Source organism: Roseateles sp. P5_E1, assembly GCF_054049335.1.
The window spans coordinates 1-53,335 of record NZ_JBFUMN010000004.1 but is presented as its reverse complement, the minus strand read 5'-3'; the positions used below and the strand labels follow the sequence as shown (position 1 = coordinate 53,335).

Below are 53,335 nucleotides of genomic sequence, written 5' to 3'. Positions count from 1 at the left end.
CGAAGCAACAAAACCCATGACGCCCAGGCCTGCTGCCAGCATGGCGTAGGTTTCAGGTTCCGGCACCGGCATCGCGGTGGCCGAAGCCGAAATTGCGTAGGCCGACGGCGCCTGGTTAGCCAACGCGAACACGTTGAAGTAATAGTTGCCGGCGCTCAGGTTCGTGAAATGCCCGGTCGACGTGGACGTGAAGGCAAAGCCGGTGATGACGGTGTCGTCAGTGCCGCCCACGACGTGATCGGCGCCGGTGCTGACGATGCTGTAGAAGGCCGGCGACAGGCTGCCGAAGATCGTCGTCACATTGCTCTGCACGCTCGAAGCCGACGCCAGCGAGAACGTGAAGGTGTCGTTCACCAGGCTCGGCACGACAGCGACGTTGCCGCTGTTGACCGTGATTGCGCCCAGCGTGCCGGTGCCCAACACGAAGGGGGTGGCCTGCGCCGCAAGGCTGCCCAGGGACAGCACAGAGGCCAAGGCAAGAGACTTCAACATAGTTAATTACTCCCAAAGAAAGACCTGAACGAATTAGCAAGCATCGTGCCATCAGAGAAAACCCTGCTGTGGCGGTGATTTGCTTGCGGTCAGCTTTCTGGGTGTAAAGAACGCCGACACCAACGGGCCTTGTCATCGAGAAAGTAGTCCTCGCCCGGCGGCTCGATGGGCTCGCCCTCAAAGAGCCCCGCAGGGAACCCGTAAGCCCTTGGCAGCCGCGCGTCCGCGGTGAAGACATGCGATCCGCATGTCTTGCAGAACGAGCGCTGCAGGTTGGGCGTGGGGCAGAACACCGACAGCCCCTCGGGGTTGTTCACGACGACCTGATCGCGCGGCGCTGTGATCCACGTGGTGAATGCCGCACCGCTCAGGCGCCGGCATTCGCCGCAGTGGCAGTTGTCCGGGCGGCGCAAAGGCGATGGGACCGTGACGGAGACGGCGCCACAGTAGCAGGAGCCGCGGGCGGCGAGAGGCGGGGTCATCGGCTTCAAGGCAAGGGAAGAGCCAGGACTATGCCCGTTGCCGCGTTGCTGAACTCCGTTGCCCGCTCGCGATCGGCGTGGGCAGGACTCACCGGCTGGCGGGGTGCCTTCTGCTGACAAGCCGTTGTCGCGACCTCCCGCCATCATGGCGATTCCCAATTTGCGCACGAGGCGCTCCGATGAAAAACGCCACCCTGTGGGAGGAATCGGCACAGGCCGGCACGGCCGCGCCGCGCGGCAACTGGATTGCCGTGGCCAGCGCCACCCACGCACGCCGAGGCTGCGCGGAACGCGGCGCAGGCTATATGCAGGTGTGTCATGGCAAGGTCGCGCCGTTGCGGCGCGTGAGGCCCGGTGACCGCGTGGCCTACTACGCGCCCACAGTCACCATGGGCGGCAGCGACAAGCTGCAGGCCTTTGTGTCGCTCGGGCTGGTCAGGCCCGGCGAGCCCTACGCCTTTGACATGGGTGGCGGCTTCGTCCCCTTCCGCAAAGACGTGGACTATGTGCCCGCACGCGAAGCGCCCATCGCCCCGCTGATCGACCGCTTCGAGTTCGTGCAGGACCGCGCGCGCTGGGGCTATTCGTTCCGTTTCGGACTGTTTGCCGTCAGCGACCATGACATGAGGCTGATTGCCGATGCCATGGCCGCCGATGCAGATGCCCTTCATTTCTGAACTGCACAGATGATCCCTTCATCCATCAACTCCGAGGGTGACCGCAACGCCGGCGCGCTTGACCCCGCAGTCGCTGCTCGTGCCTGGGCCTGCGGCTGGGCGATTTCGCGACGCACGCCAGCGCCGGTCAGGCGCTCTGGCTGCTTTCAGATTTCGGTCGGAAAGCCCGGGCAGACGACACGCTATGTTCTTCCCGCCCTTGATCGACATCTCCTCCAAGAACTTGTCACCGAGACCGGCCCCGGCAGCTGGCTGAAGATCTGCGCACCACGTGAAAGCGTGTCTCCCTTGCTCTCCCATCATTGGCAGTTTCACGAACCCGAGTTTCTGATGAGCACCGATCTCAGGGGCGGCGACACCACCGCCCCTGAGGGCTATCGCATACAGACCGACAAGGTGGGAGAGGTCGCGTTTGCCAGGCTGATCGCAGGTTCAGGAGAAATCGCGGCCGGCGGCCAGGTGGCGATCGAGGGTCCGTTCGCCACCTTCGATCAAATCGTCACGGCCGAGGCCCACAGGAGGAAGGGGCTGGGGCGACGCATCATGACCATCTTGTCAAGCATCGCGCTCGATCTGGAGGCAAGGCAGGGCGTGCTGGTGGCCACGGAGTCGGGCGCTGCTCTGTACAAGGCGATGGGTTGGTCCCTGGTCTCGCAGGTCACGGCGGCGTCGTATCCAACCGCGCAGGCGGGCTGACGGGTGATGGGGATGAGCCTTTTCACCTGACCGTCTTGCGTACCAGGTTGTCCCCTTCGACGAACCGAAGGTTTCAGCCCTGCCACGAAAGACCGCCATGTGCCGACTGCTCGCCCCGCTGCTCCTTGCCACGCTCACCCTCCTGGCTGGCGTGCCGCCAGCCGCCGCGCAAACTGCTGCGCCGACGGTCTCCGTCGGCAGCGACAACGGCGCGGCCATCAAGGGTGCGCGCCGTGTCGCCATCGACCAGTTCGGGATCGAATTCGTCACCACGCTGAAGGCGAGCGGCAGCGGCGGGGGCAACAGCACCTCGGTGCAGGCCGAACTGCGCGGCGTGCCGGATGCGGCGATGCAGGCGCTGACCGACCGCGTCTACCGCGACACCGTCGAGGCGCTGACCGCTGCCGGCTTTGAGGTCGTCGGCATGGACACGGTTCGCGCGCGCCCCGAGTACGCCGAAGTCGAGGCCCGCATGGGCAAGCCGGCGCCCTACGTCATCGACGACACGGGCGCCGTCTCCAAGATCTTCGCGCCCACCGGCATGCCGGCCTTCTTCCAGACGGCAGGAGGCCGCGGCACGCTGAGCGACCGCATCACCGCGCTGGATGGCGCCAACGGTGCAAAGGCCAGCGCGGTGGCGCAGGCGCTTGACCTGCATTTCGTGCGCCTGCACTTCTTCGCGAGCTTCGGCATCGCCTCCGGCAGCAAGGGCTTCCTGGCCAATATCGCGCGTCGCTCACAGTCCTCCATCGAGGCCGGCCCGGTGCTCTACCCCAACGAGACCCAGCTGCAGATCGTGTCGCAGGAGGGCCAGCGCATCTTCCGCACGACGTCGCGCAGCGGCGTCAACGGCGCCTTCTACGTCGACCGCCTGGTTCAGGGCGCGACTGAAGGCTTCACGCTCGTCGACACCACCACCGACGAGTCGCGCAAGTCAGACAACACGAGCAACGCGCTGTCGATGGGCCTGGCGCTGTTGACCGGTGGCCGCTCGCGTGGCACCAGCAATGCGACTGCCGCGGTCACGCTCGACGAGGCCAGCTTCGAGCGGGCCTACCTGCCCATGATCGGCAGCGCGCGGGATGCGCTGGTGCAGCGGTTGAAGAGCGCCAGGTGAACCTCCGCCCTCGCGTCAGGCCAGCGGTGCGGCGCCCAGTTCGCGGCGCAGCCAGGCCCGTGCCAGCGCCCAGTCGCGCTTGACGGTGGCGAGCGACAGATCGAGCGCCTGCGCGATCTCGTCGTTTTCGAGCCCGCCGAAGAACTTCAGCTCCACCACCTTGGCCGCGCGCGGGTCGACGGCTTCGAGGGCCAGGATGGCCTCGTGCACGGCCACCACGTCGGGCTCGGCCTGCACGCCGATTTCCGGTGCGCCGGTGATCGACAGCGACACCAGCTGCGCCTCGCGCTTCTCGGTGCGCTTGGCCAGCGCGTGGTTCACCAGGATGCGCCGCATCATGGTCGAGGCCACCGACAGGAAATGCGCGCGGTTGGACCATTGCGTGCGCGTCTGCTCGGCCATGCGGAACCAGGCCTCGTGCGTGAGCACCGTCGGGCTCAGCGTGTGCGCGTTCGCCTCGCGGCCCATGTGGGCGCGCGCGATGCGGTGCAGCTCGCCGTAGAGCAGCTCGAAGAGCTGGTTCGATGCGCCGGCCGCATCCGTGTCGAGCCGGCGCAGCCACTCGGTGACATCGGCGGCGGCGGGGTTCGAAGCGGACAGGGCAGTCATAGCGGTCATGGCGCCGCGCATTTTGCGCGCGGCGCCGCGACATGCCTGCGAAGGATTGCTCGGTTCATGCGTGCCTGTTTTCAAGCCCGATGAGCCTTTTGGCCGCGCCACGCTGCGTACCCCGGCATGCCCCTCGAATCGGCGAGGGGTGCCACCCCTCCCACCGGACTCCACCATGACATCGACCCCTTGCCCAACTCCCCACGGCCTGCGTGGCCTCGTGATCGCGGCGGCCACCGTGGCCGCTGCCACCTTGGCCGGCTGCGGGGGTGGCGGCACCACGGCGCCTGCAGCGCCGGCTCCTGCACCGGTCGCAACAGCGCCTGCGCCCGTCCCCGCGCCTGCACCCGCCCCAGCCCCTGCGCCCGCGCCTGCACCTGCCCCGGCGGTTGTCAAGGCCACATTGACCGGCGTGGCTGCGAGCGGCGCGCCCGTCGTTGGCGGCACGGTCACGGCCACCTGTACCAGCGGGCCGGCCACGGTCTCGCTGCCGACCAGCGCCACCGGCACCTGGACCGTCGACGTGCCGGCCAACACGCTGCCCTGCGCACTGCAGGTGTCGGGTGGCACGGTGGGCGGCGTGCCGAATGCGCTTTCGCTGCACAGCATTGCCGTGGCCGCCGGGCGCGTGAACATCACCACCCTCACCGACCTGACCATTGCGCGCGCTGCCGGCATGCCGCCCGCGACCTGGTTTGCGGGCCTGGCCGCCGCACCGGCGGGCACCCGGCTCGACACCGCCGGAGCGCTCACCCAGCTGATTGCCACCCTCACGGCCGGCAGCTACGTGCTGCCCACCGGGCCATTCGACCCCTTCACCGTCGTGTTCGACGCCAAGCCGGGCGATTCCACGGACGCGCTGCTGGACAGCGTCATGGCCGCCGCACTCGCCAGCCACAAGACCTACATCGACCTGATCGCCGACTTCAGCGCCGCAACCAATGGCATCTACCGCTTGCCGCCCGCGCTGACGGGTACCGATCCCACGCCACCGGCGCCGCACGCCATCGTGCTCACGCCCAAGGGGCAGGCGATGGCCGCAGACGTCGCGCCGGCCATCGGTACCTGGCAGGGGCAGCTCGGGCGTGTCTTCACGCCGGGCCAGGCGACACAGGAGACCACCTCGTGCAGCATCGCCGTGGCCAAGGACGGCATGCTGACCGTCTCGGCCGGTGGGCGCAGCCTGCAGGCTGCCGTCAATGGCGACGTGGGCGACCTCATCCTCAATGTCGTCAGCCTCACGCGGGTCCAGGCCAGCGATGTGCCGAACGACCGCTACGCCCAGCTCACCCTCGTCAAGGGCGTGATGGCGCAAGGCGTGGCGCGCCAGGGCGGCACCGGCTTCACCACGGCCACGGACCGGGTGGAGTGCTGGCTGAGCAACCCCAACCCGACCAGCGCAGGCGGCGCCAACGTCGCGACGCTGAACGGCGCCACCGCCGTCGACATGTCGGCGGCACTCGTCGGCCATTACACGAGCAGCAGCTGCACGCTGGACGTGTCGAGCAGCGGCGTCTTCCACCTGGTGAGCGGCAATGTCGACGTGACGACCCGCCTCGCCGGCGACGAGGACGACGTCATCGTCACCTTTGGCGAGAGCGTGGCGGTGCAGGCGCAGGACTACTTCAGCGCCGGTGAACAAACCCGGGTGACGCTGACCTACCAGCCGGCCAACGTGGCGCTGAACGTGCCGGCGTCGTACAGCGCCGACGCCAGCCACCGCATGCCGCGACCGGTCAAGTCGCTTGCGCAGTGCAGCGGCCTCGTCAAGCAGTGATGGCACGGGGGGCGGTTCCCCCGCTCCCCCGCATGCCGGTGCGTCACTACAGTCGCGTCGCCACCGCCCACCCCGAGTCCCGCCGATGACCACACCCGCCCCCACGCCCGCCGACTGGGCCGTGCTGCGCAGCCTCTTTGACGAGGCGGTGGCGCTGCCTGCGGCCGAGCGTGCGGCGCATGTCGACGCGCTGCCCGTGAGCGCCGCGATGAAGGCCGAGCTGCACTCGCTGCTCGCCCATCACGCCGACCACACCGACGGCGATCCGCTGCTGTCGCGGCCCATCGCCGAGAGCGTGGCGGCCAGCCTGTCCCGCGACGGTGAGCGCTTCGGCGCCTGGGCCGTCGTGCGCAGCATCGGCAGCGGCGGCATGGGCGAGGTGTACGAGGCGCGCCGCGCTGACGGCAGCTTCGAGGGCCGCGCGGCCATCAAGGTGATCAAGAGGGGCATGGACAGCGACGCCGTGCTGCAGCGCTTTGCGCAGGAGCGCCAGGCGTTGGCGCGGCTGCATCACCCGCACATCGCCCAGCTCTTCGACGCCGGTCTCAGCGCCGACGGACTGCCCTATTTCGTCATGGAGTTCATCGATGGCCTGCCCATCGACGAAGCCGCGCAAACGCGGTCCATCGAGGAGCGCCTCGGGCTCTTCCTGCAGCTGGCCGACGCCGTCGCCCACGCTCACCGCAACCTGCTCGTGCACCGGGACCTCAAGCCCGGCAACGTGCTCGTCACGCACGACGGACAGGTCAAGCTGCTCGACTTCGGCATCGCCAAGGCGCTCGACCCGGCCGAGGCGCAAGGCAACGACAGCACCCTTGGCGCCGTCCGCCCCTTCACGCCCAACTACGCCAGCCCCGAGCAGGTGCGCGCCGAGCCGGTGGGCACGGGTACCGATGTCTACTCGCTGGGCGTGCTGCTCTACCAATTGCTGACTGGCCAGCGTCCTTACGGCCGCAATGCGCGCGGCCCCGCCGAGGCCGCGCGCGCGGTGCTCGACGAAGCGCCGACCCGCCCCTCGCAACTGAGCAGCCCCGACGCTGCGGCGCCCGATGCTCAGGCCTGGCTGATCACCCGGCAGCGCCTCAAGGGCGATCTCGACAACATCCTGCTCAAGGCGCTGGAGAAGGACGTGGGCCGCCGCTATGCCAGCGTCGAGCAGTTCGCCGCCGACCTGCGCGCCACGCTTGCGGGCTACCCGGTCAGCGCCCGCGCGCCCAGCCGCGGCTACTTGTTGTCCAAGTTCGTGCGGCGCAACCGCCTGCCGGTGACCCTGGGTCTGGGCGTTCTGCTGGCCCTGGCCGGGGGCCTGGCTGCGGCATCCTGGCAGGCACACGTGGCCGGCCAAGCGCGCGCCGCGGCCGAGTTGCGGCTGACGGCGGTCAAGGGCATCACGGCCGACCTGGTGTTCCGCTTCGGCGATGCGATCGCCTACCTGCCCGGCGGCAGCAAGGCCCAGGATGCGCTGCTGGCACAGACCCTCGCCGCGCTCGACCCCCTGGTGCAGGGCGAACAGCCCGATGGCGACCTGCAGGCGCTCAGCGCCGCCATCCTCGCCCGCCGCGCCGAGCTGCTGGGCAATGACACCACCGGCACGGCCGAACTCGGTGCCCAGACCGACGCGATGGCCCAGCGCGCCGTCGAGCTGGGCGAGCGCCTGTGGGCCAGCCAGCATCACGACTGGCGTTTTGCGCAGTGGCATGCCCGCGCGCTGCAGGTGCAGTCGGTTCGGCTGCGCAACACCGGCCAGCGCGAGCGTGCGGTGGCCAACAGCCGGCTCATCCTCCAGCGCCTCGAACAGGCACGCCCGTTTGCCAGGGACGACGTGCTGGGCCGCGCAGCCCTGGGCGTGGAGCTGGCCAACACCACCCTGAGCCTCGGCCAGACGCTGAGCGCGGCAGGCCAGCTTGACGAAGCCCTGGCCCTGTACGCCAAGGCCGAGCCGGTCTACCGCGAGCTGCTGGCCGACACCGCCATGCATGCCGAGAGCGACCGCCGCGCCGCACCCGGCGAGATGAAGACCGAGGTCTACCTCCGCCACCAGCTCGGCGTCGCGCTGGCATCCCGCGCGCTGACGTTGCTGCGCCTGGACCGGCTCGACGACGCACTGGCTCAGCTGCAGGCAGCGATGCCGTTGCGCCGCGCCAATGTCGAGGCCGAGCCCGCCAACATCGCCTGGCACGATGGCCTGCTGCAAGAGGCCAATACCCTGTCGCTTGTGCAACTGCGCCGTGGCCAATGGGCCGCAGCGCTCGAGGCCTCAACCCTGGCCTGGACCGAGAACGAGCGCCTGGCCCGGCAGGAGGGCCCGCAGAGCAAATGGGTCCAGTTGCCGCGGACGCTGGCCGCCCAGCATGGTCTCGCGCTCTGGCGCAATGGCCAGCCCGTCCAGGCGCTGGCAGTGGTCGAGCAGGGCCTGGCCGCGTGGAAGGCGTCGCCCGGCACCGCGCCCAATCCCACGGCCGAACTGCGCTGGAGTGCCCTGCAAGCGGTGTACGGCGCCCTGCTGGCCGAGCTTCACAAGCCCGGCGCGCAAGCGCAACTGCGTGAGGCCCTGGCCCGGCTGCAGCCGCTGTTTGACGACCCCAGCCTGGGTCGCCCGGCACGGCTGGCCTGGGCCGAGGCGGCCGCCTGGCTGGTGGCGCTGAAGCCGGCCGATGGCGAGGCGCTGCGCCGGCAGGCGCTGAGCGCGCTGGCGGCAGCGGCCAGCGTGACGCCGCTGGCGGCCGACCATGCCGCGTTGAAGGGTCGGCTGGAGACCTGAGCCGGCATCGGGCTAGCCGGTTGCGCGGTCAAGTCCTACACCTGCGGATCGGCCTTGCGAGGAGAGTCGGCACAGGTTCAAGGCGCTTCAGCGCCGTTGAATCGCGAGCCCCAACTACCAAGGAGACTGCCATGAGTCTAGGTGCCATTCTGCTCGTCGTGCTGATCCTTCTTCTGCTCGGCGCCATCCCGGCGTGGCCCCATAGCCGCGGCTGGGGCTATGGGCCAACGGGAGGGATCGGCCTGGTTTTGCTGATCGTGCTCGTGCTGTTCTTTATGGGCCGGATATAGCCGTCTCGACGTGAGCGCGTCTACCCTTGGCCGGTGTCGCCCGGCTCGTTCGGTGGCCGCCCTCGCCGGGGCGCCGGGCTGGCGGCCGGCTTGATGCCGCGCCGCGCCAGCGCCTCGCGCAGCAGCACTTCGACCTGCGCATTGGCCGAGCGCAGCTCCTGTGCTGCCAAGCGTTCGATTTGTGCCCACAGCGCCGGGTCCACCCGCAACGCGAAGGCCTTCTTGTCGGGGCTGGCCATGCCGCGGCGCGCTCAGGCGTAAAGCGTGCCAGCGTTGATGATGGGTTGGGCGTCCTTGTCCGAGCACAGCACGACGAGCAGGTTGGACACCATGGCCGCCTTGCGCTCGTCGTCCAGCACGACGATCTCGCGCTCCGACAACCCGCGCAGCGCCTCCTCCACCATCGTCACCGCGCCCTGCACGATCTTCTTGCGTGCGCTGATGATGGCCTCGGCCTGCTGGCGGCGCAGCATCACCTGAGCGATCTCCGGCGCGTAGGCGAGGTGGGTGATCTTGGCCTCCAGCACCGCCACGCCGGCCTGGGCGCAGCGCTCCTGCAGTTCGGCGACCAGCGCCTTGACGACCTCGTCCTGGCCGGCGCGCAGCGTCGTTTCGTCGGGGTCCAGGTCCTCGCCGTCGTCGTAGGCGAACTGTGTGGCCAGATGGCGAATGGCCGTCTCGGCCTGCACGCCCACGTAGGTTTCGAACTTGTCCACCTCGAAGACGGCGCGCGCCGTGTCCTGCACGCGCCAGACGATGGCGGCGCTGATTTCGATCGGGTTGCCGCGCTTGTCGTTGACCTTGATGTGCGGCGCGTTCAGATTGCGCGCGCGCAGCGAGATTCGCTCCCGCATCGCGAACGGGTTGGCCCAGCGAAGGCCTTCATGGCGGTCGGTGCCGACATAGCGGCCGAACAGCGTCAGGATCCGCGCCTCGTTGGGCTCCTGCATGTAGATCCCGATCAGCATGAGCAAACTGGCCGCGAAGAGGAGCACGGTCAGCACCATCAGCGCCAGGTTGCCTATGGACCACACGAACAGCGCCGCCGCCGCTGCCGCCCCGCCCAGGCTGCAGGCAATGGGCACGAAGCCGCTGAACGCGCGAGCCGGCAGTTCGAGACGAGAGAGCTGTTCGAGGACGGGCATGGCGATACCTCAGAAAAAGGAGATATCACTTTAATGCACTTTGCCCGGCGTGACCACACAGGGCCTGTTAACGCTACGGCAACGGGTCGCGTTGTGGCCAGAAAAGCCGCGAGCAAGGCGCAAAGCGGAGCCGGGTTGCACACCCGGCGAGCATTTGCAACGCTGGACGCGGCTTTTCTGGCCACAACCCGAAGGGAAGGCCCTCCGCCAGGGGCCACTCGGCGTTGCGTCACTGGCTCGCACCCGAGTGCGAGCGGCGTGCCGCGCCTTGATTGACCCCTGGCGGAAGGCCTTCGCGACCCATTGCCGTAGTGTTAGCAGGCCCTAATGGTTGTGCCGCGGTGGCGTGTCGATCACGGCGCGATAGGGCACGGCGAGTTCCAGGCAGGCGCCGGTCGACAGCTGCCCCACCGTTGAGCGATAGATCTCCTGCCACGGTGTCTGGCTCGGCGGTATCGCAGGTGGCGCATCTTCAGCGCGGCGGCGCGCCAGCTCCTCATCACTGAGCAGCGCGTCGCAGCGGCCCGCGATCAGGTCGACGCGGATGACATCGCCCGTGCGCAGCCAGGCCAGCCCGCCGCCGATGGCGCTCTCGGGCGAGGCATGCACGATGGAGGGGCTGTCCGACGTGCCCGACTGGCGGCCGTCGCCCAGCGTGGGCAAGCTCATCACGCCGCGCCGGATCAGCGCGTCCGGTGGCTGCATGTTGACGACTTCGGCGGAGCCCGGCCACCCCATCGGCCCGGCGCCGCGCATGACGAGGATGCAGCCCTCATCGATGCCAAGCGCAGGGTCGTTGATGCGCGTGTGATAGTCGTCGGGGCTGTCGAAGACGATGGCCCGGCACTCAAAAGCGCCGTCCTTCAGGTAGCGCTCGCGGAACGTTGCCGAGATGACGCTGGCCTTCAGGATGGCGAAGTCGAACAGGTTGCCGCTCAACACGACGAAGCCGGCGTCGGGCTTCAGTGGCGCGCTGACCGGGTAGATGACTTCACGGTCCTGCGTCTCGCGGCCGTCGAGATTGGCGGCCATCGTGTGGCCGGTCACCGTCGGCCGGATGGTGCGCAGCAGGCCGGCCCGCTGCAGCTCCCACATGACGGCCGGCACGCCGCCGGCGCGGTGGAAGCGCTCGCCGAGGAACTGGCCGGCCGGCTGCATGTTCAGCAGCAGCGGCACGTGCTGGCCCACCTCGGTCCAGTCGGCAGCTGTCAGCTCGATGCCGGCATGGCGGGCCATGGCCATCAGGTGCGGCTGGGCGTTGGTCGAGCCGCCGATGGCCGCGTTGACGACGATGGCGTCGAGAAAGGCGTCGCGGCTGAGGATCTTCGACGGCCGCAGGTCCTCGCGCGCCATGTCGACGATGCGCCGGCCCGTCTCATAGGCCATCTGGCCGCGCTCGCGGTAGGGCGCCGGGATGGCCGAGCAGCCGGTCAGCGACAGCCCCAGGCACTCGGCCAGCGCATTCATCGTCGAGGCCGTGCCCATGGTGTTGCAGTGGCCGGCCGAGGGCGCGGAGGCCGCAGCAATCTCGATGAAGGTCTCTTCGTCGATCTCGCCCGCCGCGAGCCGCCGCCGGCCGGCCCAGATGGCGGCGCCGGAGCCGACGAGCTGCCCCTCGAACCAGCCGTCCAGCATCGGGCCGCCGGACAGCACGATGGCCGGGATGTCGACGGTGCTTGCTGCCATGACCTGCGCCGGTGTCGTCTTGTCGCAGCCCGTCGTCAGCACGACGGCGTCCAGCGGGTAGCCGTGCAGGATCTCGACGAGGCCGAGGTAGGCCAGGTTGCGGTCCAGTGCCGCGGTGGGGCGGCGGCAGTTCTCGAAGATGGGATGCAGAGGGAACTCCATCGCGATGCCACCCGCGTCGCGAATGCCATCGCGCACGCGCTTCGCCAGCTCCAGATGGATGCGGTTGCAGGGGCTCAGGTCGCTGCCGCTCTGGGCGATGCCGATGATGGGCCGGCCCGAGCGCAGCTCCTGCGGCGTGAGGCCGTAGTTCATGAAGCGCTCCAGATAGAGCGCCGTCATGTCGATGTGATCGGGGTTGTCGAACCAGTCCTGGGAGCGCAGTCGGCGCGTCATCGTGCGCGGCTCCGCAAGTGCTTCATCAGCGCGCCGACGCCATGGGCCGTCGTGGCGGCTTGGGCGGAGATGTCCACCAGGGCGCCTTCGGCGTCGGCGGGAAGGAAGCTGGGGTCGGTCGGGGTCATGCGGCTCGCGGTGCGGTAGGGAGGCGGCCCGAATTGTGAGCGCTACCGATTGCGCCTGCCAAGCGGGGGGCGAAGCGGGCGGCGCTTCAAGAGAGGATGAGGTATTCGGGGTAGCGTTGCTGGATCTCTTCCACCGAGGCCAGCGTGCCCGACAGGTGCTCGCGCACGGCCTGTTGCGCGCCTTGCGCGTCACCCGATTCGATGGCTTGCAGGATGGCCAGGTGGCCGGCCAGGATGGACTCGGCCTTGCCCTCGCTCGGCGCGTGCAGCAGCCGCAGCCGGTCGATGTGGCCCGACATGCGCGTCACCACCGACCACAGCCGCGGCAGGCCGGCGGCGACGTACATCAGCCGGTGGAACTCCTTGTCGGCGGCGATGAAGGCCGGGTAGTCCTTGCTGGCGGCGAGGCCCTCCTGGCGCGCCAGTTGGGCCCGCAGGTCGTCGATCACTGCCTGGTCATGCGAGAGCGCCAGCAGGCGCGCGATTTCGATTTCGATGGATCGGCGCAAGAAATGCGCTTCGCGGGCCGCCGGCACGTCGATCCGGCTGACCTGCGTAGTGTACTGGGCGCGGATGAGCACCAAGCCTTCCTCGCTGAGCCGCATGAGCGCGTCGCGCACGGGCGTCTGGCTGACGCCGAAGCTCTGGGCCAGCTCGGCGCGGTCGAGGGCGCTCCCTGGCGCTAGTTCCAGCGAAATGATGGCGGCGCGAAGCGCTTCAACAACCTGGGGCGCCGCATGGCGGGTGGGATCTAGCGTGGTGTTCATCTCGGGTGGCAAGCCAAATCTGCCGCTGGCGCGCGAATGCTGGGCGCCATTGTCATCGCGGGCTTGACGCGTCCTGCGCATGGGACCTGAGTCCCCCCTGGCCCGTCGGCCGACAAGCTTGAGAGCGCTATCCAGTTTTCGGTCACCTTGCAATTCTTAGCCGCCTTTCCGCTGTGTGGCTCACTAATACATTAGTACACACCCTCGTTGACTGAGGTTTCCTGTGGACGTAAATTGAAAATGTGCGCGCTACCATTTAATGGTGGAGGCGTCCTAGAACCCATCAGGAGACAAAGACAAGATGAGCAAGACCAATTCGCCGCCGCGCCGCCGCGCCCGCCTGGATCGACAGCTGGCCGTGGGCACCACGCTGCTGGCCGGCCTGATCACGCAGGCCTATGCGCAGACCGCGCCGGCAGCATCGGCCCAGCAACTGGAGACGGTCGTCGTGACCGGCATTCGCAGCTCCTTGGCTGCCTCGGCGCTTTCGAAGCGCGACAACATCGGCCTGTCGGACTCGATCCACGCCGAAGACATCGGCAAGTTCCCGGACAACAACCTCGCCGAGTCGATCTCGCGCATCCCCGGCGTCCAGGTGAACCGCGACGTGACGGGCGAAGGCCTGAACATTCAGGTCCGTGGCCTCGGTTCCAACTTCACGCGCATCCTGATGAACGGTAACCCCGTCGCATCGGCCTCCACGAGCTTCAGCAGTGCCGGTAGCGCCAACCGCGAAGTCGACCTGGACTTCATGCCGGGCGACCTGTTCTCGCGCATCACGGTGTCCAAGAGCCCCACGGCCGGGATGCTGGAAGGCGCTATCGCCGGCGTCGTGAACATGCGCAACGCCCGCCCGTTCGACAAGGCCGGCACGCGCGGCACCGTCAAGCTGCAACTGGCCAAGAACGACCCCGCGCCCAAGCCCAGCACGCGCGGCACGGCGCTCTACAGCACGACGTTCGGCGACAGCTTCGGCGTGCTGGCCGGCGTGTCCTTCGCCCGCAACAAGATCACCACGCGCGGCTTCGAGGACGGTACCGACTGGGTCACGCCCCGTCTGACCAACCCTTTGCAGACCGGCGCGGGTACCTCAACCACCAACGGTGCCTGGGGCATCCCGACGACTGTGCCCGCTGCGGCCGCCGGTACCTATGGTTCGACGACATTGGCAGCCGGCCAGTCCGTCGATATGGCGCTGCTGAAACAGCTGAACCCCAATGCCACGATCCAGCAACTGGACAACGGCTACATGCCGCGCCTGCCGCGCCCGGTGAACTTCACGGGTGAGCGCAATCGTGCCAACGCCCTGCTGAGCTTCGAGTTCCGCCCGACCTCAGATTTCGACGCCTACCTTGATTTGCTGACTGGCAGCAAGACCAGCAAGCAGGAGCGTGTCGACTTCGACATCAACGTCCGCAACAGCGCCGTCATCCCTTCGGCAATGAGCTATGACCGCAGCGACTGCGCGGTCTACTGCTTCGTGACGGGCGGCACCCTCCTCAACGGCACCGGTTTCCTTGAATACCGCCGCATGGACGAGAGGAGCAGCTTCACGTCCGTGAACCCGGGCTTCGAATGGCGCATCTCCGACAAGTGGACGCTGGACGCGCAGGCCAATCAGGCCAGCAGCAAATTCAGCCGCACCGCGCCCACGCTCCTGGTCCCGACCGACGCGGCCAAGCCGTTCACGGTGAAGATCGGCGCCAACGCCAATTTCCCGGTCTACACGCCCAACGGCTTCGACCCGAACAGCCCGGCCGGCTACACCTGGGATCACCACGGCAACGCGACGGGCGCCCAGATCAGCGTCAATCGTGAAGACCGTGAGATCAAGACGAGGGGTGCACGCTGGAATCTGGCCTGGGGTGACGAGAGCCTGACCCTCAAGGGCGGCATGGCCTATGACACCTACCACCGCCTGATCACGCCGTTCAACGACGATGGCCGTCTGCAGAACGTCGTCTGCGGCGGCAACCTCAACGTCCGCATGTACGCGCCCAACAACACCAACCCGAATGGCTGCGCGATCATTCCGATCACGGCCAACCCGGCGACGCAATACCCTGGCTACGGCCAGGGCGCGACGGCTGGCGGGCCCGCGCTGGCCTATCAGGGCTCGGCCGTGCCGGACATTTCCAAGTACCTGGTGCCCGGCCCCAACGGCTTCGTCACGATTGACTGGAGCCGCTTCGCTAGGGCCACCAGCTACGACAGCATCACCGCCGGCATGGTCCAGCTCGCGGGCAGCAACGCGCTCAGCGGTGCGTCTCCGCAGGACTTCGGTGAAAACGTCTTCGGCAACTACATCGAGGTGTCCGGCCAGACGCGCGTCTTCGACCGCCTGCTGCGCTATGACGCGGGCCTGCGCCGCACGCGCACCTCGCAGAGCGTCGGTGCGTACACGGGCAACGTGGCCGATCCGCGCAATGCAGGCCTGGCCAACGGCGGCCTGTATCCGAACCTGGTCACGGAGACGACGGGCCAGACTTCCTACAGCAACACCCTGCCCAGCGGCACGCTGGCGTACAACCTGGCTGACGACATGATCGTCCGCGCGGCGGCTTCGAAGGCCATCACCCGTGCTGACCCCAAGGCGCTGCAGCCGCTGAGGGCGACGTCCAATGATGTGGCCCTGTCCAACGCCACCGCCACCAACCCGGGGCTGAAGCCCTTCGAGTCCAAGAACCTGGACTTTGGATGGGAGTGGTACACGGACAAGAAGGGCAGCTATGTCGCGGCGGCCTATTTCGAAAAGAAGATCAAGAACTTCCCGCGCACTGTCGTGCGCCAGATGACGCTGTCGCAGATCCGCCAAGAGTTCGGTGCCGACTCGCTGCAGTACGCAGCGGGCAGCGCGATCGACCTGGCGGTGACTGCGGCCGGCGGCCCCGACAAGTTCAACATTCCGCTGTCGCAGCCGCTCAACACGGAAGACATCATGAAGCTCAAGGGCTGGGAGTTGAGCTGGGCGCAGTCGCTGGACCGCTTCCTGCCGATCAACGGCTTCGGCTTCTACGCCAACTACACCCGCACCAAGCAGGATGCAGGCACCAGTGGCCAGGTGCCGATTGGCGCGGCGCCCTATACGGCCAACCTGACCGTGTACTTCGAAAACAGCCGCGGCTCCATCCGCCTGAGCAACAGTTACCAGGCCCGGACTCCGTTCGAGTCGAAGAACACGGATTCCATCCCGGCAGGCACCATGTTCAAGTACAACAAGGCCTACTACCAGGCGGACCTCTCGACCCGTCTCGAAATCGGCGACTGGGTGGGGTGGAAGCAGGGCGTGTCGCTCAACTTTGACGTTGCCAACCTGAACAAGGCCACGCAGAAGTCCTACATCCAGGAAGAGCTCGCCGTGCGTGGCTACTGGGATCCGGGCCGTACCTATCAGCTGACCGCTCAGATGAAGTTCTGACCAGAGGCAGGCCATGTTCGGCGTCGTCCACCTGACCCGCGCCTCGCAGCGCACCAGCTTCCAGTTGGCCAACGCGCCGTACGCGATCTACGAGCCGGGTCGCACTTGCCAGGTGGGTCTGCGCGCCAGCTTCTGATTCATCGCCTGTGTCTCCGCCAGCGGTCCGGGTGTGGCCCGCTGGTGTTTCGATGAGGGTCCTCGCCGGCCGGTGGCGAGCGCCCTCATCTTTTTATTGGCACCGCCGCCCGCTCGTGCCGGAGCTCGGTGACGGTGCGGCCGGCAACGCCCCAGTTGTCGGTGTCGACCTCGTCGATGACGACGAAGGTGGCCGCCGGTTCCTTGTTCAGCACGCGGACCATCAGGTCGGTCGCCTCGGCAATCAATTGCTTCTTTTGATCCAGCGTCACGCCTTCGCGGGTAATCTCGATGCGGATGTAGGGCACGGTCAGGTCTCCTGATGGGTGTAGAGCTTGGCAACGATGGACCAGCGGCCGCCATCCTTGAGCAGGCTGAGCTGGTCCAGGTAGTCGAAGCCCAGCATCTGGCAGCGCGCCGTCGCCAGCGCGACCGAGCCGTCGATGCGCAGGGCCTGCAATTGCATGCGCTGGGTCTCGCCCTGGCTTTGCGGGCTGGCCCGCTTGGCCACCACCTGCAGATAGGGCTCGACGTCGCGCAGCAGCACCTGGCCGCTGACCTCGCCGTAGAGCCGCGCCTGCGAGTGGAAGACCTGCGCGAGCAGATCCACATCGCCACGGTAGAGGCCGTCGAAATAGCGCTGCAGCAGCGCCAGCAGTTCTTCGCGGTCGGTCATGGCATCACCACTTGCCGGAGCTCATGCCGCCATCCACGGGCAGCACGACGCCGGTCGTGAAGGCCGCGCCGGCGAGATAGAGCACCGCATCGGCAATCTCCTGCACGGTCGCGATGCGGCCGGCCGGCTGCAGCGTGTTCAAAAAGCCATGCATGTCGGCCGTGTACATCGGCGTGTCGACGATGCCGGGTGCAACGGCGGCCACCTGCACGTTGTGCGGTGCCAGCTCCAGCGCCAGGGCTCGGGTGGCGTGGTTGATGCCGCCCTTGATCAGCACCGGCAACACCGCTGGCACGCCCTGGATGGGTTGCGACGCGATGGCGGCCGTGATGTTGATGATGTGGCCGGCCTTGCGCTCCACCATGTGGCGGGCCGCGGCCTGCGACGGGTAGACAAAGCCCTTGAGGTTGGTGTCGACGAGGGCATCCAGCTCGGCCGGCGTGTAGTCGACAAAGGGCTTGGCGTTGAAGATGCCGGCGTTGTTGACGAGCACGTCGACGCGGCCGAAGCGTTCGATGGCCGCCTGTACGAGGCGGGTGCCGGTGGCCGGGTCGGCCACGTCGCCGGCGACGGTGAGCAGGTTGTCGGGCTTGCCGAGTTCGACGGCGGCCTGCTGCAGGCGCTCGGCGTTGCGGCCGTTGGCGACGACGTTGTCGCCCTGCTTCAGGAAGGCGGCAGCGATGGCCAGACCGATGCCGCTGGAGGCGCCGGTGACGATGACGGTGCGAGGACAGTGGTTCATGGATGACTCCATTGGGTTGCGATGGACTCAAATCTATTGGCGACGTCGTGATCAATAAATAAGATCCTGGCCACTTCAGTATTTACATGATGTGATGGCATGAATCGGCAATTCGACGACCTGATGCTGGGCAGCCTGGAGCTCTTCTGCGCGGCGGCGGAGCTGGGTGGCTTCACGGCGGCGGCTACGGCGGCGGGCGTGACGCCGGCGGCCGTCAGCCGCACGGTGGCGCGCCTCGAAGAGAGGTTGGGCGTGCGCCTGTTCGTGCGCACGACGCGGCAGATCCGCCTCACCGACGCGGGCCAGGCTTACTACGAGCAATGCCGCCAAGTGCTGAACCAGTTGGTGGAAGCCGAGCGCGAAGTCAGCGGCCGGCAGGCGGCGCCGAGCGGCCTGCTGCGCATCAGCGTGCCGACCACCTATGGCCACCACCGCCTGCTGCCGCGCCTGCCGGCGTTTCGCGAGCGCTACCCGGAGATCCGCGTGGATGTGCACGTCAGCAACCGCAACATCGACTTCGCGGCCGAGGGCTATGACCTCGCCGTGCGCGTGCGCGCGCCAGCCGACTCGACGCTGATCGCGCGGCACCTGGAGGACGCCGAACTGTTGCTCGTCGCCGCGCCCGACTACCTGCGCCGGCGTGGCGAGCCGCAGTCACTCGACGAGCTGGCGCTGCATGACTGCATCCAGTTCGAGCTGCCCAGCAGTGGCCGCACCATTCCCTGGTTGTTCCGTGTCGACGGCAAGGACGCCGAACGCCAGACCACCGGCGGCACCAGCTGCTCCGACGATGTGCTGGCCGGCGTGACCTTGGCTCGCCACGGCGCCGGCATCTTCCAGGCCTATCGCTTCACGGTGGAGGAGGAGTTGCGCCAGGGCCGCCTCGTCGAACTGCTCAAGCCCTTCGGCGGCCGCTCGCGGCCCTTCAACCTGCTCTACCCGCACCAGCGCCACGTGCCGCTGCGGGTGAGGTGCTTTGTCGACTTCTTGCTGGCGACCTAGAGAATTTCAAAGCGCACGTCGATGTTGCCTCGCGTCGCATGGGAGTAGGGGCAGAGCTGGTGGGCGCCGTCGACGAGCTGTTTCTTCTGCTCGGCATCGAGGCCGGGCAGGTTGACGGTCAGCTTGACCGCCAGCGCAAAGCCCTGGTCGGCCGTGGTGCCGAGAGACACATCAGCATCGATGCTGACCTCGTCCGGCACGCGGATGCCGAGCGGCGCGCCCGCGCGGCGCATCGCGCCCATGAAGCAGGCCGAGTAGCCGATGCCGAACAGCTGCTCGGGGTTGGTGCCGGGCTTGTTGGCGCCAGGCGGGCTGAGCTTGACGTCCAGTTCGCCGTCGCTGGACTTGCCCCAGCCCTCGCGGCCTCCGGCGGTGTGGGTGTGGGCGGTGTAGACGACTTTCTCGATGGCGCGCATGGTGTGGGCTCCTCGTGGGTCAGGTTTCGGCGTGGAAATGGCGCAGGGCCACGAGGGCCAGGCGCACGACATTGCGGGTCTCGGTGACGGGGGCACCGGCCTTGGCGCTCAGTCGCAGGCCGCGCATGACGGTCAGCACGAAGTCGGCGGCCGCGGTCTCATCCAGCGTGGGCGGCAGCTCGTCCTGCGCCTTGGCCTGCGCCAGCGCGGCGGCGACGTCGGCCTTGGAGCGCCTGGCGCCCTCGCGCAGGATGGCCGCGACCTCTTCGTCGCTGGTGCCGATCTCGGCGGCCGTGTTGACCGACATGCAGCCGCGCGTGCGTGCCACGCCACTCGAGGACGCAATGGACGTCAGCAGCGTTTCGATGCCGGCCAGCGGCGAGGGTGCGGATGCCAGCACCTTCTGCAGCGATTTGGCGCGCTCGGCCTGGTAAAGGCGCAGGGCCTCCAGGAAGAGGCCGCGCTTGCTCTCGAAGGCGTTGTAGAGGCTTTGACGGCCGATGCCCATGGCCTCGACGAGGTGGGGCATACCCGTCGCCTCGAAGCCCTGGCACCAGAACACCTCCATCGCGCGGTGGAGGACTTCGTCCCTGTCGAATTCGGAAGGTCTTGCCATGAATGAATTGGACTTGTTTTTGAACGATCGGTCAATAATAATGAGCGCCATCGATTTCGCAACCCGCAGTTCCACGTCATGAACTTCGCGAGAAAGCTCTCCGTCGCCGCCGCGCTCGCCCTGTTCATGACCGCACACGCCTCGGCCGACCCGCGCCTGGACGGTGGCGGCGAGTGGATCAATTCACCGCCACTGGCACTCGCCGGCCTGCGCGGCAAGGTCGTGCTGGTCGACTTCTGGACCTACTCCTGCATCAACTGCCAGCGCACTCTGCCGTACCTGCGCGCGTGGGCGCAGAAGTACGGCCCCCAGGGCCTGGTCGTCGTCGGCGTGCATGCGCCGGAGTTCGGCTTCGAGCGCGATGTGAAGCGCGTGCGCCAGGCCGCGATGGAAGGAAAGCTCGACTACCCCATCGTGCTCGACAACGACTTCACGATCTGGCGCGCCTTTGGCAACCAGGCCTGGCCCGCGCTGTATTTCGTTGACGCCCAGGGCCGTGTGCGCCACCAGCAGTTTGGCGAGGGCGACTACGAACGCGCCGAGCAGGTCATCCGCGAGCTGCTGCGCGAGGCCGGCAAGGCGCCGGAGGCGGGCATGGCCCAGGTTGCGGCGACCGGCATCGGCCTGGCGCCCGACATCGCCAACGTGCGCTCACCCGAGACCTATCTCGGCCATGGGCACGGTGCAGCCCGCGGCATCCTGCCCGACCGCCTCAAGCGCTATGCCGGTGGCACCCCCCGGCTCAATGAGTGGTCGCTGGCCGGCGACTGGACCGTGCGCCCCGAGTACGCCGAGCTGTCGGGCGACAGCGGCAGCGTGGCGCTGCGCTTTCAAGCGCGCGACCTGCACCTCGTGCTTGGTCCCGCAACTGACGGCAAGCCGCTGCCATTTCGCATCACCCTCGACGGCCAGCCGCCCGGCGCCGATGCGGGCCTGGACGTGGGCGCCGACGGCCGCGGCCTGGCCAGTGGCGAGCGCCTCTATCAGCTGGTGCGCCAGCGAGGCCCGGTGCGCGCACGCACTTTCGAGATCCGCTTCGATGCACCCGGCGCCCGCGCCTATGCCTTCACCTTCGGTTGACTTCACTGAGGACTTCAGATGAACACCTTGCCCCTGCCCACGCTTCCGCGGCCGCAGCCGCTGCCGCGCCCGGTCGTCTCCTTCGCCCGCATGCTGGTGCTGGCTCAGCGGCGCTTTCGCGATCAGCAGCGGAAACCCGCGGCAGCCGTCTAGCGTCGCGCCCGCGCGGTGGCCAGCGCGCTGTCCAGCGCCTCCAGCAGCCGCCGCGGCTCCAGCGGCTTGGTCAGGTAGCGGAAGAAGCCTGCGGCCAGGCCCGCCACCGCGGCATCGGGCATGGCGTTGGCGGTCAGCGCGATGATGGGGATATGGGCTGTGCGCGGGTCCATGTGCAGGATGGACTGGGCCTCGCGCCCGGTCATGCGTGGCATGTTGTTGTCCATCAGGATGACGTCGGGCACATATTGCCGGGCCATCTCGACCCCGCGCTGGCCGTCGGGCGCCGTCAGCAGCCGGATGTCGCCGCGTGCGGCCAGCAGCTCCTCGACGAGCTGGCGGCTGGCGGGGTTGTCTTCCACATAGAGCACGGTGGCTGGCGCCTCGCCCTCACGCGGCGCGGCCGTCAGGCTGGCCAGGTCGCCCCAGTCGGTTTCGGCGTGCGGCACGGCGGGGAGTTCGCTGGCCCGCAGGTCGACCCAGAACACGCTGCCCTCGCCGGGCACACTGTGCACGCCGATCTGGCCGCCCATCAGCTCGACCAGGCGCTGGGTGACGACCAGGCCGATGCCGGTGCCTTGCTCGGGGCCGCCCTCCTGGCCGAGGCGGTTGAAGGGCTGGAACAGCGCCTCGACCTGCTCGGGCTTGAGGCCGGCGCCGGTGTCCTTCACCGAGATGCGCACATGCCCGGCATTGAACCGGTCGCAGTCCACGCGCACCGAGCCGCCGGGGCGGTTGTACTTGATGGCGTTGCTGACGAGGTTGAGCACCACCTGCTTGAGCCGCATGCGGTCGGCCAGCGCCACGCAGCCGCTGCTGTTGACGAACTGGGTGGCGATGGCGCGCTGGCTGGCCATCGGCTCGATCATCTTGCGGCACTCGGACAGCACATCATCCAGCGGTACCGGCTCGACCGACAGCTCCACATGGCCGCTCTCGATGCGCGCGAGGTTGAGGATCTCGTTGATCAGCGTCAGCAGATGCTTGCCGGCGCCGACGATGTGGTCGACAAACTCCTGGCGCCGCTCGGGCTTGGCGTCAGCGATGTTGGTGCCCAGCAGTTGGCCGAAACCGATGATGGCGTTCAGCGGCGTGCGCAGCTCGTGGCTCATGCTGGACAGGAATTCCGACTTCGCGCGGTTGGCCTTCTCGGCCACGGCGGTGGCGAGCCGCAAGTCCTCATTGGAGGTCTCGAGCTGGGCGGTGCGCTCGTGCACGCGCGCTTCCAGCTGCTCGTTGAGCCGCATGACTTCCTGGGCGTGCTTCTCGATCTCACCCAGCATGCCGTTGAAGGAATCGGCCAGCACGCCGACCTCGTCGTCGGTCATCTTGGCGGCCCGGCGCGAATAGTCCTGGCGCTGCATGACGTCGCGGGCCACATCGCTGATGGCGAGGATGGGCTGCACCACGGCGCGCTGCAGCCGCATAGAAAACAGGAAAGCGATGCCCAGCGCGGCCAGGGCGACCACCGCGGCGATGCCGAGATAGGTCAGCACGCGGTCATGCAGCGCGTACTCGGCGCGCAGATAGACGCTGCCGATGGCGCGCCCATCCTGCACGATGGGCAGGGCGACGGCGATGTCGCGGTCGGCACGGTGCACGCCCTGCTTTTCAGCATGCGCGGGCAGTGGCGCGTCGGCGCCCGCGGCCGTGTAGGAGGCGAAGCGCTCGCCCTGGGCGCCGTAGATGGCGGCGGCACGCACGCGCGGCTGCAGGCGCAGCAGCGCAAGGTTCTCGCTGGCCACCTTGACGTCGTCGAACTCCAGCGCCGGCGCCGTCGAATGGCCGAGCAGCTCGGCCTGGGCCTTGAGATCAGCCACCCAGCCTTCGTGATAGGACTTCAGGTCATAGGCCACCATCGCGCCCAGCGCGACAAGCAACGCGACCAGGGCCGTCAACATCGTGACGCCGAGCAGTCTCCGTTGGAGTGAGAGCCTGAACATCTATGACTTGCCTTCAACCCGACGCGCGACGCCGAGCAGGCGCACGCTGATCTTGAGGCCGCTTTGCGTGGCGGGCGGCAACAGGATGTCAAAACGCACCTTGTCGTCGACGACGACGAAATTGATCATGCCCATTGCGCCGCCGGGGTCAAACTCGGTGACCGTGAGGACTGGCCTCCCTTGTACGGCCGCGAGCAGGTTGGGCGTGTAGGAGACCATGCCGCGCGAAACGAAGAGGGCGTGGACGCCCTCTGGCACTTCGCCGCGCACGAGCCGGCGCACCTCGACGGGCCGCCCGGCCACGGAGGTGGCCGTGGCGGTGCGGCGGAACTCCTCGACGACCGCCTCGCTGGCCAGCACGCCGATGCGAAACGGCTCGCCCACCGGGCCCAGCGACTGCGGCGGCCAGTCGATGTAGTTGCCGAACTTGCAGACGAAGGCGGCCTTGACCTGGTATTCGGCCAGGCCGTCATCGTCGCCCGCACGCGCGCCGCCCGCGATGACCAACGCCGCGAGCAGCAGCGTTCGGCGGGCGAGGCGGGCGGCCTTCATCAGAAGAAGCGCATGCGCATCTGGAGCATGAGGTTGCGGCCGAACTCGGTGCGGGTTTGAATGGCGGTGAACTCGCCGTGGCTGCCGAACAGGTTCTGGGCCACCAGCGCGAGGTCGACATCGGGGCCGATGCGCCGGCCAAGGCGCAGGTCCACGGCCGTGTAGGCCGGCACGTCTGGCGCGCTCAGGGCGCCGACATGGCGCAGCATGAGGTCCAGTTCGGCATCGCTGGGCAGGTTGAAGGCCGCACGCAGCCGCCACAGCTGGCGTGGCATGGCGCCGGAGGCGGCGGCCACGGAGTCGGCGGTGTCGATGCTGCCCGGCTTGAGCTGCAGGCGCGGCCTCAGCAGCGTGACGCCGCCGTGCAGGCGCAGCCAGGACGCAGCCTGCAGGCTGCCCCAGGCCTCCAGGCCGCTGACGCGGCCTTTCATGCCGTTGCCGAAATAGACCGACGTGCCGCTGGGCGCCAGCTCCTGGGTGCGCAGATGGTCGTAGTTGCCATGAAAGGCCGTGGCCGACAGCGTCAGTGCGGGCAGTGGCTGGCCGCGGTAGCCGAGCTCCAGCACATTGGCCGTCTCGGCGCGAAAGCCCGCGCCGCCGTCGAGGATGAAAGGCGGCTGGGCAGGGATGTAGATGTCGCGGTCCAGCCGCGAGGGCGCGCGCACCGTGTGCGCGGCCGAAGCCCACCACAGCTGGCCGGGCGAGGGCTTCCATGCCAGGCGCAGATTGGGCAGGAACTCGTTGCCCGTGTAGTCATTGCGTTCGACACGCGCACCGAGCGTCACGCGCAGGCCCTCGGCAACCGCGACCTCGTCCTGAACAAACAGGCTGGTCCAGGCCTGGTTCAGTCGCTCGGGCAGGAAGGCGAACTCAGGCGCGCCGTGGCCGACGCGGTCCTGCGAGCGGCGATGGTTGGCGCCCAGCACGACGGTGTGGTCAGGCGTGGGCCGCAACGTGTACTGCACTTCGAAATCGGCGATCTCCAGCGTCTCGTCGAAGGTGGGCGGGTTCACGCGCACGGTGCGGTCCAGATAGCCCTGCACGCTGAGTTCGCCGCCGCTGACCGGCCCATCCCAGCGCGCCAGCAGGTTGGCACCGGAGAGCCGGATGGTGTCCAGCGCGAAGTTCACGCCTGTGACGTCGATGCTGCCCGGCCGCGGCTGGCCGTGGTTGCCGCGATAGGCATTGCCCTGCAGTGTGACGCGATCGTTGCCGCGGCCCCAGTCGGCGCGAAAGCCGCCCTTGAGCATGTGGCCCGCATCCTCCACGGGCGTGCCCGCCGCCGTTTCGGTGCGGCCCTGGCTGGTGTGCTTGAGGTAGAGGCGCATGTCGCCGCCGTCGCCCAGCGACCAACCATGGCGCAGCACCGTGTCGCGCTCGCGGCTGCCCGCCGCCGCCGATACCAGGCTCCCGCGCGTGGCCGAGGCACTGCGCGTGATGATGTTGATGACGCCGTTGACGGCGTTGACGCCCCACAGCGTGCTGCCGGGGCCGCTGCTGACCTCGATGCGATCGATGTCTTCCAGTGCCACGTCCTGCACGTCCCAGAACACGCCGGCAAACAGCGGCGTGTAGACCGAGCGCCCGTCGACAAGGACGAGCAACTTGTTGGCCGAGCCGGCATTGAAGCCGCGTGCACTGATCGAATAGTCGCCGCTGGAGGTTTCGGCGACGTGCAGATTCGGCGCCAGGCGCAGGGCCTCGGGCAGGCGGGTCACGCCGGCGCGGCGGATGTCGTCGGCGGTGATGACAAAGAGTGAGGCCGCCGCATCCCCCAGGCGCTGTTCACGCTTGGCAGTGGAGGTGATGGTGACGTTACCGAGCTCTTCCAGGCTGAGGTCGACCAGAGGGGCCTGGGCCGCCGCGGGCGCCGCCCATAGCGCGGCTGCTGCAATGCAACATGCCCGGCTTTGTGGCTGCCCCATGCACCCTCCCAACGGTGACCCGGTCGCTCGACGATAACGCAGCGACCGGATGGCGGCAACGCGACATCGGCCCGCATGTGGCACCAGACGGCAACCCGTGACAAACGCCTCGTTTCAGGGGCGCTGCGTGCCTGCGCCGGGATTCGGCCACGTCGGGCGAGTGGCAGCGCGCAATGGCGCCAGCATCCGCCTGGCCGCCGGGCCGGGGCGCGGCCTGCTCGTCAGCGTGGACTTTTCCTGGGCACGTTCTTCTGCAACTGCCACAGCAGCACACAGACGATCAGCGTCGTGCCGATCAGCACGTTGCCGACCCACGGAAAGTGCTCCAGCCTGCCGTCGGTGCCAATGCTCACGATATGGCCGGACACCAGCGCCGCCAGGCCGCCAGCCAGCTGCTGCAACGCCGCATTGATGGCCGTGAAGGCGCCGCGCTGCTCCGGCGCGGGGATGCCGGTGACGACAACCTGCCAGGGCACCATGCGCGAGAAGATGCCGGCGAAGAGGATGACGTTGACGACGATCAGCGTCATCAGCGATGACGTGCCCAGCCGCGTGTAGATCGCCACCATGGCGATGGTGATCGCGCTGCCGACGTAGAACACCGGCAGCGGGCCGAGGCGGTCGGTGAGGCGGCCCACCAGCGGCGCGACGAACATCGTGCTGATGCCGGTGACGAGATAGACCATGGGCAGGTGCTGCAGGTCGATGCCGACGTTGTTCACCGAGAAGGCGCTGGCGAAGGGCATGATCATGAAGCCGCCGGTCGTCAGCAGCGCCGTGATGACGAAGGCGTGCACATGGCGGGCCTTGGCGACGGTGTGCCAGAGGTGGGCGAAGGCGCTGCGGTCGCTCTGCAGCTTCAAGTGGGCATCCACCGGCTTCATGCGCCAGGCGATCAGCAGGCCGCCGACTGCTCCGAAGGCCACCAATGCCATGAAGGGCGCGTGCCAGTCCCAGTGCGTGGCGAGGTAGAGGCCGAAAGGCAGGCCCAGCACCTGGCTGGCCGCAAAGCCGCCCTGCAGCAGGCCCATGACGCGCCCCCGCAGTGCCGGCTCGAAGAGGTCGGCGGCGATGGCCATGACGATGGAGCCGATGACACCGCCGAACAGCCCGGTGACGATGCGCGCCATCAGCAGCGACTCGAAGCTGGTGGCCAGGCCGCACCACAGCGTGCCGAGCAGAAACCCGCCGTAGAAGAACAGCAGCAGCTTCTTGCGGTCGAAGCGGTCGGCAAAGCCTGCCGTCAGCAGGCCGGAGATGCCGGCGCTGAAGGCATAGGCCGACACGACCAGGCCGAACTGCTGGGCTGTCATCGACATCGCCGGCATGATCATGGCGCCGAGCGGCGACATGATCATGAAGTCCAGGATGACGGCGAACTGCAGCAGTGTCAGCAGGCCGGTGGCAAAGCGCTGGTAGGGGGTGAAGGCGAGCGGCGGGGCAGTGGCTGGAGCGGTGGCTTCGGGCATGGGCGGCGGCGGTGGCAGGCGCGGGGCCTGATGGGGGGATGTTGGGCGCTGGCGTGCCGCTCGATGGCGGCGTTGGGATTGCCACGCAGTGTGCGCGAGGGCGTGCCCGGACGTGGCAGCAGAGACTGGAGCGGGATGAGACGCCGAGCTCGCTGCATAGGAGCCTATTCATATTAAGATAGGCGCCTATGTAAAGTCAAGGACCGTTCATCAGTCCTTTCTGTGCGTCCATGCCCGAGCCTCGAGAACCCCAACCGCCGCTGAAGCTGATCGGCCATGTCCACCGCGGTTTCCAGCGCATGGCCGACCAATTGCTGCGCGAGCAGGGCTTCGCGCTGGGCCAGCTGCCGGTGCTGATGGCGCTGAAGGACGGCAAGTCGCGCTCCCAGGCGGAGCTGGCGCGGCTGGCCCATGTGGAGCAACCCAGCATGGCCCAGTTGCTGGCGCGCATGGAAAGAGACGGCCTCGTCGAGCGAGTGCCCGACCCCGAGGACGGCCGCAGCCGCCTCATCTCGCTGACGACCGCCTGCCGCGAGCGCATGCCCAAGGCGCGCGGCGTCATGCAGGCGTTGAGCGCGGAGGCGCTGCAGGGCTTCAGCGCCGAGGAGGTGGCGGTGCTCGGCGGGCTGCTGAGCCGCCTGGCGGACAGCGTCGATGCGATGCTGGAGCGTCGCCTGGGGGACTGAGGCGGGCCTGGCGCGCCGTCCTACACGGCGTCGCGCCGCAGGCTCACGCGGGTGCGGAGGTGGCCGCGCGAGAGTGAAGCATCCCGATTTGCGGAGATGCAATCATGGACACGATGATGGACAGCCCGCCCCGGCTGGAAACAGCACCTTCGCAGGCTGCGGACGTGCTGATCTGCGTGGTCGGCACGGCCGATGTGATGCAGGCTTGCGAAGCCGACCTGGCGGTACTGGCGGCAAACAGCAGCGTGCATCGCCTGGACTGGCGTCTGGACGACGAGTTCGGCGAACCGCCCGTCGAGGCGGATTGGGCCGACGGCCTTATCGTGCTGAATTCCGACGCCTGGGCTGCACCAACCGGCTGCGCCAAGTTGCAAGCCCTGCTGAAAATGGCCTGGCGCTGCGGCCGCACCGTGGCGCTATGCGGCGACGCGATGAATTCGCTGAGCACACTGGGCTTTGCGGCCGATGTGCCCGCCGAGGCCGAAGGCCTCTTCCTCTGCCCCCAGGGGCCTTGCAGCGAGACGTTGCGCGAGTTCCTCGACGCCATCCAGGAACAGCCCCATCGCGGCCGTTGAGCGCCTGGCCCGTTGATTGATCCTTGCTCCAAGCCTGTCAGCTTGTGGCAGGCCTGTCGGAACTGCACCAAAAAGCGTGGCCCGCGTCGCGCTTCTTCTCGAAGCTGAACGCGGGCCACGCGCAGGGACGAACCGAGTCGCTATCTGCGCATCAACCCCACCACCAGGCTGATGATGGCCAGGATGATGAAGCCGTAAAACAGCAGTTGGGCAATGCCTGCGGCGCTGGCGGCAATGCCGCCAAAGCCGAACAGGGCCGCCACGAGGGCGACAACAAAGAAGATGATCGCGTAACGCAGCATGAGGTTTCTCCTTGGACTGTTGGCATCGCTAATCTAGGGCTGGCGCTGGTGCTGGGGTGCCGGCCCCCGCCGCGCTGCCGGGTAGGAAGCCGCCGACGCGGTTACAGCCGGCTTGGCGCTCGCATCCGCACGTGGCGCCGCAGCCGGTCCATCGCAGCTCACGGGCGGCAGGTCCTCCCCGGGATCGACGAAGGCCAACAGGGCGGCCGGCGGCGCCAGCGCCCCCAGGGCGATGGCGGCAATGGCCTTGCCGCCCAGGGCCTTGCCCTCCAGGGCGATGCGCGGGTCGCCCAAAGTGCCCTGCACGCGCACCGGTGAACGCAGCGTCAGCAACGAGAAGTCCTTGGGCCTGGCGACCAGCCGCAGGTCCAGTGTCTCGTCGGCCAGGCTGATGCGGCCGTCGATGTCGATGCGGCTGTCGCGGTTGTCCACCACGGCCGAGCGTGGCCTCAGCACACCCGCCTTGAAATTGCCGTCCAGGCGGGCGCAATTCAGCGCCAGGTTCTTGTCGCCGCGCAGCAGGATGCCCAGGCCTTGAGCCAGGTCCAGCCCGGTGGCTTCGGTCAGCAGATGGGAAATGCTGCCCTTGTCGAGCTGCAGGCGAATAGGCCCGTTCAGGCTGGCCAGCAATGCGGCCGTGCTGCCCCCGTGGCCCTGCACGTCGATGTCGGCGCGCATGCGGCCGGTCACGGGGTGTTCACTCAGGCTCTTGGCCTGGAACTTGAACCACTGCTCGATGGCCATGCCGCGTACGTCGGCATGCACCTGCCACAGCGGCGGGCTGGGGCGCGTGTCCAGCCGCAGCCGGCCGGCCAGCTCGCCGCCGGCCACGCCGGCATTGAAGTTCTCCAGCGTCAGCACGCCGCCTTCCAGCACCACGCTGGTATTCACCGGTGCCAGCGGCGCAAGCTTGGCGCTGCCGAGGTCGAGCTGGGTCAGCGCGACGGCGACGCGCGCGTCCATCGTGCTCAGCGACGGCAGATCCAGCGGCCGGTCGGGCAGCACGCGACCCGGGCGGCTGGGTGGCGCATCCGCGCCGACGGCTGGGCCTAAGTCGGCCAGGCGCAGCGGGCCGCCACGCAGCATGCCGCTGAGCATGGGGCGCCGTGTTGACTTCTCGCGGGTGTCGAAGCTGAAATCGCCGGCCAGTTGGCTCTTGCCGATGCGGGCACGGGCACCGCCCAGCTGCCAGACGCCCGAGGCATGCTGCAGCCGCCCGCTGAGCTCCAGCGGCGGCGTGCTGGGCAGGGTGATGCCGAAAGGGCGGCCGACGTCGGCCAGCGAGTTGCCGCGCACTTGCAGCTGGCCGTCCAGCGCGCGGGCGTCGAGCAGCGATGCGGCCGTGCCGGCGAAAGCGATGCGGCCGTCACGCTGGGTCAGTTCGGCACGCAGCTGCACCGGCGGCAGGCCGGTGTCGGCGGGCGCGAGCAGGGCCAGCCCGGCGCCGGCTTCGGCCTTCAGCGCGAGTTGCTGGCCGCGCAGCTTGCCCTTCAAATCGGCCGTCCACTGGCCGTCGGCCTGGGTCGCGAAGCGGGCGTCGCCGACCAGCAGCAGCGGCGCATCGTCCAGCTGGGCGCTGCCGTGGCGGACGACGAGGTGGTCGATCTGCGGCAGCTCGGCCGGCTCATCGCGGGCGCCCGAGGGTTGCACCGGCCAAGCCGTGCGGCCGGCGGCGTCACGCTGCCAGTTCAGGGACAAGGACTCGGCCTGTACCAGGCGCAGCCGCAGCGGTGCGCCGCGGCGCCAGGCCCAGATGTCACCCCATTGCCAGTTCAGCAGTACGTCCTTGGCGTCGGCCAGGGGCTCGCCGCGAGTGCCGTTGACGCGCAGCCGGGGGGCCTCGAGCCGAGGTTTCCACAATAGGTGCAGCCGAGCACCGGCGTCCATGTCCAGGCCGCGCTCGGCCTGGGCGGCCAGCCGGGGCGCGAGGCCAGGCCAGCCGGCCAGATCCATGCCCACGACGGCAATGACGACCAGCACGACGGCGCCGGCAATGGTGACGGCGACTTTCATGAAGGCCATGCTCGCGGCCGGTTGCCGGGACCGGCGTGGGACGGGGGGCCCCATGCCTGTAGGACGCTGGCTGACACACGCGCCTGTCGGTTCGGTCCGACAGGCGATCGGCGCCTGGGCCGAAATCGGGCGCGGCCCGAGGCGTCCAAAGTATGAAAACCGGCCTGATGGCCTCGCACCGGAAAGGACGCCCCAATGAAACAGCACACCACTGCCCGCCTGCCCCTGCTGGCCACTCTCGCCATGGCCGCCGCGCTTGGCGCCTGCAGCCGCCAGCCCGACGATGAACTGAGCGCCGGCCAGCGCGCGGACAACGCCGTGGCCGATGCCAAGCGCGAAGGCAGCGAAGTTCTGGCCGACGCCCGCATGTCGGCGCGCGAGGCCGCGGATGCGACAGCCCGCGTTTCTTCAGACATGAACATCACGGCCAAGGTCAATGCCGCGCTGGCCGTGGATGACCAGCTGAAGGCCACGCAGATCAATGTCGACACCCGTGACGGGCAGGTGACGCTGTCCGGTCAGGCGCCCGACCCGAGGTCGCGCGAGCGCGCTACGACGCTGGCCGCGGCCATCGACGGGGTGAAGCAGGTCAACAACCAGCTGGTGGTCACCCGCAACGGCTGACCCTGCAACTCGCCAAAGCAAAGGCGCCCCGCGAGGGCGCCTTTGCTTTGGCCGCGTCGGCATGCCGTCCGACAGTCCACCGCCGGCCGTAACGATAGCCTTGTCTAGACAACTGCAATCGCTTACTCATGGCCGCCCCTGTTTCTGCATTGAAACGCTTCATGACCGTGGCCAAACCCTATTGGGTGGGCGACCGGCGCGTCTGGGCCTGGGCCTTTCTGGTCGGGCTCATCGTGCTGATGCTGGCCGAGACGCAGTTCGCCGTGTTGCTGAACAACCAGACCGGCGAGCTGACCTCGGCACTGGCGGCGCGCGACGAGCCGCGCTTCTGGGCCGCGGTGCGCGCCATGCTGTGGATCATGGCCTTCGCGGTGCCTATCTTTGCCATCTACTACTACGCCCGCGACGCCTATGCCAACGACTGGCGGCGCTGGCTGACCCACCGCTTCCTGGACGGCTATCTGCGCGAGCGCCGTTACTTTCACATCGCCGGCGACGAGATCGACAACCCGGACCAGCGCATCGCCGACGACATCAACACCTTCACCAGCCGGTCGCTGCACTTCCTGCTCATCCTGCTGGGCTCGCTGATGCAACTGGTGGCCTTCAGTGCCGTGCTGTGGTCGCTGTCGCATTCGTTGGTGGGCTTTCTCGTCGTCTACGCAGTGGCCGGCACCCTGCTGTCTCTCGGCCTGTTCGGGCGGCCGCTGATCCGGCTCAACTACTGGCAGCTCAAGCGCGAGGCGGACTTCCGCTTCCGGCTGATGCGCGTGCGCGAGAACGCCGAGTCCATCGCCTTCTATGGCGGCGAAGACCAGGAGCGCCACCAGCTGCAGCAGCGCCTGCGCGCCACGCTGCTGAACACACGCAAGCTGATCCGCGCGCAGTTCGGGCTCAACCTTTTCCAGCGGGCCTTCAGCCAGCTGAGCCTGCTGGTGCCCAGCGTCGTGCTGGCCGCTGACGTGCTTGGCGGCCGGTTGGAGGTGGGCCAGGCAGTGCAGGCCGGTGGCGCCTTTGCGGCGGTGCTGGGGGCGGTGTCCCTCATCATCGACAACTTCGAAAGCCTCTCGCGCTTCGTGGCCGGCATCGACCGCCTGCATGTGATGACCGAAGTGCTGGATGCGGCACTGCCCGAGGCCGGCATCGACCGCCAGGAAGGCCGCGAGCTGAACATCAAGAACCTCACCGTGCACGCGCCGGGCAGTGACCGGGTGCTGGTCGAAAAGCTCTCCCTGCACGTGCCGGAAGGCGGCTCACTGTTGATCACCGGTGCCAGTGGCTGTGGCAAGAGCTCGCTGCTGCGCGCCATCGCTGGCCTGTGGACCCAGGGCAGCGGCCAGGTACTGCACCCGCCGCGCGAGGATGTCTTTTTCCTGCCGCAGCGGCCCTATCTGCAGGTGGGCACGTTGCGCAGCCAGCTCATCTACCCCAGCACGCAAAGCAAGCTCGACGACGAGGCGCTGCTGAAGGTGTTGGACGAGGTGCAGCTGCGCCACCTCGCCGAAGGCGACAGCGGCCTGGACCGCAGCGAGGACTGGGAAAAGCTGCTCAGCGGCGGCGAGCAGCAGCGCCTGGCATTCGCGCGCCTGCTGGTGCATGCGCCGCGCCTGGCCATCCTGGATGAGGCCACCAGCGCGCTGGACGACGCCAACCAGAAGCGGCTGTACCAGCGGCTGGCCGAACGCGGCACCACCCTGATCAGCATCGCCCACCGCGCCGCCGTGGCGGGCTTTCACCGCCATGTGCTGAAGCTGACCGGTGGGGGGCGCTGGACGCTGGCGAAGACGCCGCGCCGGCCGGCGGACAAGCCGGACAAGTGAGGGTTCGCGCGCAAGGGTCGGGTAGGAAATCGTCGCTACGATCCGCGCACTTCCTGCTGCTAGCCTGCGCGCCTTCCCGATGGACCTGACGATTGCCGCGATCCTGGGCCTGGATGGCCTGACCAACGGCGCGATCTACGCGCTGGTCGCCCTTGCCCTGGTGCTGGTGTTCTCGGTCACCCGCGTCATCTTCATTCCCCAGGGCGAGTTCGTCGCCTTCGGCGCGCTGACGCTGGCCGCCCTGCAGATGGGCAAGGTGCCGGGCACGGTCTGGCTGCTGCTGATGATGGCCATTGCGGTCGCTGTGCTGGACGTGATTCAGGGTTTGCGTGAACGCTGGCCGATGGCGCGCTTCAAGTCGCGCCTCATCATGCCGCTGGGCCTGCCCGTCGCCATTGCTGTGGCGACGCCGTCGATCGTCCAGCGCCAGCCCGCGCTGTGGATGCAAGTGCTGCTGACGCTGGCCATCGTCACCGCCATGGGCCCGCTGCTCTACCGCCTGGCCTACCGCGCGCTGTCCGGCGCCAGTGTGCTGACGCTGCTCATCGTGTCCGTCGGCGTGCACTTCGCGCTGACCGGCGTCGGCCTGGTCTTCTTCGGTGCCGAGGGCTATCGCACACCGGCCTTCTGGGAAGCGCGTTACGACGTCGGGCCGCTGAGCTTCACGGGCCAGACGCTGATCATCTTCGGCGCCTCCATCGCGCTGCTCGTGGCGATGTTCTTCTTCTTCGAGCGCACGCTGATGGGCAAGGCCTTGCGCGCCACCTCGATCAACCGCACCGGCGCTCGGCTGATGGGCATCTCGGGCGATGCGGCCGGCTCGCTGAGCTTCACGATGGCGGCCTTCATCGGCGCGCTGTCGGGCCTGCTGATCTCGCCGTCGACGACCATCTATTACGACACCGGCTTCCTGATCGGCCTGAAGGGCTTCGTCGCCGCGGTGTTCGGTGGCTTGGCCAGCTTCCCGATGGCGCTGGCCGGCGCGATCGGCGTCGGCCTTATCGAGAGCTTCGGCTCCTTCTGGGCCAGCGCCTTCAAGGAGGTCATCGTGTTCACGGTGATCCTGCCCATCCTCCTCTGGCGGTCCTTCGTGGATCCGCACCACGAGGAGCATTGACATGAACCGCACGCATCTGTCGGTCGCGGCGGCCGTCCTGCTCCTCGTGCTGCCCTTTGTGCCTGTGCCGGACTTTTGGATCACGCAGCTCAACTACATCGGCCTCTTTTCGTTGGTCGTGCTGGGCCTGGTGCTGCTGACCGGCGTGGGCGGCCTCACGTCATTCGGCCAGGCCGCGTTTGCCGGCGTCGGCGCCTACGCGACGGGTTATCTGACGACGGTGCTCGGGCTGTCGCCCTGGCTGGGCCTCGCCGCAGGTTTGGCGATCACGCTGGTGTTGGCCCTGGTCATCGGCGCGCTGACACTGCGCATGTCGGGCCACTACCTGCCGCTGGCCACCATCTGCTGGTGCCTGGCGCTGTACTACCTCGTCGGCAACCTGGAGGCGCTGGGCAAGTACGACGGCCTGCTCGGCCTGCCGGCCATCACGCTCGGTGATTTCAGCTTCCAGAGCGAGCGCCGCATCTATCTGCTGATCTGGCTCGCGGCCCTGCTCGCGGCCCTGGGCGTCACGCGGCTGCTGGACTCCCGGCCGGGCCGCATCATGCGGGCGCTGAACACCAACCGCGGTGGCGGCTCGACCATGCCCGAGGCCATGGGCGCATCGACCTTCCGCTACAAGCTCATCATGTTCGTCATCGCGGCCTTGCTGGCCTCGGTGTCGGGCTGGCTGTATGCCCACATGCAGCGCAGCGTGAACCCCTCGCCCTTCGGCATCAAGTTCGGCATCGAATACCTCTTCATGGCCGTGCTCGGCGGTATCGGTACGGTGGGTGGCGCCTTCACCGGCGCGGCCTTGGTCAAGCTCGCCGAGGACCAACTCAAGGTCGTGCTGCCCATGGTCTTTGGCGGCTCGGGCAATTACGAGATCATCGTCTTCGGCGTCGTGCTGGTGCTGGTGCTGCGCTTTGCGCCGGATGGGCTGTGGCCGCTGATTGCACGCTGGCTGCCGGCGGGCCGTGCGAAGGCGGTGGACGAATCGGTGCCGGCCCTGAGCGCGCGCAGCCACCCGCAGCCCGGCGCGGCGCTGCTGGACGTGCGCAAGATCCGCAAGCAGTTCGGTGGCCTGGTCGCCGTCAACGACATCAGTTTTGTCATCCGCGCCGGCGACATCGTCGGCCTCATCGGCCCCAATGGCGCGGGCAAGAGCACGACCTTCAACCTTGTCTCCGGCGTATTGCCGCTCACCAGCGGCGAGGTCGAGCTGCTCGGTCAACGCATGGACGGCCGCGAGAGCCGCGACATCGCCCGCGCCGGCTTGAGCCGCACCTTCCAGCATGTGAAGCTGGTGCCCGACATGACGGTGCTGGAGAACGTCGCTCTGGGCACCTATCTGCGCACCAAGAGTGGCACCCTGCGCGCGATGCTGGGCCTGAATGCGGCCGAAGAGGCTCAGGCCCGCGCCGAGGCCATGCGCCAGCTGCGCCGCATCGGCTTGGGCGACCAAGCCCATGAGCTGGCCGGCAACTTGGCGCTGGGGCCGCAGCGCCTCGTCGAGATCGCCCGCGCGCTGGCCAGCGACCCGTCGCTGCTGCTGCTGGACGAACCCGCCGCCGGCCTGCGCCACAAGGAGAAGGAAGCGCTCGCCGAAGTGCTGCGGCAGCTGAAGGGCGAGGGCCTGTCGCTGCTGCTCGTGGAGCACGACATGGACTTCGTCATGAGGCTGACCGACCGCATCGTCGTCATGGAGTTCGGTCGCTGGCTGACGGAGGGCACGCCCGCCGAAGTGCAGGCCAGCCCGGCGGTGCGTGCGGCCTACCTGGGAGCGGACGAATGAGCGCCTTGCTGGAGGTCGTCGACCTGCACGCCGGCTATGGGCGTGCCGAGGTGTTGCATGGCCTGAGCTTCACCGCGGCGGAGAAGAGCGTCGTCACCGTCATCGGCCCCAACGGCGCCGGCAAGTCCACGCTGCTGGGCGCGCTGATGGGCCTGATCCCGTCGCGCAGCAGCAGGCTGCGCTTTGCGGGCGAAGACATCGCCAAGCTGACGCTGGAAGAGCGCGTGCTCGCCGGTCTGGCCCTGGTGCCCGAGAAGCGCGAGCTGTTCGGCACCATGACCGTCGAGGACAACCTGCTGCTCGGCGGCTGGCGGCCCAAGAAGCTCGGCGACAAGCGCTGGCGCGACGGCATGGACAGCGTCTACGCGCGCTTCCCGCGCCTGAAGGAGCGCCGCGCGCAAGCGGCTGGCACCTTGTCCGGCGGCGAACGCCAGATGCTGGCCCTGGGCCGCGCGCTGATGGGCCAGCCCAAGCTGCTGATGCTGGACGAACCCAGCCTGGGCCTGGCGCCGCTGATCGTGCGCGAGATCTTCACCATCGTGGACGACCTGCGCGCCAGTGGCGTCAGCATCCTGCTCGTCGAACAGAACGCCCGCGCCGCGCTGCGCGTGGCTGATCATGGGCATGTGCTGGAGACAGGGGAGTTCGGGTTGAGCGGGGCGGCGGATCAGCTGGCGGCGGATCCGAGGGTGATTGAGACGTATCTCGGGGCCGGCCGGAAGGACTGAAGGTGCCTGACAAGCTGAGATCCAGGCGTGCTGGAACTTGCTTGCTCACGGGCTCAGTGTCATCAGCAACTCCTCGCCCAGCATGTCGATGATCTTCACGGCCACCGTCGCGCCAGCGGGCGGCGCTGGCAGCTCGTATCGCCCGTTCACGAGGTCCTGCTTTCGCTCTGGCACGTCCGCTAGCGCCACGTTGAAGACCTGGCCGTCGTGCTGCGTATCGATCAAGATGCAATCGACCACCGCGCGCCAGTCGGTGATCTGGGCGCGGAAAATGCCTTGCTCCAGATTCAGCCGCTGCATGATGCTGGGCGACACCACGTCTTGAACCTCCACCACCAATTGGGCGGTGGCCCCTTCGCCAGTGCGCTTGGCGCTGACCTGGGCGGTCAGCGGCTCATGCTTGATGATGCCGCCGAGCTTGCGGTCCGTGCGCAGTTCCACCACGTGCAGTTTGTTGACGGGGCGGTTTCGGTTGTAGGCATCTACGGCGGCTCGGGCGGCGTGCTCCCAGCCCAGGCAAACCACCATCACGTCGCGTTCTTCGGTGGGCCGGGTCTTCAATTCATTGCGAACGGCCTCCAGGTCCAGCGGCGTCAGTGGATGGTTGAACGGCACGATCTTGACCAGGCGACCGCCTTGGGTGCCTTCAAAGAACGAGTCGGTTCTCGTTCGGGTGACGCCCAGGTGCTGACAGGCTAATTCAACGGCTTCGTTGTGCTGGATCTGCAGGTCGTAGTCGTTGACGCGGTAGGTGGCGAAACTGAGTTGACTCGGCTTCTGTGAGGATTCAGTCGTTCCGATCAGGTCGCCCTGCTGGGGCGTGGTGTCGACTACGGCCTGGGTTTGCATCGACTCCAAGATGCGCTTGGCTGTCGTTTGAATCGCACCCTTGTTGATGTCGCAGCCGATCCAGCGTCGGCCCAACTGCTGAGAAACCACAGCCGTTGTGCCCGAACCGACGAAGCAGTCCAGCACCAGATCGCCTGGGTTCGACGAGACCTTGATGATCCGCTCCAGCACCGAATCTGGCTTCTGCGTGGGGTACCCAGAGCGATCCAGGGCCTGCGAATTCACCGGCGAGATGTCTTCCCAGATGTTCTGTAGTGGCAGCCCTTGCATTTCATCGAGATACCGCTTGTAGCGCGGCATGCCGCCGGGCTTGGGTTGGACGATTCGACCCTGCTTGATCAAGTCTTCGGCGTTCTTCTGACTAAAACGCCAGTGCCGCTTCAAGCCCATCAACTCGTAGTAGGGGTTGCCCTTTTCGGCGCCTCCCGGGCCAGTGATGTCAAACAGTTGGTACTTGCGACCGTCAGCGTCCATCAGGTTGTACTTCTTCAGGTACTCGTCCCCATACGGGGTGTACTGGATGTTGAAGGTGTACTGGTCGCTCTTGCTCACGACCAAGATCACGTCATTGATACTGCCGAACGACTTGTTGCCTTGGGTCGTGTTGCTGTGCGCACTGGTGCGCTTCCAGATGACTTCACTCACGAAGTTGTCCGCGCCGAATACCTCGTCAACCAGGCAACGCAAATGGTGGTGCTTGCGCCAGTCGCAGTGCAGTAAAGCGTCGCGTCGTCGCTCATCAGTTCCCGAAGCAACAGCAGGCGTTCGTACATGAACTGCAGGTAGTTGTCGTTGGCCCAGATGTCGCTGTATTGCACCTGCTCGCCGAGCGTGTAGTCCTCGCCGTCGATCTTGACGTTGCCCTTGGCGCCGCGAAGCTGCACTGAGCGCACATAGTCCGCGCCGCTATCAAACGGCGGGTCGATGTAGATCAGCTTGACCTTGCCGCGAAAGCCGTTGGCCAGCAGGTGCGCCAGTACATCCTTGTTGTCGCCGTGATAGAGCAGACCGCCGTGCGGCAAGTCCTTGGGCCAATCGCCCCAGTCCACGGCGGCAGAGGGTTTACCCCCCCCTGCCACGAAACTTTCGACGGCCTGGGCGGGATATGCCCGCACGCGGGCGAGAGGCTTCTTGCCCACCCAGGTGAGCATGGGGCGGCCCTTGGCCTTGGTGACGGTCACGTCCTTAGGCTTCTTGATGTTGTCGGTCATGGTCTGTCTGTGTTCTTGGCGTTGTCGCTGCCTGGTCAGGCGCCGCGAATGAAGTCGCGGACTTGGGCGTAGCCCTCGGGTTTCACGTCGCTGCCTTCGGAAAACATCACGTGGTAGGCCAGCTTTTCGGGGTTCAAGCCCTCCCAAGATTTCAGCGCCACGGCCTTCCTGCCTTCCAGGGTTTGCGCGGCCTCGCCACGGCCCAGGCGCTCCAGGTCGCCCTTGATGTCGGGGCTGTAGCTGTCGCGCTTGACCTCCACCACCAGGTGTTTGCCATCCGCGCGTCGCAAGACGAAGTCAGGCGTGTATCGATGCCACCGGCCGTCGTCGCCCAGGTACTCGGCGTAGAGGTCGGTCTTGGCCGGGTCGGTGATGCCGCCGGTGAACCAAACCCCTTCAATCTGATGAGCCTCGGTCTGCAACTGGGCCAGAGCCCACCGCAGAAAGTCGGCTTCGGGGCCGGAGTCGAAGTTGTAGCCCTCGTAGTGGAAGCTGCTGGCCAGTGCATGCGCGGCGTCGGGCGTGTCCCGCGCTGTCAGGTAGAGCGGCTCGCGTTCCTTGGCAAAGCTGATACGGGCCGTGTAGACCGGCTGGCCCGCGCGCTCTGACAGTTCGAAGCCCTCGGCTTTCACCAGCGCGATGGCCACGTCGATTTCTTCAAAGTGCTCTTCGTAGTCAGAGCGTTGCGTTTCGATCTGTTCGCCCAGCTTGTCGAGGTGGTAGTTGGGGATGTCGGCGCCAACCCCGTAGGCCCTGCGCAGTGCGGCCAAAACGTCGCTGGTGGTCAAGTGGTAGTTGGCGGCCAATTCGGCTGCGGCGGCGTAGGCGTCCAACTCTGGCGGCGGCGCCGGGAGTACGTCATCTCCGCCATCCACCTTTTGCAGCGCGGTCCTGCCTGAGGCTGTTTGCACGGGCGTCAACGTCTCCACCGTCACACCTGCTGGAGCGACCACGTCCGGTACCGTCAAGTGAAGCGGTGTCGTCGTCCCGGTCTCGGCCTTGCGGCGGTAGCGCAGTACGCGCTTCCTGATTAGCAGGGGCGGCAAGTGGGGTCGGTGCAGGACGATTTCGCGCTCCACCCGCTCGGCCTGCTGGGCGTCCAGGTCCTTGAGTGAGGTGCCATAGGTCTCGGCCAGCTGAGACTCCAGCGTCTTGCGGTTGCTGTCAGTCAGGTAGACCCGAGCCGGATGCTTGTTGCCCGGCACCTGGCGCAGGCAGCGAGTGGCAGCTTGAAGCACGAAGTTGTTGCTGTGGGCCAGCTTGCGCACCAGCGCCGTGGCGAACAGGCTGGGGCAGTTCCAGCCTTCGGTGCCCATGTTCACCAGCAACAGCACCCGTTCGGGCGCTTCGGGGTTGCGAGCCACGGCCTCGAACTGGCGCCGCGTGGCTTCGCTGCTTTTGCCATCGACGGCCAAGATGGTGTCGGTGCCTATGCCCCGTTGGGCAAGTGCCGATTCGACGGAGCCGCGAAGTTCGTCGCGGGTTTCGATATTGGGGAAGTACAGGGCCAGGCGCGCTGGCGCACCGTTGGGCAAGCTTACGGCCCAGTAGTCGCGCACGAAGTCTTCGATGACGTTGGACACCAACGTGTCGGCCTCGCCGTCGCCCAGGTCAAACACCTTGATGTTCCTGGCCAGCTCCTTCAGCACGCCGTCTCGGATACCTTCGCCCAGGCCGTACCAGACCACCACGTCCCGCAGGGGCTGGCGTTCGAAGTACGGCGTGCCGGTGGCATTGATGACGACGATGAGGTTGGTTTCCTCGGCCAGATAGTCAATGGTGCGCCTGACCTTCTTGATGCCGTCGTCCTTGAAAACGAGTTCGCCGGTCTTCTTGTCCTTCTCCCACTTGCCCAGCAGCTTCTGGCCGTAGGTGTGGTGAGCCTCGTCCGAGAAGACGGCCAAGTGCGGCAGCGACGCCACGGCTTGTAGCCGCAGGTTGGCCAGTTCGGTCTGTTCCTCCACCTTCGTGCCCGCAAACAGCGGCGCTTGCTGGCCGTTGCCGCGCACGTTGGGCTTCTGGATGCGGATCTTCTCGGTGTTGGTGACGATGACATTGAAGTTGCTGCCCCACACGATCGGGATCTGCTTGTCACCGTCGCGCGTGAAGGTCAGCTTCAAGCTGGCGGCGAATGACTTGTGCATGCGCGGCGGCAGCAGCTTGTCATAGGGCACGTCAGACAACTCGCGCAGTGCGCTGAGGATGGTCTTGCCCGGGGCAAAGATCAGCGCGTTCTGCACGAAGGGGCCGTCGGGGTACTCCATGGACATGGCGAACTCGGTGGCCACGATGGAGCCCATCAAAATCGTCTTGCCCGCCCCCATGGCCAGGGCCAGGATGTAGCTGGCGTAGTCAAGAGTCAGGGATTCGCGCAGGCTTTCAAGGTGGTTGTCTCGGACGAACTGGTTGTCTTCCTGGACGCGCTTGATCAAAGCCGCGTAGTTGTATTTGGCCTCCTTGAAGAGGCGCTCCTTGACCCCCATGGCATCCAAGCGGTCTGGCAGATCTTCGAACAATCGTTCATAGAGTTCCGGGACTTTGGGGGTTCCGAGCACCAACCGCAGATACCAGTAGGTTTCCAAGGCTCTGAACTGGGCTCGCCGCAAATAGCGAAGCTGGCCAGCCTCGCCGTCTTCTGTGGCGAACTCCATGATTTCGCGAATCGCAGGGAAGTCGTCGCTGGGGTAGTTCGCTGCTCGCCACGTGTCCACGCGCAGTGAGAGGGCTTGATATAGGTAGGACATGCAGGCTCAGCGCTGATGTGGCGTGGTTGCACCCGGCCACAGCCGAGCAAAGTCAAACGAAAGTTGGCGGTGATGCCGAATGGACAGCAGGTACACGGCGGCCTTGGCTTGCGGCGATGCATCCGCCACCGTGTAGAGCATCAGGTGGTCGCCGTGCAGGTACTCACGCAGTGCATCCGGTGCGCCTGCTGGCAGTGCAGCCAGCTGCGCCAGCGCCTCGGCCGACTGCGGTGGGTTGGCCAGGTAGCGCCGGCCAATGCGCGGGAAGCGCCGCAGGTTGGGGATGACGGTGGTGCGCAACTCGGCCAGCAAGTCATCAAAAGCAAAGCCGGCGTCTGCTTCCACCAGGAAAGCCTCGACGGCGTCCAGGCGCTCCAGGAAGCTCGCGGTCAGCTCGACTCGGTACAGGGGCTCAGCCACGCTTCTTGGTGGCGTGCTTGGCGGTGAGCTTGGCCTTGATCGCTGTGCTGGATGCTTTGGCGGCGGCCAAGCGGCTGCGCTGACGTTTGGCAATCGCCCCGTCGGCCTCAAAGGTGCGGCCGGCCGCGATGTCGGCCAAGCCGCGCTGGGCGTCGTCGATGAGCAGCAGGTGGATGCGCTCGCGCTCCAGCCGGTGGTAGTAGTCCAGCCGGTCGGCGTCGATCAGTGCGACGTAGCTCTCGCCGTTCTTGGTGATGATCTTTTCGGCGCCGGCCTTGGCCTGATCGGCCAGCTCGGAGAGGTTGGCGCGTGCCTGGGTGAAGGGCACTACATCACTGGCTGCAAAGCCCATGGCCGGCTCCTTGAGAGGTAGATGACAGAATCCTGTGCAGTCTACTTCACGCGTTCCAGCATGGCGGTGCCGGACGCAATGCGCCGGCTGGTCAGGGCCTGACCAACATCGTCGGCGCGATGCCGAACATGCGCCGGCACGTCCGGCTGAGATGAGCCGAATCCGCAAAGCCCCAATCCTGCGCCGCTTCAGTCCACGACACCCCGCCCATCGCCGCGCCGACGGCGGCTTCGACGCGGGCCCAGAGCAGATAGGCCCGCAGCGACATGCCGGTCTGCGCGACGAAGAGATGGCGGAAGCGGCTGGGTGAGAGATGTGCCGCGGCAGCGGCTTGTGCCAGTGTCACCGGCTCGCTCAGGCGGCCCCTCATGAACTCGATGGCGCGGCTGATGCGCGGGTCCACGCTCAGCGTGGGCGGCGCCTGACCGCACAAGGTGTCGACGATGCGGTGACTGATATCGACGAGGGCTTCGCCCAGCGCGTCGGCGGTGAATGCGTCGAGCAATTCCGCAAGCAGGGTCTGGATAGCCTCGACGGGCAGGTCGACGATGGCTGCTGCACCGTACTGCTGCAGCAGGGCACGACCTTGCGCGGTCTCGGGCTCCACAAAGATCTGCGCCACCGTTTCGCCGCCACCATCGAACTGATGGCGCTGGTGCGGGCTGACCATGGCGACGGCGCGCGCCTGCCATGGCTGCTCGTCGCTGCACAAGCGCAGCCGCCCGGTGAGGGCCATGGAAATCTGGATGGCGTGATGGGCATGCGCCTGGGCGCGACCCGTGGCGCGGCCGATCCACAGGCTGCCACCGCTCCACAGCAGCACGCGGCCGATGCCGACGATGGGCTTGGCCGACGGCATCAACGCCTCTCGCTGCGCCAGCGCAGATCAGCCGTTTTGTTCAAGCCGGCAGGGCCCGCAATGAACAGAATTCTTTTCACGGACAAACCGGTCCGCATCTTTGTCACCTCACGGAGCTATCCATGCAAAACACCACCACCCCCGCCTGCAATTGCGCCAACTGCCCCGGCGCCTCCTGCACCTGCGGTTGCCAGTCGCTTGCGACCCAACTGGCCGCCGCGGCAGCCACTGCCGGCTGCGCCTGCGGACCGAACTGCGCGTGCCAACCCGTCTGCCGTTGCGCCTGAGACACACCGTGCGGCACAGGCTAACACCCGCGCCGCACGGTCGCGGCGCCTACTGCGCCGTGAACCCCCCATCCACCGCCAGCGACTGCCCCGTCAGATAGCGCGCCTTGTCGCTTGCCAGGAAGACGATGGTCTGCGCGATCTCGTCCACCGTGCCGGCGCGCTTGGCCGGGATGGCGGCGAGCAGGCCGGCCTTGGCGTCTTCGCTGCGGCCGAGGAAGCGTTCCATCATGTCGGTCTGGACAGGTCCCGGCGCGACAGCGTTGACGCGCACGCCGGCGGCGGCGCCTTCGAGCGCGGCGCTCTTGGTCAGGCCTTCGACCGCATGCTTGCTGGCCACATAGACCGACGCGCCCGCAAAGCCGATCAGCCCGGCCACCGACGACAGGTTGACGATGGCGCCGCTGCCCTGGGCCAGCATGGCGCGCATCTCGTGCTTCAGCGAGAACAGCACGCCGCGCACATTGGTGTCGAAGATGGCGTCGTAGTTCTCGGCGCTCTGCTCGGCGATCGGGCCGTTGCTGCCCTCGGTGCCGGCGTTGTTGACGGCCACGTCCAGGCGGCCGAAGCGCTCGACCGTCTGCTCGACGAGCGAGCGCACCTCGGCCTCGTGGCGCACGTCGGCGCGGATGAAGGTGGCGTCTGCGGCGCCTTGCGTTTTCAGTTCGGCGGCCAGAGCCTGGCCTTCGGGTTCGCGGCGACCGCTGACGACGACGACTGAGCCTTCCTTGGCAAAGGCGAGGGCGGTGGCGCGGCCAATGCCGGTCAGGGCGCCGGTGATGAGGACGATGCGAGACGAGGTCATGGAAATGACTCCAGTGGTTGAGTGAACTCACTGTGATTGCTGCCTCCTCAATGCAGAAGCCGGCCGGTTTGCCTAAGATTTATTCCAATCAAGACTGAAACGAGCAGCCATGGACCGATTGCAGTCAATGCAGACCCTGGTGCGGGTCGTCGAGCTGGGCAGCTTCTCGGCGGCGGCGCGCGAACTGGGCAGCACGCAGAGCGCCGTCAGCAAACAGGTGGCGGCGCTGGAGAAGGCACTGGGCGCGCAGCTGCTGGCCCGCAGCACACGGGCGCTGAAGCTCACCGAGGCGGGTGAGCGCTATGTGGAGCAGGCGCGGCGGCTGGTGGCCGAGATCGCCGAGGCCGAGAGCGAGCTGCGCGACGGCGAGCACCGGTTGCAGGGTTGGCTGCGCGTCGCGACGTCGGTCAGCTTCGGCCGGCTCAAGCTGCTGCCGCTGGTGCGCAGCTTCCTGGTTGCACACCCTGGCGTGAGGATCGACCTGCGCGTCAGCGACGGCTTTGTCGACCTCATCGAGCAGGGCATCGACGTGTCGGTGCGCATCGGCGAGCAGCCGGACTCCAGCCTTGTCGCGCGCCGCATCGGCACGACGCGGCGCTTGGTCGTCGCGCGGCGCGGCTACTTCGAGGGGCGGGGTGAGCCGCCGCGCGAGCCGGCGGATCTGTTGGCTCACAACTGCCTGGTCTACAGCGAACTGCGCTCGCGTGACGCCTGGACGCTGGCGGCCGGCCCGGGCGCCAGCGCCGCGCCGGGCAGCCTTGTCACGGTGCAGGTGGGCGGCAATCTGCAAACCAACAATGGCGAGGTCATTCGCGAGGCGGTGCTGAGCGGCATGGGCCTGGCCTTCGGGCCGACCTGGCTGTTCGAGGCCGAGCTGGCCAGCGGCGAGGTGGAGCCTGCATTGCCGCATTGGCCAGGCCGCGATATTCCCATTCAGCTCGTCAGCCCGCCGCAGCGGCGCAACTCAGCCAAGGTCAGGGCTTTTGGCGATCACCTGGCGGCCGGGCTGGCCTGAGAGATGCGCTGCCAGGCGAGCAGCAGGTTGTTGGCCGGCATGTCCAGCCGTTCGCGCAGTTGCAGACCCGCGGCCGCGGCTTGCTCCGCGACATCGTTCAACCGGCGGATGCCCCATGCTGGATTGCGCTCGCGCAGGTCGGCATCGAAGGCGAGATTGCTCGGCGCCGTGGCCTCGCCGTCGACGAGGTAGGGGCCGTAGGTGATCAGCAACCCGTCGGGCGCGAGATGCCGCGCGGCGCCTTGCATCAGCCCGGCCGTGCAGGCCCAGGGCGCGATGTGGATCATGTTGGCGCAGTAGATCGCGTCGACCCGCGCCGGCACGCCCGCCCAGTCGGCGTCGAGCACGTTCAGCGTGATGGGCGGGCGCACGCGGGCCAGGCCTTCGCACCAGGCGGCAATCGATGGCAGCGAGGCCGCGTCGAAATCGCTGGGCTGCCAATGCCAGCCGGGCAGGCCTTCGCTGCAGAAGGCCGCGTGCTGGCCCGTGCCGCTGGCAATCTCCAGCATGACGCCTTGTGCGGGCAGCAGGCGCTGCAGGGCAGCGAGGATGGGCGGGCCGTTGCGTTCGGCGGCGGGGCTGTGGCGGCGAGGGTTGTCCATGGCGGCATCTTGCCTTGCCGCCGCTAACCTCGCCCCTCATGGCCTATCTGCACCGCGATGCCATCGCCGACGACCTGCCGCGCATCGTCGACATCTACAACTTCGCCGTCGCGACGCGCACCTGCAGTTGCGACCTCGAACCGACGACCGTGGCCAAACGCCGCCCGTCTTTCGACCAGCACACGCCCGACCACCGGCCGCTGTGGGTGGCCGAGGACAGCGACAAACCCGGCCAGGGCGCCATCGGCTATCTCGGCTTCTTCCACTTCATGAACGAGAGGCCGGGCTACTTCATCACGGCCGACCTGGCCATCTACCTGCACCCCACCTACCAAGCCAGGGGCCTGGGCAGCTATCTGTTGGCACAGGCCATTGCCAGTTCGCCCGCGCTGGGCATCGAGACGCTGACGGCGACGATCTTTGCGTCCAACGTTGGCAGCCTGCGCCTGTTCGAGAAGCATGGCTTCGAGCGCTGGGGCTTCATGCCGCGGGTGGCGCGGCTGGAGGGCGTGGAGAAGGACCTGGTGCTGGTGGGGCGACGGCTGAGCTGACGGCGACTCCCATCGGCCGCGGAAAGAATGACTTGCGGCGCGCGCCGTTTCGCCAGAGCGCGGCGCTGGGCACAGTGGTCCGGTCTTCAACGGAGCCTTCCATGACCCTCAAGCTGTACCGCCACGCGCTGTCTGGCCACGCCCACCGCGCCGAGCTCGCACTGTCCCTGCTGGGCCTGCCGCATGAACTCGTCGACATTGACTTCGCCACCCGCGCACACAAGACGCCCGAGTTCCTCGCCCGCCATCCCTTCGGCCAGTTGCCGCTGCTGGATGACGACGGCCATTGCGTCTGGGACAGCACGGCCATCCTGGTCTACCTGGCCAGCAAGTACGACCCGGCGGGCCGCTGGCTGCCGGCCGACGCCGCCGGTCGCGCGGCGGTGCAGGCCTGGCTGTCGGTGGCCTCGGGCCTGATCGCCTTCGGCCCCGCGGCGGCCCGCCTCGTCACCGTGTTCGGCGCACGCTTCGATGCTGACGAGGTGATCAACCGGGCTCACACCTTGTTCAAGGTCATGGAAGGCGAGCTGGCTCGTCGCTCCTTCCTGGTCGGCGACCACGCCACGCTGGCCGACATCGCCGGCTACAGCTATATCGTCAACGCGCCCGAGGGCAATGTGGACCTGGCGCCCTATCCGGCGCTGCGTGCCTGGCTCGCGCGCATCGAGGCGTTGCCGGGCTTTGTGCCTTTCAAGACCACGCCGGCCGGCCTGCGGGCCGCCTGAAATGAAGCCCCTCGCCCGGTCCCATCCCGCTGAACGCGGCTGTGCCCGGCCGGTCCCCCGAGGGGACGGCGATGCTCCCGGCATCGAGCCGCGAGCACATCGCCAGGGCGGGCCGGCTAGGGAGCGGCCCGGCGCTCGGCCCGCAAATACGAAAGGCCACTGAAAATGGATCAACCCTTCCACGCCGGCGAGGTCGCCGTGCAGTCTCGCGTCGGCGTCGCCGAGCGCATGGCCGAGGTCGGTCGCCGCGTCGTGCGCGACCACATGCCCGAGCAGCACCAGCGCTTCTACGAGCAGCTGCCGCTGATGCTGGCCGGCAGTGTGGACCCGACCGGTCGGCCCTGGGCCACGGTGTTGGTGGGGCCGCCGGGTTTCGTGCAGGCGCCGGATGCCTGGCATCTGACCTTCGCGGCCACGCCCATCCCGGGTGATCCGGCCGCGGCCGGCATGACACCGGGCGCGCGGCTCGGCTTGCTGGGCATCGAGTTGCACACTCGCCGGCGCAACCGCGTCAACGGCAAGCTGCTGACGGTCGAGCCCTCAAGGTTGCGGCTGCAGGTGGAGCAGACGGTAGGCAACTGCCCGCAGTACATCCAGGGCCGCGAAGTCGAGTGGTTGCGCGATGCGGCGGACACGCGGCCGCGCGTCATCGAGCGCGTTTCGCAACTGGACGGCGACGCGGCGTGGCTGATCGCCGCCGCCGACACCTTGTTCGTCGCCACGCATGCGGGCGCGGCAGGGGCGGATGTGTCGCACCGCGGCGGTCCCGCCGGCTTCGTCACGCAAGAGGACGCGCGAACGCTGCTGGTGCCGGACTACTCCGGCAACCGCATGTTCATGACGCTTGGCAACCTGCAGCTGGACGGCCGCGCGGGTCTGCTTTTCATCGACTTCGAGCGCGGCGATCTGTTGACATTGACCGGCCGCGCGGAAATCGTCTGGGACGGGCCGGAACTGGCCGTGCTCGACAACAAGGCCGAGCGCGCCTGGCGCTTCCACCTGGATGAGGGCTGGTGGCTGCGTGATGCGCTGCCGCTGCGCTGGCGGTTCCGCGACTGGGCACCGCAGAACGTCTAGCGCAGGGCGGGATTCGCGCGCAGGCTGTCCACCGCCAGGTCGACAAAGGCACGTACTTTCTGTGTCATGTGCCGGCCCTCGTGATGCACGATGTGGACGGGGATGGCCGGCGGCTCGAAGCCCTCCAGCAACGGGACCAGCTCGCCGCGGGCCAGCGCGTCGGCCGCCTGGTAGCTGAGCAGGCGCACGATGCCCAGGCCGGCCAGCGCGAAGGAGCGGGCGGCATCATTGGTTGTCGTGCGCAAGCGGGGGCGGATGCGCTGCACCAGCGGTCGACCCGCTTCGGCAAAGCGCCATTCAGGGTAGGGCGCGACCTGGGTGGGCTGGATCAGCGTGTACCGGGGCAGGTCCTCGGGGCGCTGCGGCCGGCCATGCGCGGCGAGATAGCCGGGCGACGCCAGCAGCATGCGCCGCACCTGGCCAACGCCGATGGCGCGCAGCGAGGAGTCGGGCAGCTCGCCGATGCGCACGGCCACGTCCAGGCCCTCGTCGACGAGGTTGACGACGCGGTCGACGAAGACGCATTGCGCGTCGACGTCCGGGTAGCGCTGCAGATAGTCGGTGACGATGGGCGTGACGTGCAGGTTGCCGAACAGCACCGGCGCCGTGACGCTGAGCAGGCCCTTGAGCTGGCTGCGGCTGCCGCTGGTGACGGCTTCGGAGTCGCTCACGTCGGCCAGGATGCGCCGGCAGTCCTCGGCGTAGCGGGCGCCGGCCTCGGTCACGCGCACGCTGCGGGTGGTGCGTGAGAGCAGGCGCAGGCCGAGACGCGCTTCCAGCTCGGCCACAGCGCGCGTGACGACTGGGGCCGACAGGTCCAGCTTGCGCGCCGCGCTCGCGAAGCCGCCACTGTCGACGACAGCGACGAAGACTTCCATGGCCTGCAGGCGATCCACGGATCAGGCCAGCCGCCCGGCCTGGAAGTCGCGCACGGCCTGCACCAACTCAGCCTCGGTGTTCATGACGAAGGGGCCGTACTGGGCGATGGGCTCGCCCAGCGGCTTGCCGGCAATCAGCAGCGCGCGGGTGGCGGCTTCGCCTGCTTGCAGGCGTACGCCGTCGCTGCCGGGCGTGTTGGCGAGGATGGCCATGCGGCCGGAGGGCACCTGGCAGCCACTCTCGAACTTCAGCCCGCCTTCGTAGACATAGACGAAGGCATTGAACTCGGGTGGCAACAGCTGCTCGAAACGGGCGCCGGGCGCGAAGTGCAGGTCGAGATACAGCGGCTCGGTGCTGTCGCGCTGCACGGCACCCTCGACACCATGGCTCGCGCCGGCAATGACGCGCGCCTTGACGCCGTCGCGCTCGAACTCGGGCACCTCGTGGCCGGCCACATCGCGGTACCAGGGCGCGCGCAGCTTGTCCTTGGCGGGCAGGTTGAGCCAGAGCTGGAAGCCGGCCATGCGGCCCGCGTTCTGCTCCGGCGTCTCGCTGTGGATGACGCCGCGGCCGGCGGTCATCCATTGCACGCCGCCGTCGCTGATCAGACCTTCGTTGCCGGCCGAATCGCGGTGGCGCATGCGGCCATTGAGCATGTAGGTGATGGTCTCGAAGCCGCGGTGCGGGTGGTCAGGGAAGCCGGCGATGTAGTCGTCGGGGTTGTCCGTGCCGAAGGCGTCGAGCATCAGGAAGGGGTCCAGCCGGCGCTGCAGGTTCTGCGTCAGCACGCGGTTGAGCTTGACGCCGGCACCGTCGCTGGTCGGCTGACCAGCGACGAGGCGCTCGACCTCGCGCGGTTGGTTCAACAGGGAAGTGGCGACGGTGTTCATGGCGTTCTTTCAGGCGATCAGAAATTCGGAGATCTGGGCGCGGGCGTTGGCGAGGCCTTGCTCCGCGGCGAAGGCCATGCCCTCAGCGTAGACGAACTCGACATCGGTCATGCCCAGGAAGGCCAGCACGGCGCGCAGATAGGGCGTCATCTGGTCGCTGGGCTGGTCGCGATGGATGCCGCCGCGGCTGGTGACGATGTAGACCTTCTTGCCGGTCACCAGGCCGACAGGGCCCTTCTCACCGTACTTGAAGGTGACGCCGGCGCGGGCGACGGCGTCGATCCAGTTCTTGAGCTGGGCGGTGATGTTGAAGTTGTACATCGGCACGCCGATGACGACGGTGTCGGCGGCCTGCAGTTCGGCGATCAGCGCGTCGTCCAGCGCGACGCGGGCGGCCTGCTCGGGCGTGCGCTGGTCGGCAGGCGTGAACAGGGCGCCCAGCGCGGCTTCGTCGAGCACAGGTTGGGGTGTCAGCGTCAGATCGCGCACGGTGGTCGTGGCGCCAGGGTTGGCGGCGCGCAGGCCGGCGGTCAGTTCGCTGGCCAGGCGGGTGGAAACCGAACCTTGGTCATCGGTGGCACGACGGGCGCTGGCGTTGATTTGCAGGATGTTCATTCGGGTGCTCCAGGTTGGCGGTTGCGATGGAATGAACTCTAGAACTGTCCAATCAACTTCAGAAGTTGGTGATTTGCATATGATTGTTCCGCCAATGGATCAATGGGGCCAATGATGGAATCAGACGCCGACGACCTGCTGCTGTTTGCCCGCGTCATGGAGGCTGGCAGCTTCAGCCGCGCCGCCGAGCGGGTGCACTGGCCCAAGAGCACGGTGTCGCGGCGCATCGGCGCGCTGGAGACCCGGCTGGGCGAGAAGCTGCTGCAGCGCACGACGCGCAAGTTGACACTGACCGACTTCGGCGCCGGCGTGCTGGAGCACGCGCGAGCAGTCGCTTCAGAGGTGGATGGCGCGCTGGCGCTGGCCCTGCACCGCCAGCAAAAACCCAGCGGCCGGTTGCGCGTCAGCATGCCGGCGGACTTCGCCCAGGAGGTGGCGGCCGGCATGCTGGCCGAATTCGCGCTGGCCTACCCGGAGGTGCAGCTGGAGCTGGACCTGACGCCGCGGCGCGTGGACCTGATCGGCGAGGGCTTCGACCTTGCCATCCGCATGGGATCGATGGACGAGGACAGCCAGCTCGCTGCGCGCAAGCTGGCGACGACGCATTGGGGCCTGTACGCGTCACCGGGCTACCTGGAGCGGGTCGGCGAGCCGTTGTTGCCGCAGGCCTTGGACACCATGCACGGGCTGATGCTGCTGACCCGCCACGGCGAGCCCGTGCCCTGGCGGCTGCAGCGCGAGGGGGCCGAGCCCCACCTCGCCCGGCCGGCGCAGCGCACGTTGGCCAATGCGCCCAGCCTGCTGGCTCAGTTGGCGCAAAGCGGCGTCGGCATCGCCGGTATTGACCGCCTCATCGTCAGGGATGCGCTGGCGCTGGGCCGGCTGCAGCGCCTGCTGCCGGACTGGCACCTGCCGGGCTCGAGCTGCTGGGCGGTGTTCCCGGAGCGCCGGCTGATGCCGTTGCGCACCCGGGTGTTTCTGGAGGCGATGTCAGCCCTGCTGGACAACTGCCCGGCGCCGGGCCCTTGAGCCCGCCAGCGCCACGACGACGAGGCCAACGGCCAGCAGCGCCGCCATGTCGGGCTCGGGGACGGCCACCGCGAACACGGCTGCAGCGAGCTGCTGGTGCGCCAGGGTCGTGGGGTGGATGCCGTCCCAGAACAGCGCGGTGCTGAGATCGCAGCTGCTGGTGGTTGCTGCGCAGGCATTGGTCCAGTTGCTGAAGCCCAGCTGCGCGGCATTGTCCACGGCGCTCGTCATGAAGCCGTACATGTCGAAGACCTGTGCGCCGCTGCCAGCCAGCGCGCCGGTGAGGGCGGTGTCCATGGCGAAGCTCAGCGCCGAGGCCTGGCCGCTGGCGCCCATCGCGTTGGCCAGCGGCGTGAGGCCGAAGTTCGGCGTGTTCAGCACCAGCACATGCTGGGCGCCGGCGAGCTTGAGGCTGCCAACGATGCCGGCCATGTCGGCGGCGTAGCTGGCCACTGTCGCGGCAGCCGTGGCGTCAGCGTCGGCACCCATGGCGATCGCTTCCAATGCGACACGGATGTTGTTGCCGCCGCCGGCCACCACGTAAAGAGCGTTCGGATCGGCGAGGTTGCCGGTGGCGCCCAGATACATGCCAAGCTGGGTTTGCATGCTGTACGGGAAGCCCGGCAACTGCGGAATCTCGCCACCGTTCAGACTGGTCTGTGCACCACCGAAGGCGAAGTTATTGCCGCCGGCCAGTGAGGGCGATAGCGCCACGCCGAGCGATTGCGCGAAGTACTGCGTCCAGACCCAGCCATTGGAATACGTGCCCGCCGTCGACGGGATCTTGCTGTAGTAGCCGTCGCCCGGAATGTTGACGGGCGGCAGCCCACCGGGGCCCTGAGACAGCAGCAAAGCGTTGTTGCCGCTGTCGGACAGGCTGTCGCCGAAAACGACGAGTCCGGAATACGGGCCGGTGGCCGAGGCTGCGAAGGCGGCAGCACAAAGACCAATGCCCGCGAGCATGCGGGCGAGCAGACGGATGGACATGGAAACTCCCTGATTTGTGGCCGCAGGACTTCTAACGGCTCGACAACAGCATCTCCGCCCGTTGGCTCAGCGTCAACCCGGGGACGCCCGAGACTGAAATCAGTCGGTGTCGCTCTTGAAGGCGACTTCGACAGCGGCCTCGCGGGCCTTGCGGATGGGAGCGAAGCGCCATTGCTTGACGGCCTCGACGGCCGCCGTGCCCAACCGCGAATGGCTGGCCTTGATGACCGAGGCCTGCTGGACCGCGCCGTCGGGCCCGACCGTGAACTGCACCTGGGCAAAACCGTTGCGGAAGGTGCTCTGCTGCTGCATCTGGCGCGGGATGGCCGGTTCGACCTTGGCCAGCAGTTTCAGCGGCTCCTCGGCCTCTTCCTCGGCCGGCTTGGGCGGCGGCTCCGCGGCCCGTGCCGCGGCGGCCATCGGGGCAGCGGGGGCGGGCGTCGGCGCCGCAGAGGCGAGCAGCACGGGCGTGCGCTCAACTTCAGGTTCAGGCTCGGGCGCCGCCTGCGGCGCGGTAGCAACGGTGGTCGGGGGCGCAACAGCTGTGGCAGCGGTCGGTGCGGGTGCTGTGCTGGGGGGCGCGCCGGGCGTTGGGGCAGGCGCGGGCCGGGGCGCGGCCGCCACGGGAGCCGGAGCCGGCTTGCGC

The 53,335-nt window shown here is 67.8% G+C and carries 54 protein-coding genes and 1 pseudogene (1 of these 55 cut by a window edge); 23 read left to right on the top strand and 32 right to left on the bottom strand.

The features are described from left to right. Both ACXJKJ_RS06125 and ACXJKJ_RS06120 read right to left on the bottom strand, forming a co-directional pair. A pseudogene (locus ACXJKJ_RS06125) lies at positions 1 to 468 on the bottom strand (FxDxF family PEP-CTERM protein); its annotated part reaches 21 nt to the left of the window's first position; the annotation flags it as partial. A gap of 113 nt (positions 469 to 581) precedes the next feature. Next, a complete protein-coding gene (locus ACXJKJ_RS06120; RefSeq protein ID WP_162247874.1) occupies positions 582 to 974 on the bottom strand; it encodes a GFA family protein in 393 nt (130 codons plus the stop codon). 179 nt (positions 975 to 1,153) lie between these two features. Between ACXJKJ_RS06120 and ACXJKJ_RS06115 the strand changes: the two genes are divergently transcribed. The 3 genes from ACXJKJ_RS06115 to ACXJKJ_RS06105 all read left to right on the top strand — a co-directional run bounded on the left by ACXJKJ_RS06115 (position 1,154) and on the right by ACXJKJ_RS06105 (position 3,464). Next, complete coding sequence (locus ACXJKJ_RS06115; RefSeq protein WP_457389482.1) at positions 1,154 to 1,651, top strand: EVE domain-containing protein; 498 nt, start codon at positions 1,154 to 1,156, stop codon at positions 1,649 to 1,651. A gap of 9 nt (positions 1,652 to 1,660) precedes the next feature. After that, complete coding sequence (locus ACXJKJ_RS06110; RefSeq protein ID WP_457389481.1) at positions 1,661 to 2,347, top strand: GNAT family N-acetyltransferase; 687 nt, start codon at positions 1,661 to 1,663, stop codon at positions 2,345 to 2,347. 97 nt (positions 2,348 to 2,444) lie between these two features. Further along, complete coding sequence (locus ACXJKJ_RS06105; RefSeq protein WP_457389480.1) at positions 2,445 to 3,464, top strand: hypothetical protein; 1,020 nt, start codon at positions 2,445 to 2,447, stop codon at positions 3,462 to 3,464. 15 nt (positions 3,465 to 3,479) lie between these two features. Here ACXJKJ_RS06105 and ACXJKJ_RS06100 read toward each other — a convergent pair whose 3' ends face one another. Then, on the bottom strand, positions 3,480 to 4,082 hold the full coding sequence (locus tag ACXJKJ_RS06100; protein ID WP_162250716.1) for an ECF-type sigma factor: 603 nt from the start codon (positions 4,080 to 4,082) through the stop codon (positions 3,480 to 3,482). A gap of 166 nt (positions 4,083 to 4,248) precedes the next feature. On the opposite strand from ACXJKJ_RS06100, the gene ACXJKJ_RS06095 reads away from it, so the two are divergent. The 3 genes from ACXJKJ_RS06095 (at position 4,249) to ACXJKJ_RS06085 (ending at position 8,901) form a co-directional block, all read left to right on the top strand. Next, positions 4,249 to 5,850, top strand: a complete 1,602-nt coding sequence (locus ACXJKJ_RS06095) for a hypothetical protein (protein ID WP_457389479.1) — start codon at positions 4,249 to 4,251, stop codon at positions 5,848 to 5,850. An 85-nt stretch (positions 5,851 to 5,935) separates the two neighbouring features. Beyond that, positions 5,936 to 8,611, top strand: coding sequence for a serine/threonine-protein kinase (locus ACXJKJ_RS06090; RefSeq protein ID WP_457389478.1), 2,676 nt, complete (start codon positions 5,936 to 5,938; stop codon positions 8,609 to 8,611). A 131-nt stretch (positions 8,612 to 8,742) separates the two neighbouring features. Next, entirely contained in the window at positions 8,743 to 8,901 is a 159-nt protein-coding gene (locus tag ACXJKJ_RS06085) for a DUF3309 family protein (protein ID WP_082533047.1), read from the top strand. Positions 8,902 to 8,921: 20 nt separating this feature from the next. Here the strand turns inward: ACXJKJ_RS06085 and ACXJKJ_RS06080 are convergent, their stop codons facing one another. The 5 genes from ACXJKJ_RS06080 to ACXJKJ_RS06060 all read right to left on the bottom strand — a co-directional run bounded on the left by ACXJKJ_RS06080 (position 8,922) and on the right by ACXJKJ_RS06060 (position 13,023). After that, a complete protein-coding gene (locus ACXJKJ_RS06080) occupies positions 8,922 to 9,140 on the bottom strand; it encodes a hypothetical protein (protein ID WP_056204755.1) in 219 nt (72 codons plus the stop codon). 12 nt (positions 9,141 to 9,152) lie between these two features. Continuing rightward, on the bottom strand, positions 9,153 to 10,046 hold the full coding sequence (locus tag ACXJKJ_RS06075; RefSeq protein WP_457323095.1) for an SPFH domain-containing protein: 894 nt from the start codon (positions 10,044 to 10,046) through the stop codon (positions 9,153 to 9,155). Positions 10,047 to 10,370: 324 nt separating this feature from the next. After that, positions 10,371 to 12,128, bottom strand: coding sequence for an IlvD/Edd family dehydratase (locus tag ACXJKJ_RS06070; RefSeq protein ID WP_457389477.1), 1,758 nt, complete (start codon positions 12,126 to 12,128; stop codon positions 10,371 to 10,373). Beyond that, the gene (locus tag ACXJKJ_RS06065) at positions 12,125 to 12,256 is read right to left on the bottom strand and encodes a hypothetical protein (RefSeq protein WP_268795295.1); all 132 of its coding nucleotides are present in this window, start codon (positions 12,254 to 12,256) and stop codon (positions 12,125 to 12,127) included. The genes ACXJKJ_RS06070 and ACXJKJ_RS06065 overlap by 4 nt, the downstream gene beginning before the upstream one ends. Positions 12,257 to 12,342: 86 nt before the next feature. Then, on the bottom strand, positions 12,343 to 13,023 hold the full coding sequence (locus ACXJKJ_RS06060) for a GntR family transcriptional regulator (protein ID WP_457389476.1): 681 nt from the start codon (positions 13,021 to 13,023) through the stop codon (positions 12,343 to 12,345). Positions 13,024 to 13,324: 301 nt separating this feature from the next. Here ACXJKJ_RS06060 and ACXJKJ_RS06055 point away from each other — a divergent pair, with 301 nt between their 5' ends. Then, a complete protein-coding gene (locus ACXJKJ_RS06055) occupies positions 13,325 to 16,441 on the top strand; it encodes a TonB-dependent receptor (RefSeq protein WP_457389475.1) in 3,117 nt (1,038 codons plus the stop codon). Between the two features lie 13 nt (positions 16,442 to 16,454). Beyond that, entirely contained in the window at positions 16,455 to 16,577 is a 123-nt protein-coding gene (locus tag ACXJKJ_RS06050) for a hypothetical protein (RefSeq protein ID WP_457320187.1), read from the top strand. Positions 16,578 to 16,662: 85 nt separating this feature from the next. Here ACXJKJ_RS06050 and ACXJKJ_RS06045 read toward each other — a convergent pair whose 3' ends face one another. From ACXJKJ_RS06045 to ACXJKJ_RS06035, 3 genes are read right to left on the bottom strand one after another with little or no spacing between them, the layout of a single operon-like run. Continuing rightward, positions 16,663 to 16,884 (bottom strand): tautomerase family protein, encoded by a 222-nt coding sequence (locus tag ACXJKJ_RS06045; RefSeq protein ID WP_457389474.1) that lies wholly within the window; start codon positions 16,882 to 16,884, stop codon positions 16,663 to 16,665. A 2-nt stretch (positions 16,885 to 16,886) separates the two neighbouring features. After that, positions 16,887 to 17,252 carry a nuclear transport factor 2 family protein gene (locus ACXJKJ_RS06040; protein ID WP_056204741.1) on the bottom strand — a complete coding sequence of 122 codons (366 nt, stop codon included), beginning with the start codon at positions 17,250 to 17,252 and terminating at the stop codon, positions 16,887 to 16,889. Between the two features lie 4 nt (positions 17,253 to 17,256). Continuing rightward, on the bottom strand, positions 17,257 to 17,994 hold the full coding sequence (locus ACXJKJ_RS06035; RefSeq protein ID WP_457389473.1) for an SDR family NAD(P)-dependent oxidoreductase: 738 nt from the start codon (positions 17,992 to 17,994) through the stop codon (positions 17,257 to 17,259). 99 nt (positions 17,995 to 18,093) lie between these two features. On the opposite strand from ACXJKJ_RS06035, the gene ACXJKJ_RS06030 reads away from it, so the two are divergent. Continuing rightward, positions 18,094 to 18,996 carry a LysR substrate-binding domain-containing protein gene (locus ACXJKJ_RS06030; protein WP_457389472.1) on the top strand — a complete coding sequence of 301 codons (903 nt, stop codon included), beginning with the start codon at positions 18,094 to 18,096 and terminating at the stop codon, positions 18,994 to 18,996. Here ACXJKJ_RS06030 and ACXJKJ_RS06025 read toward each other — a convergent pair. Both ACXJKJ_RS06025 and ACXJKJ_RS06020 read right to left on the bottom strand, forming a co-directional pair. Continuing rightward, complete coding sequence (locus ACXJKJ_RS06025; protein WP_457389471.1) at positions 18,993 to 19,412, bottom strand: organic hydroperoxide resistance protein; 420 nt, start codon at positions 19,410 to 19,412, stop codon at positions 18,993 to 18,995. The two genes, ACXJKJ_RS06030 and ACXJKJ_RS06025, sit on opposite strands and share 4 nt — an antisense overlap. 19 nt (positions 19,413 to 19,431) lie before the next feature. Then, positions 19,432 to 20,028: a TetR/AcrR family transcriptional regulator gene (locus tag ACXJKJ_RS06020; protein WP_457389470.1), complete on the bottom strand. Its 597-nt coding sequence runs from the start codon at positions 20,026 to 20,028 to the stop codon at positions 19,432 to 19,434. Positions 20,029 to 20,106: 78 nt separating this feature from the next. Between ACXJKJ_RS06020 and ACXJKJ_RS06015 the strand changes: the two genes are divergently transcribed. Together ACXJKJ_RS06015 and ACXJKJ_RS06010 are read left to right on the top strand one after the other, a co-directional pair. Further along, the gene (locus ACXJKJ_RS06015; RefSeq protein WP_457389469.1) at positions 20,107 to 21,108 is read left to right on the top strand and encodes a thioredoxin family protein; all 1,002 of its coding nucleotides are present in this window, start codon (positions 20,107 to 20,109) and stop codon (positions 21,106 to 21,108) included. 18 nt (positions 21,109 to 21,126) lie between these two features. Next, positions 21,127 to 21,261, top strand: a complete 135-nt coding sequence (locus ACXJKJ_RS06010) for a hypothetical protein (RefSeq protein ID WP_457389468.1) — start codon at positions 21,127 to 21,129, stop codon at positions 21,259 to 21,261. Here the strand turns inward: ACXJKJ_RS06010 and ACXJKJ_RS06005 are convergent. The 4 genes from ACXJKJ_RS06005 to ACXJKJ_RS05990 all read right to left on the bottom strand — a co-directional run bounded on the left by ACXJKJ_RS06005 (position 21,258) and on the right by ACXJKJ_RS05990 (position 27,150). After that, a complete protein-coding gene (locus ACXJKJ_RS06005; RefSeq protein WP_457389467.1) occupies positions 21,258 to 23,162 on the bottom strand; it encodes an ATP-binding protein in 1,905 nt (634 codons plus the stop codon). The two genes, ACXJKJ_RS06010 and ACXJKJ_RS06005, sit on opposite strands and share 4 nt — an antisense overlap. Before the next feature lie 42 nt (positions 23,163 to 23,204). Beyond that, positions 23,205 to 23,756, bottom strand: coding sequence for a YfiR family protein (locus tag ACXJKJ_RS06000; RefSeq protein WP_457389466.1), 552 nt, complete (start codon positions 23,754 to 23,756; stop codon positions 23,205 to 23,207). Then, entirely contained in the window at positions 23,756 to 25,681 is a 1,926-nt protein-coding gene (locus ACXJKJ_RS05995; RefSeq protein ID WP_457389465.1) for a TonB-dependent receptor plug domain-containing protein, read from the bottom strand. Before ACXJKJ_RS05995 ends, ACXJKJ_RS06000 begins: the two co-directional genes overlap by 1 nt. Before the next feature lie 221 nt (positions 25,682 to 25,902). Then, complete coding sequence (locus ACXJKJ_RS05990; protein WP_457389464.1) at positions 25,903 to 27,150, bottom strand: MFS transporter; 1,248 nt, start codon at positions 27,148 to 27,150, stop codon at positions 25,903 to 25,905. A 230-nt stretch (positions 27,151 to 27,380) separates the two neighbouring features. Between ACXJKJ_RS05990 and ACXJKJ_RS05985 the strand changes: the two genes are divergently transcribed. Together ACXJKJ_RS05985 and ACXJKJ_RS05980 are read left to right on the top strand one after the other, a co-directional pair. Next, positions 27,381 to 27,836: a MarR family winged helix-turn-helix transcriptional regulator gene (locus ACXJKJ_RS05985; RefSeq protein WP_457389463.1), complete on the top strand. Its 456-nt coding sequence runs from the start codon at positions 27,381 to 27,383 to the stop codon at positions 27,834 to 27,836. 104 nt (positions 27,837 to 27,940) lie between these two features. Beyond that, positions 27,941 to 28,411, top strand: coding sequence for a hypothetical protein (locus tag ACXJKJ_RS05980; protein WP_056204716.1), 471 nt, complete (start codon positions 27,941 to 27,943; stop codon positions 28,409 to 28,411). 140 nt (positions 28,412 to 28,551) lie between these two features. Here ACXJKJ_RS05980 and ACXJKJ_RS05975 read toward each other — a convergent pair whose 3' ends face one another. Together ACXJKJ_RS05975 and ACXJKJ_RS05970 are read right to left on the bottom strand one after the other, a co-directional pair. Next, the gene (locus tag ACXJKJ_RS05975) at positions 28,552 to 28,713 is read right to left on the bottom strand and encodes a DUF1328 domain-containing protein (protein WP_082533043.1); all 162 of its coding nucleotides are present in this window, start codon (positions 28,711 to 28,713) and stop codon (positions 28,552 to 28,554) included. Between the two features lie 33 nt (positions 28,714 to 28,746). Then, entirely contained in the window at positions 28,747 to 30,726 is a 1,980-nt protein-coding gene (locus tag ACXJKJ_RS05970) for an AsmA family protein (protein WP_457389462.1), read from the bottom strand. Positions 30,727 to 30,921: 195 nt separating this feature from the next. On the opposite strand from ACXJKJ_RS05970, the gene ACXJKJ_RS05965 reads away from it, so the two are divergent. The 5 genes from ACXJKJ_RS05965 to ACXJKJ_RS05945 all read left to right on the top strand — a co-directional run bounded on the left by ACXJKJ_RS05965 (position 30,922) and on the right by ACXJKJ_RS05945 (position 36,792). Beyond that, complete coding sequence (locus ACXJKJ_RS05965; RefSeq protein WP_457320212.1) at positions 30,922 to 31,350, top strand: BON domain-containing protein; 429 nt, start codon at positions 30,922 to 30,924, stop codon at positions 31,348 to 31,350. Between the two features lie 128 nt (positions 31,351 to 31,478). Next, positions 31,479 to 33,170: an ABC transporter ATP-binding protein/permease gene (locus tag ACXJKJ_RS05960; RefSeq protein WP_457389461.1), complete on the top strand. Its 1,692-nt coding sequence runs from the start codon at positions 31,479 to 31,481 to the stop codon at positions 33,168 to 33,170. A 79-nt stretch (positions 33,171 to 33,249) separates the two neighbouring features. Next, complete coding sequence (locus ACXJKJ_RS05955; RefSeq protein WP_056204706.1) at positions 33,250 to 34,287, top strand: branched-chain amino acid ABC transporter permease; 1,038 nt, start codon at positions 33,250 to 33,252, stop codon at positions 34,285 to 34,287. A gap of 1 nt (position 34,288) precedes the next feature. Continuing rightward, on the top strand, positions 34,289 to 36,064 hold the full coding sequence (locus tag ACXJKJ_RS05950) for a branched-chain amino acid ABC transporter ATP-binding protein/permease (protein ID WP_457389460.1): 1,776 nt from the start codon (positions 34,289 to 34,291) through the stop codon (positions 36,062 to 36,064). Continuing rightward, on the top strand, positions 36,061 to 36,792 hold the full coding sequence (locus ACXJKJ_RS05945; RefSeq protein WP_457389459.1) for an ABC transporter ATP-binding protein: 732 nt from the start codon (positions 36,061 to 36,063) through the stop codon (positions 36,790 to 36,792). The genes ACXJKJ_RS05950 and ACXJKJ_RS05945 overlap by 4 nt, the downstream gene beginning before the upstream one ends. A 45-nt stretch (positions 36,793 to 36,837) precedes the next feature. On the opposite strand, the gene ACXJKJ_RS05940 is transcribed toward ACXJKJ_RS05945, so the two are convergent. The 7 genes from ACXJKJ_RS05940 to ACXJKJ_RS05910 all read right to left on the bottom strand — a co-directional run bounded on the left by ACXJKJ_RS05940 (position 36,838) and on the right by ACXJKJ_RS05910 (position 44,319). Further along, positions 36,838 to 38,328 (bottom strand): DNA methyltransferase, encoded by a 1,491-nt coding sequence (locus tag ACXJKJ_RS05940; RefSeq protein ID WP_457389458.1) that lies wholly within the window; start codon positions 38,326 to 38,328, stop codon positions 36,838 to 36,840. After that, on the bottom strand, positions 38,283 to 38,852 hold the full coding sequence (locus ACXJKJ_RS05935) for a hypothetical protein (protein ID WP_457389457.1): 570 nt from the start codon (positions 38,850 to 38,852) through the stop codon (positions 38,283 to 38,285). Before ACXJKJ_RS05935 ends, ACXJKJ_RS05940 begins: the two co-directional genes overlap by 46 nt. Before the next feature lie 35 nt (positions 38,853 to 38,887). Next, the gene (locus ACXJKJ_RS05930; protein ID WP_457389456.1) at positions 38,888 to 41,596 is read right to left on the bottom strand and encodes a hypothetical protein; all 2,709 of its coding nucleotides are present in this window, start codon (positions 41,594 to 41,596) and stop codon (positions 38,888 to 38,890) included. Between the two features lie 6 nt (positions 41,597 to 41,602). Continuing rightward, positions 41,603 to 42,016 carry a type II toxin-antitoxin system RelE/ParE family toxin gene (locus tag ACXJKJ_RS05925; RefSeq protein ID WP_457389455.1) on the bottom strand — a complete coding sequence of 138 codons (414 nt, stop codon included), beginning with the start codon at positions 42,014 to 42,016 and terminating at the stop codon, positions 41,603 to 41,605. After that, positions 42,009 to 42,368, bottom strand: coding sequence for a type II toxin-antitoxin system Phd/YefM family antitoxin (locus ACXJKJ_RS05920; protein ID WP_457389454.1), 360 nt, complete (start codon positions 42,366 to 42,368; stop codon positions 42,009 to 42,011). The genes ACXJKJ_RS05925 and ACXJKJ_RS05920 overlap by 8 nt, the downstream gene beginning before the upstream one ends. Positions 42,369 to 42,459: 91 nt before the next feature. After that, positions 42,460 to 43,227, bottom strand: coding sequence for a helix-turn-helix transcriptional regulator (locus ACXJKJ_RS05915; RefSeq protein WP_457389453.1), 768 nt, complete (start codon positions 43,225 to 43,227; stop codon positions 42,460 to 42,462). Between the two features lie 336 nt (positions 43,228 to 43,563). Next, complete coding sequence (locus ACXJKJ_RS05910; RefSeq protein WP_457389452.1) at positions 43,564 to 44,319, bottom strand: glucose 1-dehydrogenase; 756 nt, start codon at positions 44,317 to 44,319, stop codon at positions 43,564 to 43,566. Between the two features lie 109 nt (positions 44,320 to 44,428). Between ACXJKJ_RS05910 and ACXJKJ_RS05905 the strand changes: the two genes are divergently transcribed. Beyond that, positions 44,429 to 45,334 (top strand): LysR substrate-binding domain-containing protein, encoded by a 906-nt coding sequence (locus ACXJKJ_RS05905; protein ID WP_457389451.1) that lies wholly within the window; start codon positions 44,429 to 44,431, stop codon positions 45,332 to 45,334. Here the strand turns inward: ACXJKJ_RS05905 and ACXJKJ_RS05900 are convergent. Further along, positions 45,310 to 45,936, bottom strand: a complete 627-nt coding sequence (locus ACXJKJ_RS05900) for a DUF938 domain-containing protein (RefSeq protein ID WP_457389450.1) — start codon at positions 45,934 to 45,936, stop codon at positions 45,310 to 45,312. The genes ACXJKJ_RS05905 and ACXJKJ_RS05900 overlap by 25 nt on opposite strands. Before the next feature lie 38 nt (positions 45,937 to 45,974). Between ACXJKJ_RS05900 and ACXJKJ_RS05895 the strand changes: the two genes are divergently transcribed. The 3 genes from ACXJKJ_RS05895 to ACXJKJ_RS05885 all read left to right on the top strand — a co-directional run bounded on the left by ACXJKJ_RS05895 (position 45,975) and on the right by ACXJKJ_RS05885 (position 48,289). Further along, positions 45,975 to 46,487: an N-acetyltransferase family protein gene (locus ACXJKJ_RS05895; protein WP_457389449.1), complete on the top strand. Its 513-nt coding sequence runs from the start codon at positions 45,975 to 45,977 to the stop codon at positions 46,485 to 46,487. Between the two features lie 101 nt (positions 46,488 to 46,588). Next, entirely contained in the window at positions 46,589 to 47,212 is a 624-nt protein-coding gene (locus tag ACXJKJ_RS05890; RefSeq protein ID WP_457320230.1) for a glutathione S-transferase family protein, read from the top strand. A 165-nt stretch (positions 47,213 to 47,377) separates the two neighbouring features. Next, on the top strand, positions 47,378 to 48,289 hold the full coding sequence (locus ACXJKJ_RS05885; RefSeq protein ID WP_457389448.1) for a pyridoxamine 5'-phosphate oxidase family protein: 912 nt from the start codon (positions 47,378 to 47,380) through the stop codon (positions 48,287 to 48,289). On the opposite strand, the gene ACXJKJ_RS05880 is transcribed toward ACXJKJ_RS05885, so the two are convergent. Genes ACXJKJ_RS05880 through ACXJKJ_RS05870 form a run of 3 tightly spaced genes read right to left on the bottom strand, consistent with a single transcriptional unit; the run spans position 48,286 to position 50,673 of the window. Beyond that, positions 48,286 to 49,185, bottom strand: coding sequence for a LysR family transcriptional regulator (locus tag ACXJKJ_RS05880; RefSeq protein ID WP_457389447.1), 900 nt, complete (start codon positions 49,183 to 49,185; stop codon positions 48,286 to 48,288). The two genes, ACXJKJ_RS05885 and ACXJKJ_RS05880, sit on opposite strands and share 4 nt — an antisense overlap. Before the next feature lie 3 nt (positions 49,186 to 49,188). Further along, positions 49,189 to 50,058: a pirin family protein gene (locus ACXJKJ_RS05875; RefSeq protein WP_457389446.1), complete on the bottom strand. Its 870-nt coding sequence runs from the start codon at positions 50,056 to 50,058 to the stop codon at positions 49,189 to 49,191. A gap of 9 nt (positions 50,059 to 50,067) precedes the next feature. Further along, on the bottom strand, positions 50,068 to 50,673 hold the full coding sequence (locus ACXJKJ_RS05870) for an FMN-dependent NADH-azoreductase (protein ID WP_056204668.1): 606 nt from the start codon (positions 50,671 to 50,673) through the stop codon (positions 50,068 to 50,070). Positions 50,674 to 50,784: 111 nt separating this feature from the next. Between ACXJKJ_RS05870 and ACXJKJ_RS05865 the strand changes: the two genes are divergently transcribed. Continuing rightward, positions 50,785 to 51,702, top strand: a complete 918-nt coding sequence (locus tag ACXJKJ_RS05865) for a LysR family transcriptional regulator (RefSeq protein WP_235532116.1) — start codon at positions 50,785 to 50,787, stop codon at positions 51,700 to 51,702. On the opposite strand, the gene ACXJKJ_RS05860 is transcribed toward ACXJKJ_RS05865, so the two are convergent. Both ACXJKJ_RS05860 and ACXJKJ_RS05855 read right to left on the bottom strand, forming a co-directional pair. Beyond that, the gene (locus ACXJKJ_RS05860; protein ID WP_457389445.1) at positions 51,664 to 52,689 is read right to left on the bottom strand and encodes an SGNH/GDSL hydrolase family protein; all 1,026 of its coding nucleotides are present in this window, start codon (positions 52,687 to 52,689) and stop codon (positions 51,664 to 51,666) included. The genes ACXJKJ_RS05865 and ACXJKJ_RS05860 overlap by 39 nt on opposite strands. Before the next feature lie 99 nt (positions 52,690 to 52,788). Continuing rightward, positions 52,789 to 53,154 carry a TonB family protein gene (locus ACXJKJ_RS05855; protein ID WP_457389444.1) on the bottom strand — a complete coding sequence of 122 codons (366 nt, stop codon included), beginning with the start codon at positions 53,152 to 53,154 and terminating at the stop codon, positions 52,789 to 52,791. Positions 53,155 to 53,335: the final 181 nt, after the last annotated feature.

What these genes read in the sequence shown, in the direction of transcription:
- ACXJKJ_RS06120 (WP_162247874.1), bottom strand. Translation starts at nt 974, where the DNA reads ATGACCCCGCCTCTCGCCGCCCGCGGCTCCTGCTACTGTGGCGCCGTC.
- ACXJKJ_RS06115 (WP_457389482.1), top strand. Translation starts at nt 1,154, where the DNA reads ATGAAAAACGCCACCCTGTGGGAGGAATCGGCACAGGCCGGCACGGCC.
- ACXJKJ_RS06110 (WP_457389481.1), top strand. Translation starts at nt 1,661, where the DNA reads ATGATCCCTTCATCCATCAACTCCGAGGGTGACCGCAACGCCGGCGCG.
- ACXJKJ_RS06105 (WP_457389480.1), top strand. Translation starts at nt 2,445, where the DNA reads ATGTGCCGACTGCTCGCCCCGCTGCTCCTTGCCACGCTCACCCTCCTG.
- ACXJKJ_RS06100 (WP_162250716.1), bottom strand. Translation starts at nt 4,082, where the DNA reads ATGACCGCTATGACTGCCCTGTCCGCTTCGAACCCCGCCGCCGCCGAT.
- ACXJKJ_RS06095 (WP_457389479.1), top strand. Translation starts at nt 4,249, where the DNA reads ATGACATCGACCCCTTGCCCAACTCCCCACGGCCTGCGTGGCCTCGTG.
- ACXJKJ_RS06090 (WP_457389478.1), top strand. Translation starts at nt 5,936, where the DNA reads ATGACCACACCCGCCCCCACGCCCGCCGACTGGGCCGTGCTGCGCAGC.
- ACXJKJ_RS06085 (WP_082533047.1), top strand. Translation starts at nt 8,743, where the DNA reads ATGAGTCTAGGTGCCATTCTGCTCGTCGTGCTGATCCTTCTTCTGCTC.
- ACXJKJ_RS06080 (WP_056204755.1), bottom strand. Translation starts at nt 9,140, where the DNA reads ATGGCCAGCCCCGACAAGAAGGCCTTCGCGTTGCGGGTGGACCCGGCG.
- ACXJKJ_RS06075 (WP_457323095.1), bottom strand. Translation starts at nt 10,046, where the DNA reads ATGCCCGTCCTCGAACAGCTCTCTCGTCTCGAACTGCCGGCTCGCGCG.
- ACXJKJ_RS06070 (WP_457389477.1), bottom strand. Translation starts at nt 12,128, where the DNA reads ATGACGCGCCGACTGCGCTCCCAGGACTGGTTCGACAACCCCGATCAC.
- ACXJKJ_RS06065 (WP_268795295.1), bottom strand. Translation starts at nt 12,256, where the DNA reads ATGACCCCGACCGACCCCAGCTTCCTTCCCGCCGACGCCGAAGGCGCC.
- ACXJKJ_RS06060 (WP_457389476.1), bottom strand. Translation starts at nt 13,023, where the DNA reads ATGAACACCACGCTAGATCCCACCCGCCATGCGGCGCCCCAGGTTGTT.
- ACXJKJ_RS06055 (WP_457389475.1), top strand. Translation starts at nt 13,325, where the DNA reads ATGAGCAAGACCAATTCGCCGCCGCGCCGCCGCGCCCGCCTGGATCGA.
- ACXJKJ_RS06050 (WP_457320187.1), top strand. Translation starts at nt 16,455, where the DNA reads ATGTTCGGCGTCGTCCACCTGACCCGCGCCTCGCAGCGCACCAGCTTC.
- ACXJKJ_RS06040 (WP_056204741.1), bottom strand. Translation starts at nt 17,252, where the DNA reads ATGACCGACCGCGAAGAACTGCTGGCGCTGCTGCAGCGCTATTTCGAC.
- ACXJKJ_RS06035 (WP_457389473.1), bottom strand. Translation starts at nt 17,994, where the DNA reads ATGAACCACTGTCCTCGCACCGTCATCGTCACCGGCGCCTCCAGCGGC.
- ACXJKJ_RS06030 (WP_457389472.1), top strand. Translation starts at nt 18,094, where the DNA reads ATGAATCGGCAATTCGACGACCTGATGCTGGGCAGCCTGGAGCTCTTC.
- ACXJKJ_RS06025 (WP_457389471.1), bottom strand. Translation starts at nt 19,412, where the DNA reads ATGCGCGCCATCGAGAAAGTCGTCTACACCGCCCACACCCACACCGCC.
- ACXJKJ_RS06020 (WP_457389470.1), bottom strand. Translation starts at nt 20,028, where the DNA reads ATGGCAAGACCTTCCGAATTCGACAGGGACGAAGTCCTCCACCGCGCG.
- ACXJKJ_RS06015 (WP_457389469.1), top strand. Translation starts at nt 20,107, where the DNA reads ATGAACTTCGCGAGAAAGCTCTCCGTCGCCGCCGCGCTCGCCCTGTTC.
- ACXJKJ_RS06010 (WP_457389468.1), top strand. Translation starts at nt 21,127, where the DNA reads ATGAACACCTTGCCCCTGCCCACGCTTCCGCGGCCGCAGCCGCTGCCG.
- ACXJKJ_RS06005 (WP_457389467.1), bottom strand. Translation starts at nt 23,162, where the DNA reads ATGTTGACGGCCCTGGTCGCGTTGCTTGTCGCGCTGGGCGCGATGGTG.
- ACXJKJ_RS06000 (WP_457389466.1), bottom strand. Translation starts at nt 23,756, where the DNA reads ATGAAGGCCGCCCGCCTCGCCCGCCGAACGCTGCTGCTCGCGGCGTTG.
- ACXJKJ_RS05995 (WP_457389465.1), bottom strand. Translation starts at nt 25,681, where the DNA reads ATGGGGCAGCCACAAAGCCGGGCATGTTGCATTGCAGCAGCCGCGCTA.
- ACXJKJ_RS05990 (WP_457389464.1), bottom strand. Translation starts at nt 27,150, where the DNA reads ATGCCCGAAGCCACCGCTCCAGCCACTGCCCCGCCGCTCGCCTTCACC.
- ACXJKJ_RS05985 (WP_457389463.1), top strand. Translation starts at nt 27,381, where the DNA reads ATGCCCGAGCCTCGAGAACCCCAACCGCCGCTGAAGCTGATCGGCCAT.
- ACXJKJ_RS05980 (WP_056204716.1), top strand. Translation starts at nt 27,941, where the DNA reads ATGGACACGATGATGGACAGCCCGCCCCGGCTGGAAACAGCACCTTCG.
- ACXJKJ_RS05975 (WP_082533043.1), bottom strand. Translation starts at nt 28,713, where the DNA reads ATGCTGCGTTACGCGATCATCTTCTTTGTTGTCGCCCTCGTGGCGGCC.
- ACXJKJ_RS05970 (WP_457389462.1), bottom strand. Translation starts at nt 30,726, where the DNA reads ATGAAAGTCGCCGTCACCATTGCCGGCGCCGTCGTGCTGGTCGTCATT.
- ACXJKJ_RS05965 (WP_457320212.1), top strand. Translation starts at nt 30,922, where the DNA reads ATGAAACAGCACACCACTGCCCGCCTGCCCCTGCTGGCCACTCTCGCC.
- ACXJKJ_RS05960 (WP_457389461.1), top strand. Translation starts at nt 31,479, where the DNA reads ATGGCCGCCCCTGTTTCTGCATTGAAACGCTTCATGACCGTGGCCAAA.
- ACXJKJ_RS05955 (WP_056204706.1), top strand. Translation starts at nt 33,250, where the DNA reads ATGGACCTGACGATTGCCGCGATCCTGGGCCTGGATGGCCTGACCAAC.
- ACXJKJ_RS05950 (WP_457389460.1), top strand. Translation starts at nt 34,289, where the DNA reads ATGAACCGCACGCATCTGTCGGTCGCGGCGGCCGTCCTGCTCCTCGTG.
- ACXJKJ_RS05945 (WP_457389459.1), top strand. Translation starts at nt 36,061, where the DNA reads ATGAGCGCCTTGCTGGAGGTCGTCGACCTGCACGCCGGCTATGGGCGT.
- ACXJKJ_RS05935 (WP_457389457.1), bottom strand. Translation starts at nt 38,852, where the DNA reads ATGACCGACAACATCAAGAAGCCTAAGGACGTGACCGTCACCAAGGCC.
- ACXJKJ_RS05930 (WP_457389456.1), bottom strand. Translation starts at nt 41,596, where the DNA reads ATGTCCTACCTATATCAAGCCCTCTCACTGCGCGTGGACACGTGGCGA.
- ACXJKJ_RS05920 (WP_457389454.1), bottom strand. Translation starts at nt 42,368, where the DNA reads ATGGGCTTTGCAGCCAGTGATGTAGTGCCCTTCACCCAGGCACGCGCC.
- ACXJKJ_RS05915 (WP_457389453.1), bottom strand. Translation starts at nt 43,227, where the DNA reads ATGCCGTCGGCCAAGCCCATCGTCGGCATCGGCCGCGTGCTGCTGTGG.
- ACXJKJ_RS05910 (WP_457389452.1), bottom strand. Translation starts at nt 44,319, where the DNA reads ATGACCTCGTCTCGCATCGTCCTCATCACCGGCGCCCTGACCGGCATT.
- ACXJKJ_RS05905 (WP_457389451.1), top strand. Translation starts at nt 44,429, where the DNA reads ATGGACCGATTGCAGTCAATGCAGACCCTGGTGCGGGTCGTCGAGCTG.
- ACXJKJ_RS05900 (WP_457389450.1), bottom strand. Translation starts at nt 45,936, where the DNA reads ATGGACAACCCTCGCCGCCACAGCCCCGCCGCCGAACGCAACGGCCCG.
- ACXJKJ_RS05895 (WP_457389449.1), top strand. Translation starts at nt 45,975, where the DNA reads ATGGCCTATCTGCACCGCGATGCCATCGCCGACGACCTGCCGCGCATC.
- ACXJKJ_RS05890 (WP_457320230.1), top strand. Translation starts at nt 46,589, where the DNA reads ATGACCCTCAAGCTGTACCGCCACGCGCTGTCTGGCCACGCCCACCGC.
- ACXJKJ_RS05885 (WP_457389448.1), top strand. Translation starts at nt 47,378, where the DNA reads ATGGATCAACCCTTCCACGCCGGCGAGGTCGCCGTGCAGTCTCGCGTC.
- ACXJKJ_RS05875 (WP_457389446.1), bottom strand. Translation starts at nt 50,058, where the DNA reads ATGAACACCGTCGCCACTTCCCTGTTGAACCAACCGCGCGAGGTCGAG.
- ACXJKJ_RS05870 (WP_056204668.1), bottom strand. Translation starts at nt 50,673, where the DNA reads ATGAACATCCTGCAAATCAACGCCAGCGCCCGTCGTGCCACCGATGAC.
- ACXJKJ_RS05865 (WP_235532116.1), top strand. Translation starts at nt 50,785, where the DNA reads ATGATGGAATCAGACGCCGACGACCTGCTGCTGTTTGCCCGCGTCATG.
- ACXJKJ_RS05860 (WP_457389445.1), bottom strand. Translation starts at nt 52,689, where the DNA reads ATGTCCATCCGTCTGCTCGCCCGCATGCTCGCGGGCATTGGTCTTTGT.